Raw genomic sequence first — 55,504 nt, forward strand, 5'->3', positions numbered from 1 at the left:
GAGGGCTTCGAGGACCGCGCGGTCCAGGCGGTCGAGGCCACGGGCGTCGACCTCGTACACGCTCAGGGCCGCGCCCGCGATCTCGCGGTTGATCACGCCGTCGGCCTTGACCTGGGCGTAGTCGCGCACGCGGCGAAGGAGGCGGTTGGCGATGCGGGGGGTGCCGCGGGAGCGGCCCGCGATCTCGGCGGCGCCGTCGGTGTCGATGGCCACGTCGAGCAGGTTCGCGGAGCGGTGGATCACGCGCTCCAGCTCGGCGGGTTCGTAGAACTCCATGTGGGCCGTGAAGCCGAAGCGGTCCCGCAGGGGCGGCGGAAGCAGGCCCGCGCGCGTGGTGGCGCCGACGAGCGTGAAGGGCGGCAGTTCGAGCGGGATGGCCGTGGCGCCGGGGCCCTTGCCGACGATCACGTCGACACGGAAGTCCTCCATGGCCATGTACAGCATTTCCTCGGCGGGCCGCGACATGCGGTGGATCTCGTCGAGGAAGAGGACCTCGCCCTCCTGGAGGGAGGACAGGATCGCGGCGAGGTCGCCCGCGTGCTGGATGGCCGGGCCGCTGGTGATGCGGATCGGGGCGCCCATCTCGGCGGCGATGATCATCGAGAGGGTGGTCTTGCCGAGGCCGGGGGCGCCGGAGAGCAGCACGTGGTCGGCGGTGGCGCCGCGCGCGCGGGCGGCGCGCAGGACCAGGTCGAGCTGCTCCCTCACCTTCTCCTGGCCGATGAACTCACCCAGGTCCTTGGGGCGCAGGGCGGCCTCGACGGCCTGGTCCTCGCCGTCGGCGGACGCACCGACCAGTCGCTCGGCCGCACCGGCAGCGTCGTCGGTCGTGTCGTCCCAGTTCATGCGGTGTGCCTCGCGATGCGGTTCGGGGGCTGGCGGGTGCGGTGGTGCGGGTGGCTGGCGAGTGCGGAAGTGCGGGTGGCTAGCGGGTGCGGTTCAGGGTCTGGAGCGCGGCCTTCAGGAGCTGGCCCACCTGCGGCGACTCCATGGCCTCCGCCTGTGGGGCGACGGCGGTGACGGCCTCGTCGGCCTCGCGCGTCGCGTACCCGAGGCCGATCAGGGCGGCGTGCAGTTGGTCGCGCCAGCCCTGGGTGACGGGGGCGCCGATGGCGGGGCCGCCGGTGCCGAGCGGCTCGCCGAGGCGGTCCTTCAACTCCAGGAGCAGCTTCTGGGCGCCCTTCTTGCCGATGCCGGGCACGGCGGTGAGGGACTTCTCGTCGCCCGTGGAGACCGCGCGGCGCAGCGCGTCCGGGTTGTGCACGGCGAGCATCGCCTGCGCGAGCCGGGGGCCGACGCCGCTCGCGGTCTGGAGTAGTTCGAAGGTCTGGCGCTCGTCGTCGTCAGCGAAGCCGTACAGCGTCAGGGAGTCCTCGCGCACGACCAGGGACGTGGCGAGCTTGGCCTGCTGGCCGACGCGGAGCGTGGAGAGGGTGTTCGGCGTGCACTGGACGGCCATGCCGATGCCCCCCACTTCGACCACGGCGGCGTCCGGGGCGAGGGCGGCGACCGGGCCGCTCACGAAGGCGATCATGGCGTACGGCCTTTCGGTGCTTGCTGGGCTTGCTGTGTCTGCTGGGCGGGGCGGGCCCGCTGGAGCTGCTGGGCGTGCCGGGCGGTCGCCTGCTGGAGGCGGTTCTGGGCCACGGCCTGTTGGAGGCGGTTCTGCGCGGGGGCGCGCCAGATGTGGCAGATGGCGAGGGCGAGGGCGTCGGCCGCGTCGGCGGGCTTGGGCGGCGCGTCCAGGCGCAGGAGGCGGGTCACCATCGCGCCGACCTGGGCCTTGTCCGCGCGGCCGCTGCCGGTGACGGCGGCCTTGACCTCGCTGGGGGTGTGCAGGGCGACGGGGATGCCGCGGCGCGAGGCGCACAGCATGGCGACGGCGCTGGCCTGGGCGGTGCCCATGACCGTACGCACGTTGTGCTGGCTGAACACGCGCTCCACGGCGAGGACTTCGGGTTGGTGCTGGTCGAGCCACTCCTCGATGCCCTGCTCGATGGCGACGAGGCGATGGCCGAGCTCGGCGTCCGCGGGGGTGCGCACGACGCCGACGCCGCGCATCGTCAACGGGCGGCCCGCGACGCCTTCGACGACACCGACGCCGCACCGGGTGAGCCCGGGGTCCACCCCAAGTACCCGCAACTCCGCCTCCCCCTCTTCGATCGCCTGTTTGTGCAGGCTATCGGGTGCCACTGACAAAGCGACGGGCCGACGGGGTGTGTCCCGTCGGCCCGTTCGCCCGTTGCCGTGGTGCGCGGCTCAGGCGTCGACCTTGGCCATGACGTCGTCGGAGACGTCGAAGTTGGCGAAGACGTTCTGCACGTCGTCGCTGTCCTCCAGGGCGTCGATGAGCTTGAAGATCTTGCGGGCGCCCTCCTCGTCCAGCTCGACCTGCATGGTCGGGACGAAGTTGGCGTCGGCCGAGTCGTAGTCGATGCCGGCCTCCTGGAGCGCGGTGCGCACCGCGACCAGGTCGGTGGCCTCGCTGAGCACCTCGAAGGACTCGCCCAGGTCGTTGACCTCTTCGGCACCGGCGTCCAGAACGGCCGTCAGGACGTCGTCCTCGGTCAGCTCGCCCTTGGGGACGATCACGACGCCCTTGCGGTTGAAGAGGTACGACACGGAGCCCGGGTCGGCCATCGAGCCGCCGTTGCGGGTCATCGCGACGCGCACGTCGGAGGCCGCGCGGTTGCGGTTGTCGGTCAGACACTCGATGAGCACCGCGACGCCGTTGGGGCCGTAGCCCTCGTACATGATCGTCTCGTAGTCGGCGCCACCGGCTTCGAGACCGGCGCCGCGCTTGACCGCGGAGTCGATGTTCTTGTTCGGAACCGAGCTCTTCTTGGCCTTCTGGATGGCGTCGAAGAGGGTCGGGTTGCCGGACACGTCGGCGCCGCCCGTGCGGGCCGCGACCTCGATGTTCTTGATCATCTTCGCGAAGAGCTTGCCGCGCTTGGCGTCGATCACGGCCTTCTTGTGCTTCGTCGTAGCCCATTTAGAGTGGCCGGACATCTGCCTGTCTCCTTCGCGTAACCAACCAGTACGAACGCCAGAGATCCTACAAGGACCGCGGCGCCTGCTTCGCCCGCACCATGTCGACGAACAGTGCGTGCACCCTGTGGTCGCCCGTCAGCTCGGGGTGGAAGGACGTGGCGAGCGCGTCCCCCTGGCGTACGGCGACGATGTGGCCCTCGTGCTCGGCGAGCACGTCGACGTCGGCGCCGACCGACTCCACCCACGGGGCGCGGATGAAGACACCCTCCACAGGGTCCCCCGCGACGCCCTTGATGTCGACGGCCGCTTCGAAGGACTCGTTCTGCCGCCCGAAGGCGTTGCGGCGCACGATCATGTCGATGCCGCCGACCGTCTCCTGCCCCGAACGCGGGTCGAGGATCTTGTCGGCGAGCATGATCATGCCCGCGCAGGTGCCGTAGACCGGCATGCCGTCACGCACACGCGCGCGGAGCGGTTCGAGCAGGCCGAAGAGCGCTGCCAGCTTGGAGATGGTGGTCGACTCGCCACCGGGGACGACCAGGCCGTCCACCTCGGCGAGTTCTTCGGGGCGCCGCACCGGCCTGGCCACGGCGTCCGCCGTGGCCAGGGCGACAAGGTGCTCCCGTACGTCGCCCTGGAGGGCCAGGACGCCGATCACGGGGGTGTCGTTCATGGGTTACCAGCCGCGGTTGGCGTAGCGCTCGGCCTCGGGCAGGGTGTCGCAGTTGATGCCGACCATGGCCTCGCCGAGGTTGCGGGACGCGTCCGCGACGATCTTCGGGTCGTCGAAGAAGGTGGTGGCCTTCACGATGGCGGCGGCGCGCTTGGCCGGGTCGCCGGACTTGAAGATGCCGGAGCCCACGAAGACGCCCTCGGCGCCGAGCTGGCGCATCAGCGCGGCGTCGGCGGGGGTCGCGACACCACCGGCGGAGAAGAGGACCACCGGCAGCTTGCCCAGCTCGGAGACCTCCTTGACCAGCTCGTACGGGGCGCGCAGCTCCTTGGCCGCGGCGTACAGCTCGTTGTTGTCGAAGCCGCGCAGCTTGGCGATCTCGTTCTTGATCTGGCGCAGGTGGCGGACGGCCTCGACGACGTTGCCGGTACCGGCCTCACCCTTGGAGCGGATCATGGCGGCGCCCTCGGCGATGCGGCGCAGGGCCTCGCCGAGGTTGGTGGCGCCGCACACGAAGGGGGTCGTGAACGCGAACTTGTCGCTGTGGTTGACCTCGTCGGCCGGGGTCAGGACCTCGGACTCGTCGATGTAGTCGACGCCGAGGGACTGCAGGACCTGGGCCTCCACGAAGTGGCCGATGCGGGACTTGGCCATCACCGGGATCGACACGGCCTCGATGATGCCCTCGATCATGTCCGGGTCGGACATCCGGGCCACGCCGCCGTCCTTGCGGATGTCGGCCGGGACCCGCTCCAGGGCCATGACGGCGACGGCACCGGCGTCCTCGGCGATCTTCGCCTGCTCCGGCGTCACGACGTCCATGATCACGCCGCCCTTGAGCTGCTCGGCCATGCCGCGCTTCACGCGGGCGGTGCCGGTCGCGGGGGTGGCGGCCTGGTTGGTGCTGGGGAGCGTGCTGGACACGGGTGACCTCACTCGGGAAAGAAGGCTGTGGCTTGGGAAGCCGGGGCTTGAGGGAGCCGGGGCTTCGGGAAGCCGTGGCCCGGCACGCGGAAGGGCGGCTTCCCGCCTTCTTCCGTTCCGGCCCGGTCTGGCTTCCGTCGCGTTTCCGCTGTACCGAGGAAACGTCCCCGGACCAGGCCACAGCAAGGGCCAATGGTGAGGCTGTGGATCGTTTTCGGTGCGTTACCGGGGTGATTCGGTACGTCACGCGCCCGATCCCGGGGTGGGGTGCGGCGGTCGCGCGTGCTCGGACGGCCCTGGCGGGGCGGGGCCCGGCCGGCCTTGGCGGCGCCAGGGCGGCTGGACGGCCCGTCTGACGCCCTCTTCGCGGCCTGGGCGCTACGAGGCCCCCGGCCGGTCCGCCAGTGCCTCAGGGGCCACGTCGTCCATCTCGAAGGCCATGGGGAACGGGGCGTGTCCGGCGAGCCGGAACCAGCGGACCTTGCGGTGGCGGCGCAGGGCGCGGGCGGCGCGTACGGCGTCGTTGTGGAAGCGGCGGGCCATGGGGACCCGGCGGACCGCCTGGGCCAGCTCGATCGCGGCCCCCTCGCCACCCGGGGCCTCCCGTACCGCCTCGACCTGGCCCGCGTCCTCGAATACCGCCCGCAATGCCTGGCTCAGCTCGCTCTCGGCGACCTCCCGATGTTCCTCCTCCGCCTGCCGGGCCGCGTGCGCCGCCTCGTACAGGACGATCGACGCCGCCGGGTCGAGCACGCCGGAGGTGGCCACCTCCTGGGTCACCGAGGCGCGGCGCAGCAGTTGCGCGTCCAGGGCGGCGCGGGCCGCGTCGATGCGCGCGTGCAGCCGGTCGAGGCGTCCCGCGGTCCAGCTCAGGTACAGGCCGATCGCGAAGAGGCCGACGGCGATCCAGATCAACGTGGAGGTCACGGCCGCAAAGGTACCCGGCGGGGGCGCCGGGGACGGCGGGGGCCGGTCGGCCTGCGCCTCGGGGCGGCCCCGGGATGCCCGTCCGCCGGGGGCGCCGTCGATCGGCCTTCGGCCTCGTCCTCAAGCGCCGGACGGGCTGGATTGTCCCCGTCCGCCGGTGGGGGGGGTGTCGGCCTTCGGCCTCGTCCTCAAACGCCGGACGGGCTGGAGTTGCCTGCCCCGGCCCCGTGCCTACAACTTGTCCTTCGCCAAGCCGAAGCGTGCTCGCAGGCCCGAGCGTTCGTCGGTCGCCACCGCTGCCGCTCCGTCCGTCACCGTCTCGTAGACGGACAGGATGTCGGCGCCGACGGTCGACCAGTCGAAGCGGCGTACGTGCTTGGTGCCGCGTTCGCGGAGTTCCTCGCGGCGGTCGGGGTCGCGCAGGAGGCGGATCGCCGCGTTGGACAGGGAGTAGGCGTCCTCGTTGGCGAAGAGGTCGCCCGCGGCGCCCTGGTCGAGGACCTGGGCGAAGGCGTCGAGGTCGCTGGCCAGGACGGGGGCGCCCGCCGACATCGCCTCGACGAGGATGATGCCGAAGCTCTCGCCGCCGGTGTTCGGGGCGACGTACACGTCGACGCTGCGCAGCAGCCGCGCCTTGTCCTCGTCGCTGACCATGCCGAGGAACTCCACGCGGGAGCGCAGCTCGGCGGGCAGGGAGGCGACGGCCTCCTCCTCGTCGCCGCGGCCGGCCACCAGGAGGCGCGCCTCGGGGCGGGCCGCGAAGATCCGGGGCAGCGCCCGCATCAGCACCGGCAGGCCCTTGCGCGGCTCGTCGATGCGTCCGATGAAGCCGATCGTCTGGCCCTGCCACTCCGGCTTGGGCTCGGCGCGGGCGAAGAAGTCGACGTCGACCCCGTTGGGGATGACCACCGCGTCGCCGCCCAGGTGCTCCACGAGCGTGCGGCGCGCGTACTCGCTGACCGCGATGCGCGCGCTGATCTTCTCCAGGGCGGGCTGGAGGATCGGATACGCGGCGATCATGGCCCGCGAGCGCGGGTTGGAGGTGTGGAACGTGGCGACGATCGGCCCCTGCGCCGCCCAGCACGTGAGCAGCCCGAGCGACGGCGAGGTCGGCTCGTGGATGTGGATCACGTCGAAGGTGCCGTCGTGCAGCCAGCGGCGTACGCGCGCGGCCGAGAGGAATCCGAAGTTCAGCCGCGCCACGGAGCCGTTGTACGGAACAGGAACGGCCCGGCCCGCCGACACCACGTACGGCGGCAGCGGGGTCTCGTCGTCCGCAGGTGCGAGGACGGAGACCTCGTGTCCCAGGCGGATGAGGTGCTCCGCCAAATCGCGGATGTGGAACTGGACGCCGCCCGGCACGTCCCACGAGTAGGGGCAGACGATGCCTACCTTCACGGCGACCCCTCGGTCGCCGGGCCGTCCGGCGCCTTGGCCGGGTCCAGGTCGGCGAGCCAGAGGCGCTGGAGCATGTGCCAGTCCTCGGGGTGGTCGGCGATGCCCGTGGCGAAGGCGTCGGCGAGGGCCTGCGTCATGGCGGCCGTCCTCTCGCCGCGCGTCCCCGTCTCGGGCACGTCGACCGGCGGGTGGACGCGGCCGCGCATGACCGGCGAGTCGTCGTACCAGAGCGTCACCGGGAGCAGCAGCGCGCCGGTCTGCTGGGCGAGCGCGGCGGGCCCGGCCGGCATCCGCGCGCTCTCGCCGAAGAACTTCACCTCGACGCCGGACGCCGACAGATCACGGTCCGCGACCAGGCAGACGAGGCCGCCCGCGCGCAGTCGGCGCGCCAGCGTCCCGAAGGCGGAGCCGCCGGTGTGCGGCAGGACCTCCATGCCGAGGCCGCTGCGGTAGGCGACGAAGCGGTCGTACAGGGACTCGGGCTTCTGCCGCTCCTGCACGGTCGTGAAGGGCGTCTCCAGCTTCGTGGTGACCCAGGCGCCCGCCAGGTCCCAGTTGCCGAGGTGCGGCAGCGCGAGGATCACGCCCCGGCCCGAGGCCAGGCCGTCGGTGAGGTGGTGCAGGCCGTCGGGGACGAAGCCGTTCCTGATGCGGTCCTTGCTCCAGGCGGGCAGCCGGAAGGACTCCATCCAGTACCGCATGTACGAGCGCATGCCCGCCTTGGACAGCTCGGCGAGCCGCGCCGGGGACGCGTCGGGCACCACGCGCGCGTAGTTCGCCTCCAGGCGCAGCACGCCCTTGCCGCGCCGCTTCCAGGCGAGGTCGGCGATGGTGCGGCCGAGGCGCACGGCGGCGGGCTCGGGAAGCTTCTTGACCGTGCTCCAGCCGAGGCCGTACAGCGCGTCCGTGAGCTTCTCCGTAGTGGGGCTCATGAAGCCGTCTCGCTCTCCTGTGGCGTCTCGCTGGCGGCCTCCTGGTCCGCCTCCTCCGCCTCACGGCGCACGGTCACCACGCGCTGGACCAGCGTCACGAGGCTGCCGACGGCGACGATCCACAGGGCGACGGGAAGCAGCACGTCGATGCCGGGAACCCCGAACTTGTGCAGTCCGGCGAAGCCCGCGGCGACCAGCGAGATCACCAGCCGCTCGGCGCGCTCGACCAGGCCGTTCACGGCGACCGGCAGCCCGATGGCCTCGCCGCGCGCCTTCGTGTACGACACGACCTGGCCGCTGGCCAGGCAGAAGATGGAGACCGCGCACAGCACGTTGTTGTCGCCGGACCCCGCGTACCAGAGCGCGAAGCCGCCGAAGATCGCGCCGTCCGCGACCCGGTCGAGCGTGGAGTCGAGGAACGCCCCCCACCGGCTGGAGCGGCCGAGCTGGCGCGCCATGTTGCCGTCGACCAGGTCCGAGAACACGAACAGCGTGATGACGACCGTGCCCCAGAAGAACTCGCCCCGGGGGTAGAAGACCAGCGCTCCCGCCACGACACCGGCCGTGCCGATGAACGTCACCGTGTCGGGGCTGACCCCGCGGCGGATGAGAAACGCGGCGAACGGTGTGAGGACACGCGTGAAGAATGCACGCGCGTACTTGTTCAGCATGGCCTTCCCGAGGGTCGGTGCCCATGGCGGCCCCGTTGGCCACCGGCTGGCCCATCGTAGTCACGCTCACGACACACCGGCTCGCCCCCTCACGATCGCGTACGACGTATGGACGCACCGTGACACGAGTGCAAAGCTCGAAAGCACCGCGGGCGTCGCCGGAGCCGCCTCCGCACGCGGGTCCCGTGTGTCCGCGCACAGCCAGCATCCCTGAGGGGGCTGAGCCTCCTCATCCATGCGCGTAACCGGGAGGCCAAGGCATGGGCGACAAGGCGAACGCACACCCCGGAGCCGCCGGCAGGGCAGCGACGGCCGACCATCCCGCGTCCGTACGGAATGTGGTGCTGGTCGGCCACAGCGGATCGGGCAAGACGACTCTGGTGGAAGCCCTCGCGCTGACCGCGGGGGCGGTGAACCGGGCGGGCCGGGTGGAGGACGGCACCTCGGTCTCGGACTACGACGACATAGAGCACCGCCAGCAACGCTCCGTACAGCTGTCCCTCGTCCCCGTCGAATGGGGCGGCTACAAGATCAATATCCTGGACACCCCGGGATACGCCGACTTCGTCGGTGAACTCAGGGCCGGTCTGCGCGCGGCGGACGCGGCCCTTTTCGTCGTCTCGGCGGCCGAGGGCGCCGAGGGCATCACCGGCGCGACCCGCATGGTGTGGGAGGAGTGCGCCGCGGTCGGCATGCCGCGGGCCATCGTGGTCACGCACCTGGAGGCGGCGCGCGCCGACTTCACGGACATCACGCGGTGCTGCGCCGAGGCCTTCGGCGCCGACGACCCCGACGCCGTACTGCCGCTGTACCTGCCGCTCCACGGCGAGCAGGGCCCCGACGGGCACGCGCCCGTCACCGGCCTGGTGGGACTGCTCTCGCAGCGGATCTTCGACTACGCGTCGGGCGAACGCAAGGAGTCCGAACCGGGCGCCGACCAGCTGCCGGTGATCGAGGAGGCCCGCAACAAACTCATCGAGGGGATCATCGCCGAGAGCGAGGACGAGTCCCTGATGGACCGCTATCTCGGCGGCGAGGACATCGACTACGAGACCCTCGTCCAGGACCTGGAGCGAGCCGTCGCGCGCGGCATCTTCCACCCGGTCCTCGCCGCAGCCCCCGCCGCCGAGGGCGCCCGCCAGGGCCTCGGCACCGTCGAACTCCTGGAGCTGATCACCGGCGGCTTCCCCACCCCCCTGGAGCACCCCGCCCCGGCCGTCACCACCCCCGCCGGCAAGCCCCGCCCGGCCCTCACCTGCGACCCCGAAGGGCCCTTGGCCGCCGAGGTGGTCAAGACCGCGTCCGACCCCTACGTCGGCCGGATCTCGCTGGTCCGCGTCTTCTCCGGGACCCTGCGGCCCGACGAGACCGTGCACGTGTCAGGTCACGGCCTCGCCGACCGCGGTCACGAGGACCACGACGTCGACGAGCGCGTGGGCGCCCTGTCCTCGCCGTTCGGCAAGCAGCAACGCACCCTCAGCCAGGCCATCGCGGGCGACCTGGCCTGTGTCGCCAAACTCGGCCGCGCCGAGACCGGCGACACCCTCTCCGCCAAGGACGACCCGCTCCTGATGGAGCCCTGGGACATGCCCGACCCGCTGCTCCCGCTCGCCATCGAGGCGCACAGCAAGGCCGACGAGGACAAGCTCTCCCAGGGCCTGTCCCGGCTCGTCGCCGAGGACCCGACGATGCGGCTCGAACAGAACCAGGACACCCACCAGGTGGTCCTGTGGTGCCTGGGCGAGGCCCACGCGGACGTCGCCCTGGAGCGGCTGCGCCACCGCTACGGCGTGCAGGTCGACCTCGTACCGCACAAGGTCTCCCTGCGGGAGACGTTCGGGGGCAGGGCCGCCGGGCGCGGCCGCCATGTGAAGCAGTCGGGCGGCCACGGGCAGTTCGCGATCTGCGAGATCGAGGTGGAGCCCCTGCCCGGTGGCAGCGGCATCCAGTTCGTCGACAAGGTCGTCGGCGGCGCGGTGCCCCGGCAGTTCATCCCGTCCGTGGAGAAGGGCATCCGGGCGCAGGCGGCCAAGGGGGTCGCGGCCGGCTATCCGCTCATCGACGTGCGCGTCACCCTGCTCGACGGCAAGGCGCACTCGGTGGACTCCTCCGACGCCGCGTTCCAGACGGCGGGCGCGCTCGCGCTGCGGGAGGCGGCCGCGGACGCCACGATCCACCTGCTCGAACCCGTCGCCGAGGTGCGGGTCCTCGTCGGCGACGAGCACGTGGGCTCGGTCATGAGCGACCTGTCCGGGCGGCGCGGCCGCGTCGTCGGCACCGAACAGGCGCCGGGCGGCCGCACCCTGGTCCGGGCCGAGGTGCCCGAGATCGAGATCGGCCGGTACGCGGTGGACCTGCGCTCCCTCTCCCAGGGCACCGCACGCTTCAGCCGGTCCTACGCCCGGCACGAACCGATGCCTGCCCAGCTGTCCCACAAGATCCGCGAACAGGCCGAGCACGGCGTCTAGTTGACCCGGCCCGGCCCGTCGCCGCCCGCCCGGAACCCCTCCGGCGGGCGGCATTTCGCGGCCCCCTGCCGGATGTCGGTGCGCACCGATACGCTGATGACCTGATCAAAAGCTGTACCGGCCAGGTCAACAGGTGTGCCGGGCAACGCAGTCGGGAATCTCGGGAAACAACACACTCGGGAACCAGCGCAGTCGGGAAACAACGCAGTCGGGAAGAGTCGCGGCGCCAGGGGCGGTGCGGCGTTGGGGGCGGCAGGTGGCGGACGACGTATTCGACTTCAGGCCAGGGGCCCAGGTCCCGCTGTCGGGCGCCGCAGGGCAGACCGCGGCGACGCATGCCCTGGCGTCGGCGGCGTATCGCGACGGCGAGGTCGACGACATCCTCAAGGCCAACAGCGACTGGCACAAATCCGTGGTGAAGCCCGGACTGTGGTCGCTGTGCAAGCCCAGCCTGGGCGAGGCCTTCTCACGGACCGTGCAGGTGCGGATGCTCGGCGGCGCCCGCCCGGCGCTCATCCAGTCCTTCGGCACCGAGCCGCAGGCGGTCGTCGAGCACTGCCTGGCGGCCAACCGCATCCGCAGACAGCGCGACAGCTGGCTCACGGCCGTCATGGCGATCTGCGGGCTGCTCTTCCTGCCCGGCCTGCTCGCCTGGCTCCTGGTGTTCACCGCCCGCCGGTGGATCTCCAAACAGAAGGACAAGCGCACCCAGGCCATCGCCACGGCCCTCCTCGTCGCCCTCGGCGTCCTCGTCGTCCTGCTCCTGATCAAGCTGCCCTTCGGCGGCTTCTGGGCCTGGTATCTGCGGATCTGCCCCATCGTGCCGGTGCTCGGCTGGTTCTGGGCCAAGCATGTCGCCGAGGGCACCGCCAAGGACCTGCGGGACCGCTGGGACAGCCTGCTCGCGGGCGGCGGCATCGGCGCCAAGATCCCCGAAGCGGTCCCCGGCAGCCCCGGCGAGACCGCGGCCGAGCGGCTGCGCCAGGGCCTCGCCCGGCTCTCCGCCGAGCAGCAGTCCAACTCCGTCTTCTACGCCGGGCCCAAGGGAATACTGGGCATGGGCACCCGCTGGGGCAGCTGGCAGCTCGCCGAGGAGCTGACCCCCCGCGAAGAGGGCAAGGAGATCAACCCGTTCCGCAGCTGGGACGTCATACGCGCGGTGCACGACCAGCTCCGCATGCTGGAGCGCGGCCCCCTGCACACCGGCGGCTTCCCCACGCCGTCGATAAAGCACTGGGTCGTCACCCCCATCGGGGAGAACGCGGGGTCGGTCTCCCGCCCCTCGGGCACCGACGTCGACGCCTTCCAGATCAAGGGCCACGAGATACAGCGCATCTGCAACGAGCAGCAGTTCGGCAGCGGCGACCGGCACTATCTGGGCGTTCAGTTCACCCTCTGGGACGGCCAGTTGGTGATCACCATGCTGATCACGGTCACCGTGCTGCACGAGACCCTGCGCATCGAGGTCACCGGGCACGCGCTCGGACCCGTGCACTCGCTGTTCACCAGCAAGCCCTCCCCCAAGACCAAGACGGTCAGCAAGACCGTCAAGTTCTGGGAGACCAAGACGCAGCAGCTGCCGCTCGTCGACGCCCAGGAGGTGGTGCGCCTCGCCGTGCGCGCCCCCTTCACCTGGTATCCGCCGATGCTGGACTACCTGGGCGGCAAGCTCGTCCTGCCCGAGCCGTTCGGCCTCCGCCACGCCTGGGCCGACAAGCCGTGGCGGCACCGCTTCATGGCCGACGACGCGCTGCGCGCGGCCACGCCGGTGCTGCGCGTCGTGCACTCGGCGGCCATCAAGGTCCTGGAGGAGAACGGCGTGAACACCGACCGCTTCAGCGGCCGCGCCACGTTCCTCAGCGGGGCGGTGCAGGACCCCATGCCGCGCAACGCGGACGTGTACGGCACCTAGACCCGGCCACGGGGAAGGGGGGCGGCGCGATCGGATCGCGCCGCCCCCTTCCCCGTTTCTCCGTGCGTTCGGGCGCTACGCCACGGGCCACGCCTCCGCGAGCATCTTGCGGGTGTCGGCGAGCAGTTGGGGCAGCACCTTCGTGTGGCCGACGACCGGCATGAAGTTGGTGTCGCCGCCCCAGCGCGGCACGATGTGCTGGTGCAGATGGGCGGCGATGCCCGCGCCCGCGACCGTGCCCTGGTTCATGCCGATGTTGAAGCCGTGCGCCCCGGAGGCGGTGCGCAGCGCCGTCATCGCCTGCTGGGTCAACTCACCGAGTTCGACGGTCTCCGGACCGGTCAGCTCCGTGTAGTCGGCGACGTGGCGGTAGGGCACCACCATCAGGTGGCCGCCGTTGTACGGATAGAGGTTGAGCACCGCGTACACGTGCTCGCCGCGGGCGATGATCAGCCCGTCCTCGTCCGATTTCGCCGGGATCGAGCAGAAGGGGCAGCCGTCGTCCGCCCCTGGGCCGGTGGGCTTGTTCTCGCCCTGGATGTACGCCATCCGGTGAGGCGTCCACAGGCGCTGGAACGCGTCCTGCGTCCCCACTCCGATCTGCTGCTCCGGCTCAATCGTCATGCTGTGCAGCATATGACTTCGCCCGCGCGCAGCGTGCCGCCGGGGCGGCCCCCGGGCCGCCCCCCGGCCAGGCCGGGGCGACAACCGATGACCGATGAGAGCGCCCGCCCGGCGCCCGAGGGCGCGCGGCCCTTCTGGGAGCGCTGTGGCCCCCGGGGGGGGGCGTCCCCCGGGGGCCTCCTGAAAGCGTCCCGCGCGGCGTCAGACCTGCACGCGCTCCTCGACGACCTTCACGATCTTCGCGATGGCCTCGTCGACCGGGATGCCGTTCTCCTGCGAGCCGTCGCGGTAGCGGAAGGACACGGCGCCGTGCTCCATGTCCTCGTCGCCCGCGATGACCATGAAGGGCACCTTGGCCTTCTGCTGGTTGCGGATCTTCTTCTGCATGCGGTCCGAGGAGGCGTCCACCTCGACCCTCAGGCCCTGGGCGCGCGCCTTCTCGGCGAACTCGCGCAGGTACGGGATGTGGGCGTCGCCGATCGGGATGCCGACCGCCTGCACCGGGGCCAGCCAGGCCGGGAACGCGCCCGCGTAGTGCTCGAGGAGCACGCCGAAGAACCGCTCGATGGAGCCGAACAGGGCGCGGTGCAGCATGACGGGCTGCTGGCGCGAGCCGTCCGCCGCGGTGTACTCCAGGCCGAACCGCTTGGGCTGGTTGAAGTCGACCTGGAGGGTCGACATCTGCCAGGAGCGGCCGATCGCGTCCTTCGCCTGGACGGAGATCTTCGGGCCGTAGTACGCGGCGCCGCCCGGGTCGGGCACCAGCGGCAGCCCCTGCTTCTCGGCGGCCAGGCGCAGCGCCTCGGTGGCCTCCGCCCAGTCCTCGTCGGAGCCGATGAACTTGTCGGACTCGGGGTCGCGCGTGGACAGCTCCAGCTCGAACTCGTTCAGGCCGTAGTCGCGCAGCAGGTCGAGGACGAACGTGAGGAGCTTGTCCAGTTCGTCCGCCATCTGCTCCTTGGTGCAGTAGATGTGCGAGTCGTCCTGGGTGAAGCCGCGCGAGCGGGTCAGGCCGTGTACGACGCCCGACTTCTCGTAGCGGTACACGGTTCCGAACTCGAAGAGGCGCAGCGGCAGTTCACGGTAGGAACGCCCGCGCGACTTGAAGATCAGGTTGTGCATGGGGCAGTTCATGGCCTTGAGGCGGTAGTTCTGCCCGTCGAACTCGATGGGCGGGAACATGCCCTCGGCGTAGTGCGGCAGGTGCCCCGAGGTCTCGAAGAGGTGCTCCTTCGAGATGTGCGGGGTGTTCACGAACTCGTAGCCGGTCTCCTCGTGGCGGCGCCGCGAGTAGTCCTCCATCACCTTGCGGACCACGCCGCCCTTGGGGTGGAAGACCGCGAGGCCCGGGCCGAGCTCCTCGGGGAAGGAGAACAGGTCCAGCTCCGCGCCGAGCTTGCGGTGGTCGCGCTTCTCGGCCTCGGCGAGGAACTCCAGGTGCGCCTTCAGCTCGTCCTTGGACGGCCACGCGGTGCCGTAGATGCGCTGGAGCTGGGGGTTCTTCTCGCTGCCCCGCCAGTAGGCGGCGGCGGAGCGCATCAGCTTGAACGCCGGGATGTTCCGGGTGGTGGGCAGGTGCGGACCGCGGCAGAGGTCCTTCCAGCACAGCTCGCCGGTCTTGGCGTCGATGTTGTCGTAGATGGTCAGCTCGCCGGCGCCCACCTCGGCGTCCGCGCCGTCGGCGGCGTTCGCGGCGTTGCCCTTGAGGCCGATGAGCTCCAGCTTGTACGGCTCGTCGGCGAGCTCGACGCGGGCGTCGTCGTCGTTGGTGACGCGGCGCGCGAAGCGCTGGCCGCGCTTCTGGATCTCCTGCATCTTCTTCTCGACGCGCTTGAGGTCCTCCGGGGTGAAGGGCTCGGCGACGTCGAAGTCGTAGTAGAAGCCGTCACGGATGGGCGGGCCGATGCCGAGCTTGGCCTCCGGAAACAGCTCCTGCACGGCCTGCGCCATCACGTGCGCGGTGGAGTGCCGCAGGATGTTCAGGCCGTCCTCGGAGGAGATCTCGACGGGCTCGACGACCTCGCCGTCGGCGACCGCGTACGCCAGGTCCTTCAGCTCGCCGCCCACGCGGGCCGCGACGACGGTGCGCTCGCCGTCGAACAGGTCGGCGGCCGTGGTGCCCGTGGTCACCACGCGTTCTTCCCGCTCGGAATCGCGTTGGATGATCACACGGACGTCTGACACCGGTTTCTCCTGCCTGAAGGGGGCTGCCCTGCTGGAAGCGGGCCGCGCAGACTCTGCTCCTGCGCGCGCAACGAATCGTACCGAGCCCCCGGGGCCCATCGCGAAACGGATAAGCGCGACGCCGGACCGCCCCGGCTCCGCCGCGCCCTCCGCAAAGCTCGCCGCGCGCCCCTTCGGTACCCGCCGAGCGCCCCCGCAGCACCCGCCGCACGCCCCCTCAGTACCAGCCGCGCGCCCCCTCAGTCCCCGCTGCAGGCCTCCTCGAAGAAGTCCAGATTCTCCTGGAGCGACTTCATCAGGCGGTCCCGCTCGGCCTCGTCGACCTGCACCGGCACCACCTCGGCCGCCTCGGTGAGCCTGCGGAAACCGCCCCGGCTCTCCAGTCGCCCCTGCACCCGGATCGGCAGGCCGACCAGATGCGCCTGCCCCGCGATGCGGTAGTCCTCCTCGTCCAGCGCCATCCGGACATGCGTGACCTCCGCGCCCGCGAGCACCCGCACCCGCACCGTCCCGGCCCCGCGCGGCCCCGACCGCCGCATGCGCACCACGGCCCCGGTGATCCGCACCGGGACCGACGGCTCGGCGCGCAGATAGCGGGCGCTGGCCTCGCGCAGCACAGGCAGGTCCCCGGGCGAGAACTCGACGGGCCCGGCGGCCACGGCGCAGCCCTCGGGCACCCCGGCGGCGGGTGACCAGGACACTTCGACCCGGGCGCCCTCGGTGCCGCGGACGAGGGCGACGACGGCCTCGATGAGTTCGTGGCTGACGCCGGCGGCGACGGCGCCGTCGAAGGCGTCCATGCCGCCGGTGGCCCGCCGGTAGTCGACGGCCTCGCGGGCGGCGTACAGCGCCTGGTGCAGCCGCACGGCGAGCGGCCGCCCGGCGGCGACCGGGACGAACGCGGTCAGTCGCCGTCCGCCGGGGGCGGGTCCGACGAGGATGTCGTCCAGGAGGGCGGTCGCGGGGCGGCGATGGCGCGCGCCGTGGTACCCGGCCCGGGCCCGCGCGGCGAGCGCCCCGGCGAGCAGCATCTGGCGCGCGGCGGCCCGCAGGCGTTCCTCGACGGTCCAGGACGCGCTGTCGGCGGGCCCGCTCGGCACGTCGCGCCACCAGCGGATCTCGTCGCTGGGCACGGCGAGGGAGACCAGGACGTCGCGGGCGGACGGCGAGGAGCTGCGGGCGAGTGCGGTCAGGGCCTCGCCGATCAGGTCCTCGCAGTCGGGGAAGGACCGGCTCTCCGGTACGAGCAGGCTGATGCCGCCGTTGCCGGGTCCGGGTGGGGTCCAGCGGGAGTAGCGTCCGGCGGCGCCGCCGCGGCGGCGCCAGCCGTGCCGGTCGAGCAGCGCGCCGAGCACGGCGGGGTCGACCTGGCCGGGCGCGGGCGGATCGGACCAGAGGCCGGGGGTGTGGACGGGGTGGGGCCTGGGGCCGCGTGGCGGCGCGGGCTCGTCGATCGGGCGGTGCATCAGGGTCTCCCTCCCGTCCCGACCCGCGTCATGATCTCGCAGAGCGCGCGGTCGTCGAAGATCCGCGAGGTCGGGACACGGACGGTGGTCCTTCGCCTGCCTGTCACCGGGTGTCCGGCGAGGTTGGTCCAGTAGCAGCAGTGCCGCAGGTCGAGCCGGTCGTGCCCGGCGCGCAGCCAGTCGTCGCGGGAGCGGGGCACGATCATCACGACGAGGATCTTGTGCACCGACACGGGGGTGCGGGCGAGCTTCTCCAGATGCGCGTTGTCCAGCGTGAAGGAGAAGGCGGGCCCCGCCGGCCGGGGCGGTATCTGGTACGTGCACTTGAGCTGCACCTTGATGGTGACTTCGTCGTCGACCGTGTGCCCGGGGGCGCTGTGGCTGACGTGCCAGTCGATGCCGTTGTCCGGAAAGGGCTGGGAGAGCGAGCACCCCGCCGCTGCTGCGACGGCGTGCAGATAGCCCACCTGAAGGGTCTCCATGCAGGCGGTGGTGGCGAGTGTGCCGCGCGGCGGTGCGATCCGCTCGGGCAGCAGCCCACCCTGTTCGGGCTGCGCGAGCGCCATGTTCAACAAGCCTTCCGAACCAGACGTTTCCCCGCTGGGGCCGGTCGATGTCCGTGCCCTGTACCTCTGTTGTCTCCGGGCCGGGTTCGGCGCAAACGGCCCGGGTATCACCAGCGTGGGCAGTTACGCAGGTCAACTGCCGGAGCTGAACGAGGAGTTGCGTCAGGATGACGTGCTGGTACGAGGGCCCATTGGCCGCATTCGACACGGAGACCACGGGTGTCGACGTCGAGACCGACCGGATCGTGTCGGCCGCCGTCGTCGTTCAGAACGGCGCGGGGGCCCGGCCCCGTGTCACCCGCTGGCTGGTGAACCCGGGCGTTCCGGTGCCCGCCGCCGCGACCGCGGTGCACGGGCTCACCCAGGAGCATCTGGAGCGCAACGGCCGCTGGCCGGCTCCGGTGATGGAGGAGATAGGGCGTGAGCTGGCGGAGCAGGGCGCGGCGGGCCGGCCGCTGGTGGTGATGAACGCGCCGTTCGATCTGACGCTGTTCGACCGGGAGTTGCGCAGGCATCGCGCCTCGTCGCTCGCGCGGTACCTGGAGAGCCGGCCGCTGTGCGTGCTCGATCCGCGGGTCCTCGACCGCCATCTGGACCGCTATCGCAAGGGCCGCCGCACGCTGTCGGACCTGTGCGCGCACTACGAGGTGGAGCTGACGGGCGCGCATGACGCGGCGGCCGACGCGCAGGCCGCGCTGGATGTCGTCCGTGCGGTGGGGCGCCGTTTCTCTGCCCGGCTCGACCGGCTTTCCCCCGCCGAGCTGCACACGCTGCAGGCGGTGTGGCACGCGGCTCAGGCGCGCGGGCTCCAGGCGTGGTTCGCGCGCAGTGGTACGCCGGAGGTGGTCGATCCCGCGTGGCCGCTGCGACCCGAACTGCCCGCCGCCGCCTGAGCGTCGGGGCGTCTCCCGCCGGGTGCGGGCATGAAAAAACCGGTCCGTCGGGGACGGACCGGGATTCTCCGGGTGGGCGATACTGGGTTCGAACCAGTGACCTCTTCGGTGTGAACGAAGCGCTCTCCCACTGAGCTAATCGCCCGGGAACGCACTGAACAATACAGGTCCGGGCGCCGTTGGTTCAAACCGCTTCCAGGTACGCGACGAGCCCCCGCCGCCCCGACCGCATCATCAGGGCGTGGTTGACGAGGAACAGGGGCCGACCGGGTACGGCGAGGCGCCGCATCAGGACTTTGCGGACGTCGACCTCCTGGTCGTAGCACGCCCTGGTGCCGCCGTCGGCCGCGGTGAGCGTCCAGCGCGCCCAGCCGTCGAGGTCGCCGGTCATGGTGACCTCCAGGACCCCTTGGCCGGGGTCGCGGCGGCTCTCCTCGGCGGTGACGACGAGGTCGTACGGGAGCAGCGAGCGCAGGCGCGCGGTGCCGGTGCGCTCGTCGAGGGGGGTCACGGCACGTACCTGGGGCCACCAGCGCGGGTAGTCCTGGGCCCGCTCCAGGACGGCGTACACCGTCTCGGGGGTTGCGTGCAGATTCCATACGCTGCGGAAGCGGTAATGGCACCAGTCCATGGGGCCAGTCTGCGGCCGGGCCGATTTCCGCGCGACCGAACGGACGGATCGTCAACTCGCAGAAATAGGAACGAGTTATTCCGGAAGGCGCGCACGGGGTGTGAATTTTTATGAAAGGCCGTCACATACGGCCGCGTATACGACCCGGCATACATCCGGGCATACGACAGTGGCCCGGAGGCTGTTTCCAGCCTCCGGGCCACAATCCCGGGTGGGCGATACTGGGTTCGAACCAGTGACCTCTTCGGTGTGAACGAAGCGCTCTCCCACTGAGCTAATCGCCCGGGCGCAGAGAGAACATTACCCCATGTCAGAGGGTGCCCCCGACCACCCCGACCGGGGTGGCCCACACCCCGACGGAGCCCGCCTCACTGATCGTTGATCTTCCAGGGCATCTGGATGCCGAACTTCCACAGATAGATCCCGCCGAGGGCCGCGACGATCACCAGCGCGATGCTCGTGAGGATGATGTTGCGGCGGCGGACACGAGGGTCGAGGGCACGCTGCGCGGCCTCGGTGACCTTCCGCTTCGTCCAGCGGAGCACCAGCTGCGCCCAGACGAACTCGGTCGCCCAGATCGCCATGCCGCCGAAGATCACGACCCAGCCCGGCCCCGGCAGGGGCAGCATGATGATGCCGGCGACGACCACCGCCAGACCCACGATGAAGACGCCGACCTGCCAGCTCAGGTGCAGCGTCCGGCGGGCCTTGATGAACTCAGGCGCCCGGGAACCAAAGGGCTTCTCGGCTTTGACCTGCTCGGCCACGTCGTCGACGGCGTCGGCCACCTTCGACTCGTCACTCCCCGTATTCATGCCGCCAAACCTTACCGGACAGAAACCCGTCACCGGAATGGCCGTACGAACCAATCGGACAGTCCGCCATACGAGCCACCTAAAGACACCCAAAACTCCCAGAGGGGTTTACAACGGCACCGTAGGTGGCATGTCGATTTCGCCGACGTGCGAATCCCCGAGCGCACACTGAGCGAAAGGCCCTGGCGCTTATGAACACCACGGTCAGCTGCGAGCTGCACCTGCGCCTCGTTGTGTCGAGCGAGTCCTCACTGCCTGTACCCGCAGGACTGCGGTATGACACGGCCGATCCCTATGCCGTGCACGCCACCTTCCACACCGGAGCCGAGGAGACTGTCGAATGGGTGTTCGCCCGCGACCTCCTCGCCGAGGGCCTGCACCGGCCCACCGGCACCGGCGACGTCCGCGTCTGGCCGTCCCGTAGTCACGGTCAGGGCGTCGTCTGCATCGCCCTGAGCTCCCCCGAGGGTGAGGCTCTGCTCGAGGCCCCGGCGCGGGCCCTGGAATCGTTTCTGAAGCGTACCGACGCGGCCGTGCCGCCCGGCACCGAACATCGCCACTTCGATCTCGACACGGAGCTCTCCCACATTTTGGCCGAAAGCTAGTCCGGCCACGGTCCGGGAGCGCAGGGCGCCGTCCGACTCGGGGCGACGGCGCGAGTACGACAACGACATATCGGCAGGCAGCAGGCACCGGCGCCGGTGTCGCGGATTTCCGCGGCGCCGGCGCCGTGGCGTGCGCGGCGCGAGCCGCTAGCATCGGCCAGCATCGGGCGGGCGCCAGCCCGGCCCCCAGGCCAGGGAGCGAATCGTGCTGATCACCCACGACACCCGGTGTGCGCTCGACGCCGTGGTCGATCTGGTGAACTCCGCGCCAGACGAGGAGAGCGCCGGGAGCGGCGCGGCCACCGACGGACTCGCGGACGTCGCGGCACTGAACGAGTTCGTGAAGCGCAACGCGATCAGCGACGTCGGTGTGCTCACGGAGCGGGACCTGGCGGGTGTGCACCGCATCCGCGGCCGCTTCGCCGAGGTCTTCGCGGCCACCGCGCCGCATGTGGCGGCGAGCCTGATCAACGAGCTGATCGCGGCCGCGGGCACCACGCCGCGCCTGACCGACCACGACGGCTACGACTGGCACGTGCACTACTTCGCACCGGGCGCCTCCGTCGCCGACCACTTGGCGGCCGACTGCGGGATGGCGCTGGCCTTCTTCGTCGTCGCGGGCGAGCAGGAGCGGCTGCGCCGGTGCGAGGCGCCGGACTGCCGCCGCGCCTTCATCGACCTCTCCCGCAACCGTTCGCGCCGCTACTGCGACAGCCGCACCTGTGGGAACCGGCTGCACGTGGCCGCGTACCGGGCCCGTCGCAGGGAGGCCGCGGGCCTGGAGCAGGACGGGCAGGGGCCCCAGGAGCCGTCGCGGCTAGAGCAGCAGCAAGTCGTGCAGTGAGGCCATGAGCAGCAGGCCGCCGATCACCGCCAGGAAGATCATCAGCGGTGGCTGGGAGAGCGCGAAGAGGCAGCCTCGCGGTTCGTCGGCGCTCCCGCGCAACTCGGCGGCGGTTTCCCGCTCGTCGAGCGGGGTGGGATCGCTCTGTGTGGTGGTGTCCAGCATCTCGCGGTGATGATGACGCAGCGCGGCGGTCGCCGCTTACCAACACGCGCGGACCGTGGGGGAGTTCGCCGCATTCCGTGACCTTGGCGGGCCCGGCGCGGCGCACCTGCGAACGGTGTCCGTGGATACGCTCGAACGAGGTCCCGGAATGTGGAACGCGGTGCGGAAGGCGCGCCGCGAGCCGTGCTTCTTCAGCGCTCCGTGCTGTGGTGGCTCAGCGCTCCGCGTGACACTTGCTCAGCACTTCGGCGACCGCCCCGTCGGCGCCGCGTGCCGTGCTGCTCGTCAACGCTCCGGTCGGTGCCCCCCTCAGCGTCCCCCAGCGCTTCCTGGGCGCCTCAGATGCCGTGCTTCTTCAAGATGGCCTCGATGTCGCTGAAGTCCTCGCCGACCGCGGCCTTGTTCTGCTTCTGCTTGGCGGCGGGGGCGACCTGCGGGCGCGCGGACGGGCCCAGGGAGGGGGCGGACGCGGCGGGGGCGACGGCCTCGCGCTGGGCGGCCTTCGCCGCGGCCCTGCGCTCCTTGCGGGTGCCGCCGGAGCGGCGCTCCACCGCGCGGGTCGCCAGGAACAGCAGCCAGGCCGCGCCGAGGACGCCGAAGCCCGTCCACGCGACCGGGCTGAAGGCCGTCTCGGCTGCCCACCCCACGGCCCCGGTCATGACCAGACCGATGGGGACCAGGGAGTACGCGGCCAGGCGGGCGGCGGCGAGGAATCGCTTGCGGTAGGCCGTGACGGCCGCGATGCCGAGGCCGGCCGCGGCTACGGCGGAGCAGATGGTCTCGGCAATCATCCCGGTCCTCCAGGCGTGCGGGCGCGGTGCGGTGTCGCTGGTGTCCCCTCCATCCTGCACCTGGTGGGGCACCGGAAGCCATGGTCACCGAGGACATCAGGGAGATATCCGGGTCACGGCTCCTCCCCAGGTGCCGGTGGGCGGCGCCCCGGGTCCCGGTTGGGGCCCGCCCTCACGGGCTGGGACACTGTGCGCATGAGCGACTCCTCCCCCGCGGCGCCCGCCGTCCCCCTCGTCATCGACATCTGGTGCGAACTGCAGTGCCCCGACTGCCGCACCGCCCTGGACGACGTGAGCGCCCTGCGCGCCCGCTACGGCGACCGTGCCGAGCTGCGCCTTCGCCACTTCCCCCTGGAGAAGCACAAGCACTCCTTCGCCGCCGCGCAGGCCGCCGAGGAGGCCCTGGCACAGGGCAAGGGCTGGGAGTACGTCGAGGCGGTCCTGGCCCGGGTCGAGGACCTGGACCGCGAGGGCGAACCCCTCCTGGTCGAGGTGGCGCGCGAACTCGGTCTGGACGCCGAGGAGTTCGACACCGCGCTGGTCGACGGCCGGCACATCCTGATCGTCGACGCCGACCAGGCCGAGGGCAAGGCGATCGGGGTCACCGGAACGCCGACGTACGTCGTGGGCGGGGAGCGCCTGGACGGCGGCAAGAGCCAGGACGGCCTGCGCGGGCGCGTCGAGGAGATCGCCGACCGCCTCCTCGCCGGATAGCGGCCGCGCCAGGACTGGGGCGACGCCGCGCCGCCCCACCGGACAGGCCCTAGAGCAGCGGCTTGTACATGGAGTACGCCGTCACCTCGTAGCCCAGCGACTCATACAGGCGCAGGGCCGGGGTGTTGCCCGCGAAGACGTTCAGGCCGAGGCGGTCCTTGCCCGCTTCCAGGCACTGCCGTTCGGCGAGGAGCATCAGGGCGCGGCCGTACCCCCGGCCGCGGTGCTCGCCGCGGACCTCGATGTCGTACACGAAGATCTCACTGCCACGCTCCGCGACCCAGAGGGTGCCGACGACCTCGTCCGCGTGGATCAGGACGCTGAGCCGGGCGCCGGGGGTCGCGAGGCCGTCGGCGAGGGAGCTGTTCAGGTCCGCCTCGACCTTGGCGTGCGCCTGCGCCGCCGGGACGCCCCGGTCGATCCAGTCCTGCGCGTAGGCGGCCTTGGAGTGCGCGATCCACGCCGCGTACTCCTCCTCCGTCATCCCGCGTGCCGTCGTGTCCCCCGGCAGCTCGGGCGGGCTCAGGGGCAGCGGCTTGGCCATCTGGCGGTTGCGCTCCACATAGCCGAGCGCCGTGGCCAGGGCGAGGGCGCCGGGGGCGCCCGCGGGCACGGACGCCTCGATCCGGGCGCAGCCCCAGCCCCGCGCGACCTCCTCGGCGGCGAGCGCCGCCACCGTGGCGCGGCCCCGCCCGCGGTCGGGGGCGTCGATGCGCAGGTCCAGGATCTCGGCGACGTCCGCCCCGAAGGCGGCGCTCGTGGCCAGTTTTATCCGGCCGACGGGGCGGCTGTTCACGCAGACGTCGTAGTCGCGCGACTTGGCGCCCTTGGAGCTCTCGTGGAGCGGCCCGGACGGCCGCAGGGTCGTGGTCATCACGGGAGTTGTACCCACTGAGCGCCGCCGCGTCATCCGGATTTACGCCCCGTACGCCCTCCGGGCCCGCCCGCGGCCGCTCGTCCCCTACGGGTCGAGGTCGTTCCCCGCGCGCTCCTCGAAGACCCGCATCGCCTTGGCCGTCACCGGGCCGGGCGCGCCCGGCAGTTGGCGGTCGTCGACGCGGTGCACACCCTGCACGTCGCGCAGCGTCGAGGTCAGGAAGACCTCGTCGGCGCGGTCCAGGACGTCGAGCGGCAGGTCGGTCTCGTGGGCGCCGGTCCACTCCACGGTCAGCGCGCGCGTGATCCCGGCGAGGCACCCTGAGGACACCGGCGGCGTGTGGATCTCGCCGTCGAGCACGACGAAGACGTTCGACCCGGTGCCCTCGCACAGCCGCCCCACCGTGTTCGCGAACAGCGCCTCCGTGGCGCCCTGTTCGGTGGCGCGGGCGAGGGCGACGACGTTCTCCGCGTACGAGGTGGTCTTCAGGCCGGTCAGGGCGCCGCGTTCGTTGCGGGTCCAGGGGACGGTGATCACGGCGGTGGAGTCGGGGCGGCGGGCGGCCTCGCCGAGGGCGACGACGAGCGTGGGGCCCTGGTCGCCGCGGTCGGAGCCGAGCGGCGAGAGGCCTCCGGTGTACGTGATGCGCAGCCGCCCGAGCGCCATCGGGTTGGCGTCCAGGACGGCGGCGCAGGCACGCCGGACCTCGTCCAGATCCGGCTCGGGCAGGCCGAGGCCGCGGGCGGAGCGGGCCAGCCGGTCCAGGTGGCGGGTCAGCGCGAACGGCCGTCCGGCGACCGTCTTCACGGTCTCGAAGATGCCGTCGCCGACGGTGAGGCCGTGGTCGAGCACGGAGACCCGCGCGGAGTCGAGATCCTGCAGGCCGCCGTTGAGCCAAATCTTCACGAGGGGGATCCTTCACTGGATGCGAACGTGCCTGAGGCTACCTTCAGCAGCCGTTCGGCCTTCAGTTCCGTCTCGCGCCACTCGCCCTCGGGGTCCGAGCCCCAGGTGATCCCCGCCCCCGTACCGAACCGCAGCAGGCCCTCGCCCCGGTCGATCCAGAACGTCCGGATGCCGACGGCCAGCTCGCCGGTGCGCCGGTCCGCGTCGACCCAGCCGATGCCGCCGCAGTAGGGGCCGCGCGGCGCCGTCTCCAGGGCGTCGATGACGCGCAGGGCGCTGGACTTCGGGGCGCCGGTGACGGAGCCGGGCGGGAAGGTGGCGGCGAGCAGGGCGGGCCAGCCCGCGTCGGGGCGCAGCTCGCCGCGGACGGTGGAGACGAGGTGGACGAGGCCCGGGTGCTTCTCGACGACGCACAGGTCCGGGACGGTCACCGTGCCGGTCTCGCAGACGCGGCCCAGGTCGTTGCGGACCAGGTCGACGATCATGACGTTCTCGGCGTAGTCCTTCTCCAGGAGGTCCGCCTCGGTGCGCCCGGTGCCCTTGATGGGACCCGACTCGACGACATCGCCCGCGCGCCGCAGGAACAGCTCGGGCGACGCGGTGGCTATCTCCACGCCGTGGCCGGGCAGGCGAATCGTTCCGGCGTACGGGGCGGGGTTCCCGCGGGCGAGCAGCGCCGTGAGGGCGTCCACGTCGGCGCCCTCGGCGACCGGCGCGGTCAGCACACGGCAGAGGTTCGCCTGGTACACGTCCCCGGCCGCGATGTGCTCGCGGACGCGGCGCACGCCTTCCACGTACGCGGCGCGGTCGAGCGACGACGTCCAGTCACCGGCGGCCGGGCCGCGCCAGGCGCCCGGGACCGGCGCCGGGACGGGTTCTTCGCGCACCCGCCCGAAGCGCGCGCACACCAGACGGCCCTCGAAGTCCGCGGACACCGCCCAGAAGCCCGCGGAGTCCAGGGCGGAAGGGTCGCTGGTCACGTCCCGGAGATCGGTCGCGACGAGGCCGCCGAAGCGCGCCAGAGGAGACAGGTCGTGCACGGCTGCGAGTCTATGGCCGGTGTCCCGAGCGCGCCCCGGGCCTCGGCGAGGAGGTGACCAGCGCAGCACGCTGCGCAAACGCGTTTTTGTACTGGCCCAGGAATCCGCTAGAGTTCAACACGTCGCCGGGACGCGGAAGCGGACCGGGAAAGACAAGCGGACGTAGCTCAGTTGGTAGAGCGCAACCTTGCCAAGGTTGAGGTCGCCAGTTCGAACCTGGTCGTCCGCTCGCAGGAACCGCGGGGGATCTTCCCGAACCCCCGTAACTCCTGGTGGAGTGGCCGAGAGGCGAGGCAACGGCCTGCAAAGCCGTCTACACGGGTTCAAATCCCGTCTCCACCTCCAAGGACGATTAGCTCAGCGGGAGAGCGCTTCCCTGACACGGAAGAGGTCACTGGTTCAATCCCAGTATTGTCCACTGGAATCTCTGATCATGGACTTTTGATCATGCAGAGGTTTCCCCGCGCGATTAGCTCAGCGGGAGAGCGCTTCCCTGACACGGAAGAGGTCACTGGTTCAATCCCAGTATCGCGCACGCAGTACGCCCCACCAGGTTCTGCATCTGCAGGTTGACCTGCGCGATTAGCTCAGCGGGAGAGCGCTTCCCTGACACGGAAGAGGTCACTGGTTCAATCCCAGTATCGCGCACCAGCTCCACGAAGCCCCCGGCCGTCTCCACGGCCGGGGGCTTCGTCGTGCGCGCTCAGGAGGAGAAGAGCATGTGCCCGAAGCTCTTGTGCCGCTTGTGGCCGTGGTGACCGGAGCCGTGGTGAGCGTGGCCGTGGTGACCGGCGTGCGGGGCACCCCAGGCGGGCGCGGGCGCCGCCGGGTAGGCCGGGGCCGCCGGTGGGGCCTGCGGGGGCTGGTGACCGTTCCACTGGCTCTCGAGCCGGGTCAGCGCCTCGAGCTCGCCGTAGTCGAGGAAGATGCCGCGGCAACCGCTGCACTGCTCGATCTGGACGCCATTGCGGTTGTACGTGTGCATCGGTGCGTGGCACTTGGGGCACTGCATGGTCGGCTCAACTCCTCGCCGGTCGTGACTGATTCGCCGGATGTCTGCCCGGCTGTGGTGCAGTGCACCCTACTTCGCGCAGGTCGGCGCCAAGTCGGGCGGTACGGCAGCCATCCGGCGGCAGGCGTCCACGAGGGTCTCCTCGACCTCGTCGAGGGCCCGCTCCCCCGCCACCGCCTTGGCGATGGCCAGCGCCGCCGTCTGCACGGTCAGCGCCCGGGCCGGCACGTCCAGGGCGGGCCAGGGGTCCCCGCCGTCGGTGGGCACGGCGGGGCCGCCCGCCGCGCGGTAGGCGTTCAGGAACGACGTCCACTCCTCGGGCAGCAGCAGCCCGCAGGCGTACCAGGCCGCGGGGCGGGCCAGGTCCCAGGCCGGGTTGCCGGTGCCCAGGTCGTCGATGTCGATGAGCAGCCACCGGCCATCGGGCGTACGGACGAGTTGGCCGAGGTGCAGATCGCCGTGGCACAGGAGCGGCGGGCCCGGGTAGGGGGCCTCGTCGCGGGCCCAGGGCGGCAGGACCGCCCACGCCCGCTCCACCGGGGACGCGGCGGGGTGCGGGGCCGCGGCGCGCATGCGGGCCACGGCGCGGGCGGCCTTCTCGGGGCCGCGCATCGGCGGGAGCCCGGCCTGGAACCGGGTGAGCGGGGTGCGGTGCAGCCGGGCCAGGAGGGCGGCCACCGCCTCCCAGGGGGCCGCGTCCGGGTCGTCGCGGTCCACCGGGGTGCCGTGCGGCCAGAGGGTGACCAGGCGGTCGTGGAGGCGGGCGGGCCGCGGCGACAGCGGGGCGAGGAGGGTGTCCGCGAGGTCGGGGTGGGCGGCCGCGGCGAGCCGGGCCGCCAGAGTGGGTTCGGGGGTGCCGGGGGCGTGCGCCTTCGCCACGACCTGGGCGTGGCGGACGACGGTGGCGTCCGGGCGGTCGGCGAGGACGCCGTGTGGGTCGCTGCAGGCGCAGTCGTCGCTGTGGCGGGCCCTGAGTCTGGCCTGGGCGGTCAGGGCGGGCAGCAGGGCGGTCACGGGTCCCCCGGGGTGTGGCTGTGCGTCTCGCGTGAGAGTACGGGACGCGGGCGGGGTGGACGGCCCGGTCCGGTCCCGTGGCACGCCCCTGCCCGAAAAGGCGGTCGCCCGGGGCCCGGGACGAAGCCGGAAGAGAACCGGAAAAGAAACAGCCCGCGCAGCTCCCCAGCTGCGCGGGCTGTTGTGCCGTCCGCCGCACCCCCGTCCCCACGGGGTTTCATGGCCGGATGTCCCCGCCCGGACCGCTCTTCCGGGCCTGGGGCGCCGCTCAGCGCCCCAGCATCACGCCCACGGACGACGCTTGTGTGACCACTGCCTCCCAGCCGCCGAAGGCGACCGTGAGCAGGGCTGCCAGGGGGAGGACCATGAGCGTGGCGACCAGCGGGTGGCGTGTTCCTGAAGGACGCACGCCCAAGCTGGAGAGCTTCCGCCCCTGGGTGCGGATCATCGTCCGCGGCGCGGTGTCAGCCATGGTTCTCTCCCTTCCTGACCTTGTCGGTTCTGCTGGTGGTCTGGTGGTGAAGCTGGCAGCGGCGGGTGTCTGACCTCGGGGGACGAGTGCTGCACCCGCCGCTTGACCTCAAATCTAGGTCCCGCCGGAGCGCCGGGCGTCATGCCCTCGTACCGATTGGCTGGCCTCCCCGAGGATGACCGGTCGTCACACAAGTACTCCCGTGGGTGGAGACGGAGGCCTAGGACTCAGGGTCTTCCCCGAGGGGGCGTCCGGGCCGCTCGGAGCTGTCCTCCCTCGGGACGGGCTGCTCCACGAGGGCCAGGACGCGGGTCGCCATGAAGCGCGCCGTGCGCACGACAGAGCCACTGCGGGTGACTTCGCTCACTTCCACCACTCCCCTGCGGACGGCCGTCTCGACCCGGCGGCCCGCCCGGCTCGCCACCACTTCGTACGTACGTGTCGTGTCGCCGGCGTCCACCACTATCTCCACACGGTCACCCTTCACGCGATCAATCCCCCTTCAGCGACGGCTGGTTGGGCGGTCGGGCGGCGGCGGGAGCCCGGCGCGCCGCGGTCTCTGACCACTTTTCAAGTTTCCCACCAGGCACTGACAATCGGTCGGCCCGCGAGGGCGCGGCCTCTGCACGTGCCCGGCCACGGAAACGTAAGCTGTGGCTCGTCAGACGGACCGGGCAGCGGGGATGAACATGGCGATGATGCGCCTGAGGCGCGAGGACCCGCGTGTCGTCGGCTCGTTCAGGCTGCACAGGCGGCTGGGTGCCGGCGGGATGGGCGTGGTCTATCTGGGCTCCGACCGCCGCGGCCAGCGCGTCGCCCTGAAGGTCATCCGGCCGGATCTGGCGGAGGATCAGGAGTTCCGGTCCCGCTTCGCCCGCGAGGTCTCTGCCGCCCGGCGCATCCGCGGCGGCTGCACCGCCCGGCTCGTCGCCGCCGATCTGGAGGCCGACCGCCCCTGGTTCGCGACGCAGTACGTCCCCGGGCCCTCGCTGCACGACAAGGTCGCCGCCGAGGGTCCGCTGGCCGCGGCCGAGGTCGCCGTCGTCGGCTCCGCACTGTCCGAGGGGCTCGTCGCCGTGCACGAGGCCGGTGTCGTGCACCGCGACCTCAAGCCGTCCAACATCCTGCTGTCCCCGAAGGGGCCGCGGATCATCGACTTCGGGATCGCCTGGGCGACGGGCGCCTCGACCCTGACCCACGTCGGCACGGCCGTCGGCTCGCCCGGCTTCCTCGCCCCCGAGCAGGTGCGCGGCGCCGCCGTCACGCCCGCCACCGACGTGTTCGCGCTCGGTGCCACGCTGGCGTACGCCTCGATGGCCGACTCGCCCTTCGGGCACGGCAGTTCCGAAGTGATGCTGTACCGGGTCGTGCACGAGGAGGCCCAGCTCCAGGGGGTGCCGGACGCGCTCGCTCCGCTGCTGCGGGCCTGTCTCGCCAAGGACCCGGAGGAACGTCCCAGCACGCTCCAACTGTCGCTGCGGCTCAAGGAGATCGCGGCCCGCGAGGCGCAGGGCCTCAGCGATGTGCGGCCGCCCGCGCCCCGCCAGGATCAGGACCGCCCGACGCTCACCGACACGTACGGCGAGTACGGCGGTGTCGACACGGAGCACGGGGAGTTCGGGACCGGCTCCTCGCGCCCCGGCGCCCCGCGCACCGGAGGTCCCCGGACCGGCGGGTCCCGCACGGGTGGGCCCCGCACGGGCGACCCGCGCACCGGAGGCTCACGGACGGGCGGCTCCCGCACCGGAGGCCCCCGGACCGGCGGGTCCCGCACGGGTGGGTCCCGCACCGGCGGTCCGCAGTCCGGCTCGCGGCCCTCGGCGCCGCGTGACACCTCGCGTCCGGGCGGTCGGCCCGCGCCCCGCAGCGGCACGGGGCGGAACGGGCCGCGCGGCACGGGCACGGGGCTTCGGCCCGCCAATCCGCGGCTGCTTCGGCAGCGGCTCTTCGTGTTCGTCGTCGTGACGCTGCTGGTCGCGCTGGGGATCGCCGCGGCGCAAGGGTGTCAGGGGCCCGCGCGCGGGCTCGGAGCCGACCGAGACGGGCACGGGGTGAGCGTCGTGGTCGTACCGGAACAGGCCCAGCAGTCCGAGCGGGCGCAGCACCCGGAGCGGGTGGACCGAGCCGCGCGAGACCGTGCCGCGGACGGCCCGCGGGGCTGACCCGGCCCCCCGGGCCCAGGCCCCGGGCGTCCCGTCGCCACCCCGTGGGAGTTCAGGCCCCCGGGCGTCCCGTCGCCACCGCGTAGAAGGCGACCGCGGCCGCCGCGCCCACGTTGAGCGAGTCCACGCCGTGCGCCATCGGGATGCGGACCCATTCGTCGGCGGCGACCAGGGCCTGCCTGGACAGGCCGTCGCCCTCCGCGCCGAGCATCAGCGCGACCCGGTCCATGCGGTGGGGCGCCGCCTCGTCGAGGGTCTTCGCCTTCTCGTCCGGGGTGAGGGCGAGCAGGTTGAAGCCCGCCTCCCGGACGCCTTCGAGGCCCTTGGGCCAGGAGTCGAGGCGGGCGTACGGCACGGAGAAGACCGCACCCATGGAGACCTTCACCGAGCGGCGGTAGAGCGGGTCGGCGCAGTCCGGTGAGAGCAGGACGGCGTCCATGCCGAGGGCGGCTGCGGAGCGGAAGATCGCGCCGATGTTCGTGTGGTCGTTCACCGCCTCCATCACCACCACGCGGCGGTGCGACCGGAGGAGTTCCTCGGCCGTGGGCAGCGGCCTGCGCTGCATGGAGGCGAGGGCGCCGCGGTGCACGTGGTAGCCGGTGACCCGCTCGGCGAGGTCGGGGCTGACCGCGTACACGGGCGCCGGGACCTCGTCGATGACGTCGCGCATGACGTCGACCCACTTGGCGGAGAGCAGCATCGAGCGCATCTCGTAGCCCGCGAGCTTGGCGCGCCGGATCACCTTCTCGCCCTCGGCGATGAACAGGCCCTCGGCGGGCTCGCGCTTGCGGCGCAGTTCGACGTCGGTCAGGCCCGTGTAGTCGCGCAGGCGGGGGTCGTCGGGATCTTCGATGGTGAGGAGATCGGCCACAGGGTGATACTGCCTTGTCCGGGGTGAGGTGCCAACGGCTGGGAACCAGTTCCGTTACCGGTGGTTACGTTGGTGCGGTCGGGGTGGTCGGAGGTCGGGGACCGGACCTCGGTCAGGCGGGCGGAGCGGGGTTGAGCGCGGCCACCTCGCCGATCACGATGACCGCCGGGGGCCGTACCTCGTGGGTGCGCACGGCGTCGGCGACCGTCGCGAGGGTGGCGTCGACGCGGCGCTGGGCCGCCGTCGTGCCCTCCTGGATCAGGGCGACCGGGGTGTCCCGCGGCTTCCCGTGGGCGGTGAGGGTCTCGGCGATGCGGCCGACCTTGTCGACGCCCATCAGGATCACCAGGGTGCCGCGGAGCCTGGCGAGCGCCGCCCAGTCGACCAGGGACCGCTCGTCGTCGGGGGCCACATGGCCGCTGACCACGGTGAACTCATGGGCCACGCCCCGGTGGGTCACGGGGATGCCCGCGGCGCCCGGCACCGAGATCGAGCTGGAGATGCCCGGTACGACCGTGCAGGGGATTCCGGCCTCGGCCAGCGCCTGGGCCTCCTCCATGCCGCGGCCGAAGACGAAGGGGTCGCCGCCCTTGAGGCGCACCACCGCCTTGCCCTGCTTCGCGTGCTCGATCAGGGCGTTGTTGATGGCCTCCTGCGCCATGAAGCGGCCGTACGGGATCTTCGCCGCGTCGATCACCTCGACGTGCGGCGGAAGTTCGTCGAGGAGGTCGCGCGGGCCGAGCCGGTCGGCGATGACGACGTCGGCCTCGGCGAGCAGGCGGCGGCCGCGGACCGTGATCAGGTCCGGGTCGCCGGGGCCGCCGCCGACGAGGGCCACGCCGGGGGTGCGGGTGCGGTGGTGCGGGGCGACGAGGGTGCCGTCGCGCAGGCCCTCCACCACCGCGTCGCGGATGGCGGCCGTGCGGCGCGGGTCGCGGCCCTTGGCATCGGTGGTGAGGACGGCCACGGTGACGCCCTCGCTGTGGCCGGTGGCCGGGGTCCAGGCCGTCGCCGCGTCGGCGTCGTCGGAGCGTACGCACCAGACGCGGTGGCGGTCGGCCTCGGCGGAGGCGGCGGCGTTGGCGGCGGGGTCGCTGGTGGCGATCAGGGCGTACCAGGCGTCGGCGAGGTCGCCGTCCGCGTACGCCCTGCGCTCCCAGGTGATCTCGCCCGTGTCGGCCATCGCCTCGACCGAGGGGGTTGCCTCCGGCGATACGAGGAGGAGGTCGGCGCCCGCCGCGATCAGGGCCGGGAGGCGGCGCTGGGCCACCTGGCCGCCGCCCAGGACGACTACGCGGCGGCCGGTGAGGCGGAGGCCTACGGGGTAGGCGGGGTGTGCGGGGGCCATGGGGTGCGCCTTTCCTTGGGGCGGGGGGTGGGGGCTCGGGTGGTGGGGGGCCTTGCCGGGCGCTCCCCAACCCCACCCCTTCCCGATCCTGGGGGCTCAGCCCCCCAGACCCCCGCTCCTCGAACGCCGGAGGGGCTGTCCAGAGCCCGTCCGGCGTTCGAGGACGAGGCGCGGAGCGCCGATCAGCGGGGGTCCGGGTGCGCAGCCCCCGGTTCGGGAAGGGGCGGGACTACTTCTCCGTCACGCCCGCCGAGTCGAACGTCGCCACCTCGTGCATCGCCCTTGCCGCGCTCTGCACCACCGGCAGGGCGAGGAGGGCGCCGGTGCCTTCGCCGAGGCGCAGGTCCAGGTCGACCAGGGGGCGCAGGCCGAGCTTGTTGAGGGCGGCCACGTGGCCCGGTTCGGCGCTGCGGTGGCCCGCGATGCAGGCCGCGAGGACCTCGGGGGCGATGGCGCGGGCGACCAGGGCCGCCGCGCCCGCGCTGACGCCGTCGAGGATGACGGGGGTGCGCAGGGAGGCGCCGCCGAGAAGGAGGCCCACCATCGCCGCGTGTTCGAGTCCGCCGATGGCCGCGAGGACGCCGATGGGGTCGGCCGGGTCCGGCTGGTGCAGGTCGAGGGCGCGGCGGACGACCTCGACCTTGCGGGCGTGCATCTCGTCGTTGATGCCCGTGCCGCGGCCGGTGACCTCGGCGGGGTCGGTGTCGGTGTAGACCGAGATCAGGGCGGCGGACGCGGTGGTGTTCGCGATGCCCATCTCGCCGGTGAGCAGGGCCTTGTTGCCCGCCGCGACCAGGTCGCGGGCCGTCTCGATGCCCACCTCGACGGCGGCCTTGACCTCCTCGCGGGAGAGGGCGGGTCCGGTGGTCATGTCGGCCGTACCGGCGCGGATCTTGCGCGGCAGCAGGCCCGGCGTGGCGGGCAGTTCGCTGGCGACGCCGACGTCGATGACGCAGACCTCGGCGCCGACCTGGTTGGCGAAGGCGTTGCAGACGGCGCCGCCGCCGAGGAAGTTGGCGACCATCTGGGCGGTCACTTCCTGGGGCCAGGACGTGACGCCCTGGGCGTGCACGCCGTGGTCACCGGCGAAGATCGCGACGGCCGCGGGCTCCGGGATCGGCGGCGGGCACATCCGGGACAGGCCGCTGAGCTGCGCGGAGATGATCTCCAGCATGCCCAGGGCGCCCGCGGGCTTCGTCATGCGCTTCTGGCGTTCCCACGCCTCGCCGAGCGCCTTGGCGTCCAGCGGGCGGATGTTGCCGACGGTCTCGGCGAGCAGGTCGTGCGGGTCCTCGCCGGGCAGCGCGCGGCGGCCGTACGTCTCCTCGTGCACGACCCAGGACAGCGGGCGCCGCTTGGACCAGCCCGCCTGCATCAGCTCCGGCTCCTCCGGGAACTCGTCGACGTACCCGACACACAGGTACGCGACGACCTCCAGGTGCTCGGGCAGGCCGAGGGCGCGCACCATCTCGCGCTCGTCGAAGAAGCTGACCCAGCCGACGCCGAGGCCTTCGGCGCGGGCGGCGAGCCACAGGTTCTCGACGGCGAGCGCCGAGGAGTACGGGGCCATCTGCGGCTGGGTGTGGCGGCCGAGGGTGTGGCGGCCGCCGCGGGTGGGGTCGGCGGTGACGACGATGTTCACCGGGGTGTCGAGGATGGCCTCGATCTTCAGTTCCTTGAACTGCTTGGCGCGGCCCTTGGGCAGGGACTTCGCGTACGCCTCGCGCTGGCGCTGCGCCAGTTCGTGCATGGTGCGCCGGGTCTCGGCGGACTTGATGACGACGAAGTCCCAGGGCTGGGAGTGGCCGACCGACGGGGCCGTGTGCGCGGCCTCCAGGACGCGGAGCAGCACCTCGTGCGGGATGGGGTCGCCACGGAAGCCGTTGCGGATGTCGCGGCGCTCGCGCATGACGCGCAGCACGGCCTCGCGTTCGGCGTCGGCGTAGCCCGGCGCGGGCGGCTCCACCGCGGTGTCGGCGGCGGGGGCCAGGGGTTCGGCGAGGTCGGGGTCGCCGTCGGTGCCGTCGGCGTCCTCCGGGCCTTCGGTGAGCAGCAGGGGCTTCGGGGAGCCGTCCTGGTCCGCCTGGTCGGCGGGGGTGGACAGGTCCTCGGGCGCGTCGGTGTCGACCGGAACGGCCTGGTCGGTCGGGGCGGGCTGCTCGGGGTGGCTTGCGGGGTCGGTCGGTCCGGCCGGGTGAGGTGCGTGCATCGGCTCGTCGGGGTCGGTCGTCTCCGGGGCGGACGGGAAGGGGGTGCCGTCCTCCGCCGCGTCGACGGGTGCGGGTGCCGCCGTCCCGGCGGGCTCGGCGGTGGGCCGGGCTCCGTCGCGGGGTGCGGGCACGGTGGCTGCGGGCTGCTGCCCGGTTTCGTGGGGCGTGCCGGGTACGGGTTCCGCTTCCGGCTCGGCGCCCGGGGTGGTGTCGGCCTGCTCCGGGGTGATGTCCGCGGGGGCGGGCGCGTCGTGGCCGCCGGTCTCGTCCGACGGCTGCGGCGCGAAGTGCTCCGGCGGTACGGAGAGGGGGCGCGGCGGGGTCGGCGCGAGGTGCGGGGTGGTCGGCACCAGGCCGTCGACCGGAACGAACTGGCCGATGGGCGCGGCCTCTTGGACCTCGACGAACGGCTGCGCGGAGCCGTCGCCGTCGGGCATCCAGGTGGCCCCGGCGATGTGGGGTCCCTGCCCGGCGTGCGCGTCCGGCCACGGCTGCGCGGCGTCGGGTGCCTGCGGGGCGACGGCCGCGTGCGGGGCCGGGGCGTGCGGGGCGGCGCCGAGCTGGTCCTGTGCGGGCGAGCCGAGGGTGCCGACGGGGGCCGGAGCGCCCGGGTGGGCTCCGGGTGCGGCGGCTTCCCCGGAGGGTGCGGCCTGCGGGAGCGGGGTCGCGGCGGACGCGGGGCCGGGTGCGGTCAGGAGCTCGGGACCTTCGGGTGTGGTCGGGGACTCCGGGGCGGAGGGGGTCGCCACGGCGTCCTGAGCTGCGCTGCCGATGCCTGACGCATCCGCTCCGGTATCTGACTCGGCCGGGGGTACGGACGGGGGCGTCGGCTCGGTCGACGGCATCGGCTCGGCCGGGGTCGCCGAGGCGTCGGCGGTGCCGTCACCCCCGACCGGGGCGGGGGCGGGCGTGGGCTCGGCGGGGTCGGCCGGGGCGGCGGCGAGGGCTTCGGCAGCGACGGCTTCCGCTGCGGCCGGGGCAGGCGTGGTTGCGGGCGCGGGCGTCTGGGCGACGTGCGTGGCCGCGTCCGCGGTGTGCGCGGCGGCCGCCGGTGCGCCCGGGGTGCCGGGTGCGGGCGTGGCGCCCGGAGCGTGCGCCGACTGCGCGGCGTGCGCCTCGGCGGCGACCTGCGCGGCCGGGGTCGCGTGCGGGGCGTCGCCCACGTCGGGTGCACCCGGTGCCTCCATCACGCCGGGGGCGTGCGGGGCGGGCGCGGGGGTCGAGGTGTCCGTGGGGCCTGCCGGGTCGGCCTGCGCCGGACCGTCGGCCGTCGCCGGGTCGGCGGACGCCGTCTGGTCGGCGCTCGCTTCGGTGCCCACGGGTGCCGCTGAACCGTCGGCCGGGGCGGAGCCATCGACCAGGGCGGGGCCGCCCGCCGCCGGGACGGAGCCGCCGACCGGGGCAGAGCCGTCCCCCGGAACGGAGTTGTCGGCCACGACAGGACCGCCCGGCTGCGCGCCGCCGTCCACGGGGACCGTGCCGTCCAACGGAACCAAGCCGTCCGCCGGAACCGCACCGTCCACCTGGACCGCACCGTCCACCGAAGCCGCGCCGCCCGCAGGGACGCCGCCCACCGGAACGCTGCCGCCCACGGGAACGCCGCCCATCGGCGCGCCGCCGTCCGCCGGAACGGAACCACTGACCGGAGCAACGCCACCGGCCGGAACGGAACCACTCACCGGAACAGAGCCACTTATCGGACCCGAACCATCCACCGGCACCGCGCTGTCCATCGGAACCAGACCGTCCATCGGCCCGCCCCCGTCACCCGCCACCGACACGTCGGCCAGAACCGGAGCGACGCCGTGCCCTCCGGAAACAGCTGTGACGTCTGTGACGCCAGAGTTCCCAGCGACGCCCGGGTTCCCAGCGACGCCGGAGTTCTCCGTGACGCTGGATTCCCCCGTGACCCCCGCGCCCATTGGGACGACCGTTTCTGCTGCCGCCCCCTGGGGGTCCTGCGGCTGCGGTGTCCACGGCGCGGCCGCCTGCGGCGGGATCTCGCCGAGCTGCGGCCCGGCCAGCGCGCCCGCGTCGTCGCGCGGGATGTCGAGGTATTCGGGCCCCGCGGTCGGCGGGCCCGCGTGCCGGACGGGCATCGGGTGCGGCGTGCCGCCCGCGGGGCCGCGGTCGGCCAGCGAGCGCACGGGGCTCCCGGCTCCGTCGGGCACGGCGGGCGCGGCCGGGCCGCGGTGCAGCGGGCGCCGGGTGGGGCTGTGCTGCGCGGCGGGGGTGGCGCTGTGGGAGGCGTGCAGGGGGACGCCGGTGAGGTCGACGGAGCCGCTGTCCCTGCCCGACGTCTCGTGGGGTCCGGGCTGGTGGGCGAAGGCCGGACGGCCGGTGCCCGCGAGGCCGTTCTGGCCGCTCTGCGCGTCGGCGGCCACGGCCTGGCCGACGGCGGTCTGGCCCGCGTACGCCTGACCGGCGGTCGCGTCGGCGTACGACTGGGCGGCGGCCGGCTGATCCCCGGTCCCGGGCTGCGCGTGCGCGCCCTGGACCGTCCCCGGCTGCCCGCCGCCCGGCTGCGCGGTCTGCGCCTCGCTCCACGCGCCCTGGGCACCCGGCATCAGCAGCAGGTCGTCGTCCTCGGCGGGGTTCTCGGAGGGGTCGGCGAAGGTGTACGCCGCCGGGGCCTGCACGCCCGGCTGCTCCACCCTGCCTGTACTCTCCGGCAGTCCCTCACCCGGGACCTGGCCGGTGTCGGTCATGCGTACCCCTCGCCCATCGGTTAGTCCTTCTTTGACCGCCCGTCATCAACAACGAGCGCACGTGCCGCGCGGCACGCATCGCGTACGGTCCACAGGCATTGTCGCGGTAGCACCGCCGCCGTGGCAGCTTGATCGGCCACGGTCCGCTGTGGACTGCGCCACGTCGCGCGCCCCGCGGTCCGCCGTACCACACGCACCCCCCAAAACGGGCGAGCTTTCCGGACTTTGACGGACACAGACCTACGAATCGCCGGGCGCCCAGGTGCGGTACAACGATCGGCCAGCCTACCGCGCACGGCGCCGCGAGGGGGTCGCCAGGGTCACGGGGTTCGGTCGAGAAGGAGTGCGGAGACCAGGAAGACGACGGTCCGCTTCCGCTCCGTCCAGGCGCGGGTGTCGAGTTCGACGGACTGCAGGAGCGCGCACTCCACCGCGTAGCCGTGCTCCGTCAGGTCCCGGCCGAGGAGTTCGGCGTCGTCGCGGGTCGCGGCGTGCGTGACGATGCGTTCGGGGCGGCGGTCGGCGACGGCGGAGACCACGGCCACTCCCCCGCCGCCGACGCGCACGACGTCGGGCTCGGGCAGATCCTCCAGGACGTGCGGCGCGGTGCCGTGCACGATCTGGGCGTGCACTCCGTAGCGGCGTACGACGGCGGTGGTGCGGGCGCAGGAGTCCGCGTCGCGGTCGACGGCGATGACGGCGGCGCCGAAGCGGGCCGCCTCCGCGGCGAAGGCGCCGGTGCCGCAGCCGATGTCCCAGACGAGGTCGCCCACGCGGGGGCCGAGGCGCGCGAGTTGGGCGGCGCGGATGCGGTCGCTCTCGCCCTCGCCGAGTTCCTGCTCGCCGCCGTAGCTCGCCGCGGGCAGCGCCCAGCCGCGCGGCTCCGTGCCCGGTTCGCGGCCCGCGATCCAGCCGGTGTCGTGGACGACGGGGCGGCCGGTGCCACCGGGGCCGCCGATGACGATGACGACGTTCGGGTCGCGCCAGGAGTGGTCGGCGGCCTTGTCGGAGGTGACGACGGTGACCTGCTCGCGCTCGGTGCCGAGTTCCTCGCAGATCACGAAGGTGCGGTGGACGCCTTCGAGGAGCAGCCCCAGTTCGGCGGGGCCCGCGCCGGGCGAGGTGAGCACGGCGACCTTGCTGTGCGCGCGGCAGACGTTCACGGCGCGGCGCAGGGTGCGGCGGTGGGCGACCACGATCGCGGCGTCGTCCCAGGGCATCCCGGCGCGGGCGAAGGCCTGGGCGACGGCGGAGACGGCGGGCACGACCTCGACCTCAAGGCCGAATTCCGGGGCGCGCAGGGTGCGTACGACGCCGAAGAAGCCGGGGTCGCCGTCCGCGAGGACGACCGCCGTGCCGCGGTGGGCGGCGATGCGGCGGGCCGCGAGGCCGACGCTGCCCAGGCGGATGCGTTCGGCGGTGGGCGGGACCTCGGGCAGGGCGAGGTGGTGGGCCGCGCCCGCGACGAGGGTCGCGGCACTCAGGGCGGAGCGTGCCGCGGCGGTCAGCGGCGAGCCGTCCCAGCCGATCACCGTGACCCGGTCGGCCATGGTCGTGTGTCTCCTGGAGTCTCGGGTCGTACGGTGCGGGGCCGCCGCGTGCGGCCAGGAGGGAGCGTACCTGGTGCCCTGCCGGGAGGCCCCCAGGCCCACCCCTTCCCCGAAACCATGGGGCTGCCACCCTCTGGGGCCCCGCCCCATCGGCGCTCCGCGCCCCGTCCTCGATCTCTCCCAAGCTCTTAAAGAGCAAGGGGGACCCCACGGGCTGGATGGGTGCTGGAAGGGCGTGCGGGTGAGGCAAAGCCTGTCCGCCTGGTCAAGGCGCCCCCGCCAGGGTCAATTCCAGTCCGAGAACGACGTGAAGCCGCTCCCCGTCAGCTGGTCCGACACGCCCTCCAGGTCTTCGGGGAGGAGGCTCCAGACGATGAGGTCGGTGCGCAGGTCGATCCAGCCGCCGAGGGGGTCGCCGCCGTTTCTGACACGTGCTATCCACGCGCCACGCAGGACGCCCTCGCTGATACAGCCGATCTTCTGGGCCACCTGCTGGGCGGCGGTGTTGTCGGCGGCCGTACGCAGTTCGATGCGCTCGAACTTCTGGTCGTGGAAGAGCCACTGGGCGGTGGCGAGCGCGGCCTCGGAGGCGTAGCCCTCGCCGCGGGCCCAGGGCGCGGTCACGTAGCTCAGTTCGCTGGAGCGCACCCGCCAGTCGGTGTGGCGCAGCCGCACGGACCCGACCAGGCGCTGGGTGAGGAACTCGGTCACGGCGAGGACGATGCCGCGGCCCTCGGCGCGCTCGGCGGGGGCGACCTCGGTGATGTAGGCGCGGGCGTCGGCCTCGGTGTACGGCTGGGGCGCGGCAGTCCAGGCGGTGACGAGCTCGTCGTTCATCATCTCCGCGTACGCCGTGATGTCCGCTTCCTCGAACGGGCGCAGCACCAACCGCTCCGTGCTGATGGAGATGTCGGGGAACTCCGAGGCTGTTGTCATGCGCCGCTCCGTAAGCTTCATGGGCCTGTCGCTCTGTGAATTCTCGAACCGTCGAGCTGTCGAACCGTCAAGGACCTCAAGGACCTTCAGGCCTGCCGAAGTGCCCAGCATGCAGCATGGCGGCGCGAGGACGCACCACGGGGTCCGCTCCGGCAGGTGGAGCGGACCCCGTGGGTGGGGACAGGGCACGGGTGTGCGTCAGCCCGCCGTGACCGGCAGCACCGACCCCTTGTACTTGTCCTCGATGAACTTCTTGACCTCGGGCGAAGTCAGCAGCTCGGCCAGCTTCTTGACCTTCGGGTCGTCCTCGTCGCCCTTCTTGACGGCGAGCACGTTGTTGTACGGGTTGTCCTTCGCGGACTCCAGGAGGACGGCGTCCTTCTTGGGGCTCAGGCCCGCGTCGAGCGCGTAGTTGTTGTTGATGACGGCCGCGTCGACGTCCTTGAGGGAGCGCGGCAGCTGCGCGGGCTCCAGGGCCTTGATGGTGAGCTTCTTCGGGTTGGCCGCGATGTCCTCGGGGGTGGCGTTCGCGCCCGCGCCCTTCTTGAGCTCGATGACGCCCTTGGAGGCGAGCAGTTGGAGCGCCCGACCCTCGTTGGTGGTGTCGTTGGGCACGGCGACGGTCGCGCCGGAGCGCAGTCCCGTCACGTCCTTCAGCTTCTTGCCGCCGTCGGCGTACACCCCCATGGGCGGCAGGTACACCTCGGTCACCGGCACCAGGTCCGTCTTCTTGGACTTGTTGAAGTCGTCGAGATACGGGGTGTGCTGGTAGAGGTTGGCGTCGAGGGAGCCCTCCTGGAGCGCGGTGTTGGGGGTCACGTAGTCCGTGAACTCCTTCACCTCCAGGTCCAGGCCCGCCTTCTTCGCCAGGTTCTGCTGGATGTACGCGAGGACTTCACCGGCCGGGGTCGGGGTGGCCCCGACGACGAGCTTGTCGCCGTCGGAGCCGGAGCCCGAGCCGCAGGCGGTCAGGCCGAGGGACAGGGCGAGGGCCCCGGCCGCGGCGGCGATGACGGGCCGGCGCATGTCAGAAGGCCGCGACGACGGAGCCGTCGTACTTGTCGTCGATGAACTTCTTGACCTCGGGCGAGGTGAGCAGCTTGGCGAGCTTCTTCACGCGCGGGTCGTTCTCGTCGCCCTTCTTGACGGCGAGGAAGTTGCCGTACGGGTTGCCCTTGGCCTTCTCGGCGACGAGGGCGTCCTTGGCGGGGCTGAGGTCGGCCTCGAGTGCGTAGTTGCCGTTGATCACCGCGGCGTCGACGTCGTCGATGGAGCGCGGCAGCTGGGCCGCCTCCAGCTCCTTGAACTTGAGGTTCAGCGGGTTCGACACGACGTCCTTGGGGGTCGCCGCGAAGCCAACGCCCGCCTTGAGCTTGAGGACGCCGTTGTCGGCGAGGAGCTTGAGGGCGCGGGCCTCGTTCGTGGTGTCGTTCGGGACGGCGACCGTCGCGCCCTTCTTGAGGTCGTCGAGCTTCTTGATCTTCTTGGAGTAGACGCCCAGCGGCTCCAGGTGCACCGTCGCGCCCGGGACGGGGACGATGTCCGTCTTGTTCTTCTTGTTGAAGTCGTCCAGGTACGGCTTGTGCTGGAAGTAGTTCGCGAAGACCTCGCCCTGCTGCACGGCGGTGTTGGGCGTGACGTAGTCGGTGAACTCCTTCACCTCCAGGTCCAGGCCCGCCTTCTTCGCCAGGTTCTTCTTGACGTAGTCGAGGATCGCGCCCTGCGGCGTGGGGGTGGCGGCGACGACCAGCGGGCCGTCCTTGTCGCCCGCGGACCCCTTCTCGGAGCCGCAGGCGGTGAGGCCGAGGGTGAGGGCTCCGGCGGTGAGGACAGCAGCGGTGATCTTGGTGGTGTTACGCACGAAAAGTGCCTTTCTCCATGGGTGGTACACCCCCGCGATGGTGGTGCGGGGTGGTGCTGGGGGAACTCAGAGACCGAGAGGACTCGGAAGGCTCGGAGAACTCGGAGGACGTGTGGGTTCAGGAGACCTTGACCGGCTCGCGGTCGGGCTCGTCGGCGACGACCGGCCCGGTGCTCCCCGCCGTCGCCGCCGTGGCGGCCGCGGGTGCCTTGCCGCGCAGGAACTTCAGCCGCGGCGCGGCCCCCGAGTGGCCGCCGCGCCGGTGCAGGCTGCGCGCGGCGTAGTCGCCGACGAACTGGATGATCGAGATGACCACCGCGAGGACGCCGACGGTGATCCACATCAGTTCGGTCTCGAAGCGCTGGTAGCCGTAGCGGACCGCGAGGTCGCCGAGGCCGCCCGCGCCGACGGTGCCGGTGATCGCCGAGTAGCCGATGAGGGCGACGACGGTCGTGGTGGCGCTGGAGATCAGCGACGGCAGCGACTCGGGCACGAGGACCTTGCGGACCACGGTCCAGGTGTTGCCGCCCATCGACTGCACGGCCTCGACCAGGCCGTGGTCGACCTCGCGGACGGCCGTCTCGACCAGGCGCGCGAAGAACGGGATGGCGCTGATCGCGAGCGGCACGATCGCCGCGTCACGGCCGATGGAGGTGCCGACGATGGAGCGTGTGAAGCCCATCAGGGCGACCATGAGGATGATGAACGGCATCGAGCGGCCGATGTTCACGACCTGCCCGATCACCTTGTTCAGGATCGTGTTCTGCAGCAGCCCGCCACGGTCGGTGAGGACCAGCAGGATGCCGAGCGGCAGGCCGACGGCGACGGCGATGAGAGCCGACCAGCCGACCATGTAGAGGGTGTCCCAACAGGCCTGCTCCAGCAGGGGCTGCATCTCCGACCAGGTCACTTGGCACCTTCCTTCACCAGCGTGGCGGCGGTCGCGGGCACGTCCTGCGCCAGGAACCCGGCGGGCGCGTCGGCGACGTCGACCTGAAGGCCCTGCTCGCGCAGGAAGCCGATCGGGACGACGTTCTCCTCGAAGCGGCCCGGCAGCTCGATGCGCATCCGGCCGACCTGCTTGCCCGCGACGGTGTCCATCGCGGCGCCGAGGATCGAGATGTCGATGTTGTACGTGCGCGACAGCTGGGAGATGACCGGCTGGGTGGCGGCCTCGCCGTGGAACGTCACGTCGACGACGGTGCGGTCGGCGCCGGTGGCGTCGCCGCTGACGGGGAAGAGCGCGGCGGCGAGCTGCGAGCCCGGCGTGGCGAGGAGTTCGTTGACGGTGCCGGACTCGATGATCCGGCCCCGCTCCATCAGGGCGGCCGAGTCGCAGACCGTCTTCACGACCTCCATCTCGTGCGTGATCAGCAGGACGGTCAGGCCGAGCTGCTGGTTGAGGTCGCGCAGGAGCTGGAGGATGGAGCGGGTGGTCTCCGGGTCGAGGGCGCTGGTGGCCTCGTCGGAGAGCAGCACCTTCGGCTCGCCCGCCAGGGCGCGGGCGATGCCGACGCGCTGCTTCTGGCCGCCGGAGAGCTGCGCCGGGTAGGCCTTGGCCTTGTCGGCGAGGCCGACCAGGTCCAGGAGTTCGAGCGCCTTGCGGGAGCGCTCCTTGCCGGACAGGCCGAGGATTTCGAGCGGCAGCTCGATGTTCGCCTGGACCGTGCGCGAGGACAGCAGGTTGAAGTGCTGGAAGACCATGCCGATGCGGTTGCGGGCGGCGCGCAGTTCCTTGCCGGCGCGCGGGCCGCGGCCCGCGAGCGCGGTGAGGTCCTGGCCGTCCACGGTCACGGTGCCGGAGGTGGGGCGCTCCAGGAGGTTCACGCAGCGGATCAACGAGGATTTACCGGCACCGGACTGGCCGATGACGCCGTACACCTCGCCTTCGCGCACATGGAGATCGACTCCGTCGATGGCGGTTACTTCACGACCGCGTGAGCGGTAGACCTTGGTCAGGCCGGAAGTGGTGATCACTGGGTTTCCGTCACTGTCGAGTGCGCGGCGCGGTGACGCCGGGCACGGGGCATTCGTTCGGAACGCGGCACGGTTCTCGCGGTGGCGATGGAACCGGAGGACGTGTGCGCGGGGCCGGCTCGCTCCCTGTCCGTGTACGTGACTCCTGGGGGTACGTACGTGGGGCAGTGGCGCGGCACAGCGGCTTCGCTTCGGGGCGCGAGGCTCTCAGTGGTGCGGGGGCCCTCAGAAGGCGCACATTCGACACATACAACGAGCACCGGGCGTCGTGATCGCCTCGGTCGCAAGGGTGCGGCTGCTCGTCGTGGTCATGCGGACCAGTAAAACACGCGTGCGGGCGCGCCCCGCCACCGCTGTCCGAATAGCGGACAAGCTTTGGACGACAGGCGAGACGGCCCGCACCGCGCTCAGACGCCGGTGACGATCTCCACGCCACCCGCCGTGGCCTGCACGGACACCGCCGAAAGATCTTTGACGACGACATCGGCGGACAGCTCCGCCACCTGGTGCGTTGTGGTCAACGCCACGGTGGTCATCCCGGCGGCACGGCCGGCGGTGAGACCCGCGGGGGCGTCCTCGAAGACCACGCAGCGCGCCGGGTCCACGCCGAGCACCCGGGCCGCGAGCAGGAAGGGCTCGGGGTCGGGTTTGCCGCGGGTGATGTCGTCGGCGGCTATCAGCGTCTTGGGGCGGATGCCGACCTCGGCGAGCCGGGCCTCGGCCAGGCGGCGGGTCGCGGAGGTGACGACGGCCCAGCGCTCGGGCGGCAGCGCGGCGAGCAGGTCGAGGGTGCCGGGCAGGGCGCGCACGCCGCCCGCGACGTCGGACACCTCGAGCTCTTCGATCCGGGCCACGGCCTCGGCGACCCGCTCGGCGGGCAGCAGGTCGGCGACGATCTCGGCGGCCGGGCGGCCGTGCAGTTCGACCCTGGCGAAGTCCTCGGCGGTGATGCCGTACTCGCCCGCCCACCGCGTCCAGCAGCGGCGGACGGACTCCATCGAGGAGATGAGGGTGCCGTCGTTGTCGAACAGGAGCGCTTCAGCCTGGATCTTCATGTTTTCGACCCTACGCGGGGGCCATCGGCGGATCCTGGGCCGCCGGGGCCGAGGGCACCGGGTCTTTTGGCCCGTAATAGGGTCTCGGCATGTTTGTTGCCCTGACCGTCGCGACCTCCGTGGCCGCGCTCGCGCTCGCGGCCTGGTGCGGCTTCGCCGCCTACCGGGACCAGCCGACGAAGGACTGGCACTTCATCGGCATGGGTGTGGTCACCCTGCTGACGCTGGTCCAGCTGATCGTCGGCATCGTGCGGCTGGCGCGGGGCGAGGACCCCGAGCAGGGCACGACGATCTTCGTGGCCTATCTGATCGGCTCGTTCGCGTGCGTTCCCGCGGCGGGCTTCATGTCGCTCGCCGAGCGCACCCGCTGGGGCTCGGTGACCGTCGCCGCGGGCGGCGTGGTCCTCGCCGTGCTCGAGGTGCGGCTCTATGACATCTGGGGAGGCTGAGGTGGCGGTGACGGACGACGAGCCCCGCGCGCGGCAGCGGAAGCAGCAGAAGCCCGGGCGGCAGAAGCTGATCACCGGCCCCGGCATCCTGCTGGTGTGGCTGTACGGCGTGATGGTCGTGGGCGCCGTGTCGCGCTCGGCGGTCCAGATCTCGACGGACTTCCACAAGGCCCCGCTCGCGTACACGCTGTCGGCGCTCGCCGGTGTCGTCTACGGCTTCATCACGTACTCGCTCGTACGCGGCGGCGAGACGGCCCGCAAGGCGGCGCTGGTGTGCTGCGCCGCCGAGCTGGCCGGTGTGCTCGCCGTCGGGGCCTGGACCCTCGCGGAGCCCTCCGCGTTCCCGGACGCCACGGTCTGGTCGGACTTCGGCATGGGCTATCTGTTCATTCCCGTGCTGCTGCCGGTGACCGCGGTGTTCTGGCTGCGCAAGTCCCGCGAGCACACCCGGCCCGCCGAGCCCTCCGGGGCCTAGGCGCTCGCCACGTACGCCTCGGCCTCGGCGTCCTTGGAGAGGGTCACCACCGTCAGGCGGTCGTCCACGCGCTGCGTGCTCACCGGCGCGTAGCCGTGCTTGCGGTAGAGCTGGAGGTTGCTCTCGCTGCGGTGGCCGCTGAACAGCTCGAAGCGCTTGGCGACGCCGTCCTCGGCGAGCCGGCGCTCGATGGCGTCGAGGAGGCGGCCGCCCAGGCCGTGCCGCTGCATCCGCGGGTGCACGATGAGCTTGCCGATGCGGGCCGTGGCCGCCGCGTCGACCGTGCCCCGCACGGACGCCACGACCTCGGTGCCGAGCCGCGCCACCAGGACGCTGCCCGCGGCCAGCTCCGCCTTGAGGGATGCGAGGGTCTGCGTCAGCGGCTCGATGGAGTAGTCGCCGTACAGCTCGGCCTCGCTCTGGTAGCAGAGGTACTGCAGTTTGAGGATCTGTTCGGCGTCCGTGTCGGACGCCTCCGAGATGGTCACGCTCATGCCCATGTGTGCATGCCTCCCGCTCACCTGCTCCGCCGGTTGTCCTTCACTCCTTTCCCCACGGGTCCGGAGTCGCAACCTCCTGCGCGAGCATTCTGCGCAGGCATCCCAGGCATCGGGAACGTTCCGGCCCCAAAGACCCTTGTGACATTCCCAACTCCCCTGCGATTTCGCGGTAAGTCAGGTCCTTCGGCGACAGAAGTGCAGCCATGAGACGCGGGCAGCGTCCGGGCAGTTTCCGGACGGCGGCGTACAGGGTGCGGTGCCGGTCGGCCGCCAGCAGCCGCTGTTCGGGTCCGCCGCGCGGGTCGGCGGGCTCGCCTGCGTAGGGCCGCTCCCTGCGGGCGGTGCTGCGGGTGCGGTGCGCCTCGTCGCGGACGGCGGCGCGCAGCCAGGCGGCGGGGTCGGCGGGCGGCCCCCCGGCGTCCAGATGTTCGAGCAGGCGCAGCCAGACGGCCTGCTCGATGTCGCCGGGGTCGGCGGCGCAGCCGTGCGCCTCGGCCGAGGCCTCGGCGGCGAGCAGCGGGCGCAGGGTGGTGACCAGGTCGTACGAGAGCGACGGCCGTGCGGACGGGGACGGGGCCGACGGGGGCGTAGGGGTCATGCCGACGGGGACGCGGCCATTCCGGTTATCGGTTTCCGGAACGGCCGCGCCTCACCCCAACCGGGGCTTCGCGCAGCGTCGTTGACGAGGCCCGCCGGGTGTCGGCGAGCCCGGCCGGCCGCGGGGATCCCCGTCAGTCGTCGTTGAAGTCCGCGGCGGCCAGCAGCGCCGTGTCCGGGTTGTCGGAGAAGATCCCGTCGATGCCGGTGGCGAAGTACGTCTTGAACGCGCCGAAGGCGTCGCCGTACGCGTTCGGGTCCGTGCCCTTCTTGAAGTCGGCGGGCAGGAAGGTGTTCTCGTTGCGCATCGTGTACGGGTGCAGGACCAGGTCCTCGGCGTGCGCGTCGCGGACCAGGGTGGTGGGCTCCAGGAGCCTGCCGTCGGGGCCCTTGGGGATGACCAGGTCGAGCGTCGGGCCGATGCCCTTGGCGTACGTGGCGATCCACTTCAGGCCCTCGGGCTTGATGAGGTCGGCGACGGTGCGCGGGTCGCCCGCCTCGACGAAGTCCCAGGGGCGCGACGAGGCCGTGGAGAGCAGGACCACGCCGGGCGCGTCGACGAGCTTGCGCAGGCGCTGGATGCTGCTCGGCTCGAAGGACTGCAGGAAGTTCGGGGAGTTCCTGCGGTGGCGGTTGTAGCGGCGAAGGAGCTTGGCGAGCGGCTCCTCGAGGCCGAGGCCCAGCTTGCGGAAGTACGTGGGGTGCTTGGTCTCGATGTGCAGCCAGACGCGCTCCCCGCGCTTGCGGCCCTCCTTCTCCGCCCAGCGGAAGACCTCTTCGAGGGTGGGGACGTCCCAGCGGCCGTCGTAGAGGGTGTTGCGCTGGCGGGTGCCGGGGATGCGCTCCTTGGCGCGCAGCGTCTTCAGCTCGGCGAGCGTGAAGTCCTCGGTGAACCAGCCGGTCAGGCTGACCCCGTCGACGGACTTGGTCGTCTTGCGGCCCGCGAACTCGGGGTGCGCGGCGACGTCCGTCGTACCGGTGATGTCGTTCTCGTGACGGCATACGAGATGGCCGTCCTTGGTGGGCACGACGTCCTGCTCGATGACGTGCGCGCCCATGTCCAGGGCGAGTTGGTACGAGCCGAGTGTGTGCTCGGGCCGGTAGCCGCTGGTGCCGCGGTGCGCGACCACGGTCGGCACCGGCAGGTCGCGGTAGCCGCCGCCCCCGTGGCCCCCGTGGCCGTGGCGCGCGTCGGCTCTCGCCACGCCGGGCGCGCCGACGACGGCCGTGCCCGCCCCGAGCACCGCGGCCCCGAGCACCGCGCGCCGCCCCGGGCTCGTCCCCGTGTCCCGCCGCCCCGATTCCTGCGTCGCCATTGAGCGCTCCCTCCCTGTGTACCGCCGTGTAGCGCCTTGCACCTGACAAAGCGGCACCGATCGTAGGTGGCGTTGCGTGACGGGTGGGAGACCCGGGGCCGAACGGGTGGCTGACGCGGGGTGTCGAGTACGGCTCGCGGCCCTTGGCGGAGGCGACCGGCGCGTGCGCCCGGGCTCGTGGGCACCGGGACAGTTCAAGCCGTGAGATGCGTCGCGAGTGAGAAGCACCACTCGGACAAGCCACGCAGTTCGCACGGCACTACGGTCGTCACAGTGGGGTTCTCACGGGGGCAACTGCAGGCAAAATCAGGTCAACTCTGCGTATCGGGCACATGAACCCGATGTGCAATCAACGGGGACCCGCGAGTATGGTCCTCACCTGCACAGACTCGTCGTCGACCCGTTGACACCGGAGGACCCGTTGTCCCGTCTAGCGCTCATCAAGGCAGTGCTCGGACCGTTCCTGCGCCTGATGTTCCGTCCACGGGTGGAAGGCGCCGAGAACATCCCCGGGACCGGTCCCGTCATTCTGGCCGGAAACCACCTGACGTTCATCGACTCGATGATCCTGCCCCTGGTGTGCGACCGGCCCGTTTTCTTCATCGGCAAGGACGAGTACGTCACCGGCAAGGGTTTCAAGGGCCGCCTGATGGCCTGGTTCTTCACCGGTGTCGGCATGATCCCGGTGGCGCGTGACGGCGGCCGGGGCGGCGTCGCCGCGCTGATGACCGGCAAGCGCGTCCTGGACGAGGGCAAGATCTTCGGCATCTACCCGGAGGGCACCCGCTCCCCCGACGGCCGCCTCTACCGCGGTCGCACCGGCATCGCGCGACTGACCCTGATGACCGGGGCGCCGGTCGTGCCGTTCGCGATGATCGGCACGGACAAGCTGCAGCCCGGCGGCAAGGGCCTGCCCCACCCGGGCAAGGTCACCGTCCGCTTCGGCGAGGCGATGGAGTTCTCGCGGTACGACGGGATGGACCGCGACCGCTATGTGCTGCGCGCGGTGACGGACTCCGTGATGACGGAGGTCATGCTGCTGTCCGGGCAGGAGTACGTGGACATGTACGCCACGAAGGCCAAGGCGGCGTAGCCCTGCGGGGCTGAGCGGAGAGGTCTGGTGCGCCCGCACCGGGGCTGGGGCGACTTCCCCGGCACCGGGGCGGGCGTTCTCCGTTTCCGCACCCGGCGCCGGGGGCTGTGCCCACCCGTTCCGCAGGGCGGAACGGGTGGGCACAGCGCTCAGTGCTCCAGGCCGTCCTCCAGCTTCTGGCCCTTCAGCAGGAACCACGCCGCTGCCGCCGTCGCGAGCAGGACCGCCGCGCCGATGCCCGCGGCCAGGCGCAAGCCGTCCACGAAGGCGTCCTGGGCCGCCGCGACCAAGGGCTCGGCGGTGCGCGCGGGCAGTCCGGAGCCCGCCTCGACGGCGCCGCCCAGGGAGTCGTGGGCGGCCGAGGCGGCGTCGGCCGGGGTGCCTGCCGGGGCGGTGAAGTCGCGGTACACGCCGGTCACGATGGAGCCGAGCAGGGCGATGCCGAGGGCCGCGCCGAGTTCGTACGCCGTCTCGGAGACCGCGGACGCCGCGCCCGCCTGCTCCTTCGGCACGCTGGAGAGGATCACGTCGGCGGTCACCGTGAAGGAGAACCCGGCGCCGATGCCGACGACCAGGAGCGCCGCGCCGAGCAGCGGATAGCCGGTCGACTGGCTCAGCACGGTCATCGCGGCGAGCGCGAGGCCCACCGCCGCGAGTCCGCCCGCGACCACGGCGCGCACCGAGTACCGCCGCGCCACGGTGCCCGCGATCAGGCCCGCCGCCACCGCGCCCACGGCTGCGGGCAGCTCCGCGAGGCCCGCCTCGAACGGCTGCCTGCCCTGGACGAGCTGGAGGAACTGGGAGAGGAAGAAGACCAGGCCGGACAGGCCGAGGATGGTCAGCAGGTCCGCCATGACGGCCGCCGAGAAGCCTCGGTTGCGAAACAGCCGCATGTCCAGGAGCGGCGCGGGCAGCGTGAGCTGGCGGCGTACGAACCACACCAGGGCCGCCACACCGATGGCGCCGGAGGCCGCGACGTCCCAGCGCAGGCCGTGGGCCGCCGTCTCCTTGATCGCGTACACGATGCCGATCATGCCGATGAGTGACAGGGCGACGCTGATCAGGTCCCAGGGGCCCGGCGCCGGGTTCTTGGACTCGGGCAGCAGCTTGATGCCGACGAGGACGAGGACGGCCATCACCGGCAGGTTGATCAGGAAGACCGAGCCCCACCAGAAGTGTTCGAGCAGGAAGCCGCCGACGACCGGGCCGACCGCCGCGCCCGCCGACGCCATCGCGCCCCACACGCCGACGGCGATGCTGCGCTCGCGCGGGTCGTGGAAGATGTTCCGGATCAGCGCCAGCGTGGACGGCATCAGGGTCGCGCCCGCGACACCGAGCAGGGCACGCGCCAGGATCATCAACTCCGGCGTCGTGGCGTACGAGTTGAGCACGGACACCGCGCCGAACGCGACAGCGCCCGTGAGCAGCAGCTTCTTGCGGCCGATGCGGTCGCCGAGGCTGCCCATGGACACCAGCAGGCCCGCGATCACGAACGAATAGACGTCGCCGATCCACAGCAGCTGGTTGCCGGACGGCTTCAGGTCCTCGCTGATGTACGGCGTCGCGAGACCGAGGACGGTCGCGTCCACCGCGACGAGCAGCACGGCCAGCGCGAGCACGGCGAGGGCGAGCCAGCGGCCGGGGTGCCGCTCCACCTCCGCGGGCCGTACGCGCTGTTCGGTGCTTGTCATGATTCCACTCTCCGTTGTGCGCCGCCGATCAGCAGTTCGGCGATCAGATATGAGAAGTCCTTGGCCGCGACGCGGCCGTCGAGCACGGCCCAGGCGGCGGAGCCGATGAGGCCGTAGAGGGCGTCGGTGAGCCAGGCCGTGCTCAGGTCGATGCGGAACTCCCCGCTCTCCTGGCCGCGCCGGAACAGCTCCGCCATCCGGTCGTCGATCCGGGACCAGCCCTCGTGCCGGTCCTCGCCCTCGAACAGCTGGTTCTCCGTGACGAGGAACGCCAGCAGACCGGCGGCGGGTTCGATCTCCTTGATCAGGCGCCGCAGCGCGTCCTGCGCGCTGCCCTCGCCGAGCCGCGCGGCGTCGAGGGCCAACTCGCACTCCTGGAGACCCAGCTCCTCCAGGGCGCGGATGAGCGCGTCGCGCCCGGCGAAGTGTCGGTGCAGGGTGGCACGGCTGATGCCGGAGGCCCTGGCCACCTCGTCCAGGGTCGAGGAGCCCTTGCGGGTGAGCTGGGCGGCGGCGCTGCGCAGCACCTGGTCGCGGTCGACAGACATGAGACAACCATAGACCACATGAGACAATTTTGTCTCACCAGAGGCGTGCGACGCTCACGGAACGGGGTGTGGGTGACTCCCGGGGGTTCAGAGGGCGCGGTGGCTCGGGGGTTCGGTGACTTGGGGAGCGGCGGCTCGGGCTCGGCGGCTTCGGTGGCTCGGCCGTGCCTCAGTGCCAGGGCAGTGCGGCCCGCGTGCGCCAGTACGCTGCGGGCTCCTCCGCGAGGTCCGCCAGGCGGTCCAGGTGCTCCGCGTCCAGGTCGACGGCCGTCGCGTGCAGGTTCGACACGAGCTGTACGGAGGTGGCGGCGCCGGAGAGGACCACGCCCGCCCAGGGCCGGCGCAGGACCAGGGCGAGGGCGACCGCGTCGCAGCCCAGACCGGTGGCCTCGGCGGCGGCGCGCAGGGCCGCCGGTGCTTGCGGTCCGGCCAGGCGGCCGTTGGCCATGCCCTCCTTGACCAGGACGGTCAGGCCCGCGTCGTGGGCCTCGGCGAGCGCGGGTCCGGCCGAGGTCTCCAGGGCGTTGTACGTCGCCTGGACCGTCCGGAACAGCCGCTCGCCGCCCACGGTGACCTCGACGGCAGCGCGGATCGCGGCCGCCTGGTCGGGGCCGCTCACGGAGAGGCCGACGGTGACGCCGCTCGCGGCCAGGTCCGCGAGGCGGGCGTGCAGTTCCCTGTCGGTGAGGGCGGGGCTCTCCGGGGTCACCGAGTGGATCTGGTAGAGGTCGAGCCGGTCGCCGAGGAGGTCGGCGGTCTCGGCGCGCTGGCGGTCGTACGCGGCGACGCTGTGGTCCTTGACCTCGTGCGCGTCGGCGTCGGTGCGCCAGTCGGCGGTGTACGTGTAGCCCCACTTGCTGCCGACGACGACGTCCCGGATGTCGGGGCGGGCGCGCAGCCAGTCGGCCAGGAACTCCTCGGAGCGGCCGTAGGAGCGGGCCACGTCGAGGTAGCGCACGCCGAGCGCGTAGGCGGCGTCGAGGAGTTCGAAGGCGCGCTCGCGCAGGGCCTCGACGCTGCGCGCGGGCAGGTCCTCCTCGCGGCCCAGCGTGATGTAGCCGGGCCTGCCGACGGCTGCGAGGCCGAGGCCGAGGTGGGCGGTCGGCGTGGTCGCTGCGGTCAGGCGGGCGAAGGACATCGGGGCTCCACGCTTTCGGGGAGGCGGCACGGGGGTGCGCGGAGTGCGCACCCCCTTCAACGTATCCCTCGGTGGGCGTCGGGGCGGGGGCGGGCCCTCGCGGAGCGCCCCAGGCCCGCCCGTTTCCCCGAACCAGGGGCTGCTGCCTCTGGGACCCCGCTCTGTCGTCCTTCGGCCTCGTCCTCAGCCGCCGGAGGGGCTGGATGATGCCGTCGCCCACTCCCGCTGCGTCGCCACGTCCGCCTTGATCTCCGCCAGTTGTGTCGCCACCGCCGACGGTGCCGTGCCGCCGCGGCCGTCGCGGGACGCCAACGCGCCCGGGACGTTCAGGACGGTGCGGACCTCGGGGGTCAGGTGCGGGCTGATCTTCGCGAACTGTTCGTCGGTGAGCTGGTCGAGTTCGATGCCCGCCGCCTCGCACTCCTTGACGCACTCGCCCGCGACCTCGTGCGCGACCCGGAACGGCACGCCTTGCTTCACCAGCCACTCGGCGATGTCCGTGGCGAGCGAGAAGCCGGCCGGGGCCAGCTCCTCCATGCGCTCGCGGTGGACCGTGAGCGTCGCCATCATGCCGGTGAAGGCGGGCAGCAGGACCTCCAGCTGGTCGCAGGAGTCGAAGACGGGCTCCTTGTCCTCCTGGAGGTCGCGGTTGTACGCGAGCGGCAGCGCCTTCAGGGTCGCCATCAGGCCGGTCAGGTTGCCGATGAGGCGGCCGGACTTGCCGCGCGCCAGCTCCGCGATGTCCGGGTTCTTCTTCTGCGGCATGATCGACGAGCCGGTCGAGAACGCGTCGTGGAGGGTGACGAAGGAGAACTCCTTCGTGTTCCAGATGATGACCTCTTCGGCGATCCGGGAGAGGTTCACCCCGATCATCGCCGTGATGAAGGCGAACTCGGCCACGAAGTCCCGCGAGGCGGTGCCGTCGATGGAGTTGGCGGCGGAGCCGTGCTCGAAGCCGAGGTCCTTGGCCACGGCCTGCGGGTCGAGGCCGAGCGACGAACCCGCGAGCGCCCCGGAGCCGTACGGCGAGACGGCCGTCCGCGTGTCCCACTGCCGCAGCCGCTCGGCGTCCCGCGAGAGCGACTGGACGTGCGCGAGCACATGGTGGGCGAAGAGCACCGGCTGGGCGTGCTGGAGGTGGGTGCGGCCCGGCATGGCGACGTCCGGGTGCGCCTCCGCGAGGCCGATCAGGGCCTCCTGGAGCTCGGCGACGAGGCCGCCGATGATCCGGGCGTGGTCGCGCAGGTACATCTTGAAGAGCGTGGCCACCTGGTCGTTGCGGGACCGTCCGGCGCGCAGCTTGCCGCCGAGGTCCGGGCCGAGCCGCTCCAGGAGGCCGCGCTCCAGGGCGGTGTGCACGTCCTCGTCGGCGACGGTCCCGACGAAGGAGCCGTCGGCGACGTCGGCTTCGAGCTGGTCGAGCCCGGCCAGCATGCGCGTCAGCTCGTCCGCGGTGAGCAGGCCCGCCTTGTGCAGCACGCGCGCGTGGGCGCGGGAACCGGCGATGTCGTACGGCGCGAGGCGCCAGTCGAAGTGCACCGAGGCCGAAAGCTGGGCCAGGGCCTCTGCCGGACCGTCGGCGAACCGCCCGCCCCAGAGCCGGACGTCACCGCTGTTGCTGCTCACTGCACGCGCTCCTCGAAGAAGGGGTGATATGCGTCCGCCTCCCCGGCGCCGCGCGCTGCGGGGAGGCGGAACTCAACGCTACTGCTCAGGGCCTCAGGCCAGGTCCCGCTTGGCCGCGATCTTCGACGAGAGCCCGAAGATGTCGATGAAGCCCTGCGCCTTGGACTGGTCGAAGGTGTCGCCCGAGTCGTACGTCGCGAGGTTGAAGTCGTAGAGGGACTCCTCGGACTTCCGGCCCGTGACGACGGCGCGGCCGCCGTGGAGGGTCATGCGGATGTCGCCGGTGACGTGCTGGTTGGCCTCGTTGATGAAGCCGTCCAGGGCCCGCTTGAGGGGGGAGAACCACAGGCCGTCGTAGACCAGCTCGCCCCAGCGCTGCTCGACCTGCCGCTTGTACCGGGCGAGCTCACGCTCGACCGTGACGTTCTCCAGCTCCTGGTGGGCGGTGATCAGGGCGATGGCGCCCGGGGCCTCGTACACCTCACGGGACTTGATGCCCACGAGCCGGTCCTCGACCATGTCGATCCGGCCGATGCCCTGGGCGCCCGCCCGCTCGTTGAGCTGCTGGATCGCCTGGAGGACCGTGACGGGCCTGCCGTCGATGGCGACCGGCACGCCCTCCTTGAAGGTGATGACGACCTCGTCGGCCTCGCGGGGGGTCGCGGGGTTCGACGTGTATTCGTAGACGTCCTCGATCGGGGCGTTCCAGATGTCCTCCAGGAAGCCCGTCTCGACGGCCCGTCCGAAGACGTTCTGGTCGATGGAGTACGGCGACTTCTTGGTGGTCGCGATCGGCAGGCCCTTGTCCTCGCAGAAGGCGATGGCCTTGTCCCGGGTCATCGCGTAGTCCCGGACGGGCGCGATGCACTTCAGGT

General features: G+C 72.2%; 52 protein-coding genes, 7 tRNA genes and 1 pseudogene (2 of these 60 running past the window's edge). 15 read left to right on the top strand and 45 right to left on the bottom strand.

Going from position 1 to position 55,504, the window contains the following annotated elements; all coding sequences use genetic code 11:
• The 10 genes and pseudogenes from ruvB to pgsA all read right to left on the bottom strand — a co-directional run.
• Positions 1-846, bottom strand: the 5' portion of a protein-coding gene (gene ruvB / locus ACZ6BG_RS25840) for a Holliday junction branch migration DNA helicase RuvB (RefSeq protein WP_030360506.1). 228 nt of this gene lie to the left of the window's left edge; 846 of the gene's 1,074 nt are visible here — the first part of the coding sequence; it begins with the start codon at positions 844-846; the stop codon falls past the left edge of the window.
• A 79-nt stretch (positions 847-925) separates the two neighbouring features.
• Positions 926-1,534: a Holliday junction branch migration protein RuvA gene (gene ruvA, locus ACZ6BG_RS25845; protein WP_469005570.1), complete on the bottom strand. Its 609-nt coding sequence runs from the start codon at positions 1,532-1,534 to the stop codon at positions 926-928.
• A complete protein-coding gene (ruvC, locus tag ACZ6BG_RS25850; protein WP_469006196.1) occupies positions 1,531-2,142 on the bottom strand; it encodes a crossover junction endodeoxyribonuclease RuvC in 612 nt (203 codons plus the stop codon). Before ruvC ends, ruvA begins: the two co-directional genes overlap by 4 nt.
• Positions 2,143-2,259: 117 nt before the next feature.
• Entirely contained in the window at positions 2,260-3,012 is a 753-nt protein-coding gene (locus tag ACZ6BG_RS25855) for a YebC/PmpR family DNA-binding transcriptional regulator (protein WP_030360509.1), read from the bottom strand.
• A gap of 46 nt (positions 3,013-3,058) precedes the next feature.
• Positions 3,059-3,667, bottom strand: a complete 609-nt coding sequence (gene pdxT / locus ACZ6BG_RS25860) for a pyridoxal 5'-phosphate synthase glutaminase subunit PdxT (RefSeq protein WP_469005573.1) — start codon at positions 3,665-3,667, stop codon at positions 3,059-3,061.
• 3 nt (positions 3,668-3,670) lie between these two features.
• Positions 3,671-4,519 carry a pyridoxal 5'-phosphate synthase lyase subunit PdxS gene (pdxS, locus tag ACZ6BG_RS25865; protein ID WP_468453501.1) on the bottom strand — a complete coding sequence of 283 codons (849 nt, stop codon included), beginning with the start codon at positions 4,517-4,519 and terminating at the stop codon, positions 3,671-3,673.
• Between the two features lie 450 nt (positions 4,520-4,969).
• Positions 4,970-5,518 (bottom strand): hypothetical protein, encoded by a 549-nt coding sequence (locus ACZ6BG_RS25870; protein ID WP_469005576.1) that lies wholly within the window; start codon positions 5,516-5,518, stop codon positions 4,970-4,972.
• A gap of 231 nt (positions 5,519-5,749) precedes the next feature.
• A complete protein-coding gene (locus ACZ6BG_RS25875) occupies positions 5,750-6,916 on the bottom strand; it encodes a glycosyltransferase family 4 protein (protein ID WP_469005578.1) in 1,167 nt (388 codons plus the stop codon).
• On the bottom strand, positions 6,913-7,848 hold the full coding sequence (locus ACZ6BG_RS25880) for a phosphatidylinositol mannoside acyltransferase (protein ID WP_469005580.1): 936 nt from the start codon (positions 7,846-7,848) through the stop codon (positions 6,913-6,915). The genes ACZ6BG_RS25875 and ACZ6BG_RS25880 overlap by 4 nt, the downstream gene beginning before the upstream one ends.
• Positions 7,845-8,574: pseudogene (gene pgsA / locus ACZ6BG_RS25885) on the bottom strand (phosphatidylinositol phosphate synthase). The gene ACZ6BG_RS25880 and the pseudogene pgsA overlap by 4 nt, the downstream one beginning before the upstream one ends.
• A 205-nt stretch (positions 8,575-8,779) precedes the next feature.
• On the opposite strand from pgsA, the gene ACZ6BG_RS25890 reads away from it, so the two are divergent.
• The gene (locus ACZ6BG_RS25890) at positions 8,780-10,987 is read left to right on the top strand and encodes an elongation factor G-like protein EF-G2 (RefSeq protein ID WP_469005582.1); all 2,208 of its coding nucleotides are present in this window, start codon (positions 8,780-8,782) and stop codon (positions 10,985-10,987) included.
• Between the two features lie 256 nt (positions 10,988-11,243).
• Positions 11,244-12,899 carry a hypothetical protein gene (locus ACZ6BG_RS25895; RefSeq protein WP_469005584.1) on the top strand — a complete coding sequence of 552 codons (1,656 nt, stop codon included), beginning with the start codon at positions 11,244-11,246 and terminating at the stop codon, positions 12,897-12,899.
• Positions 12,900-12,974: 75 nt separating this feature from the next.
• On the opposite strand, the gene ACZ6BG_RS25900 is transcribed toward ACZ6BG_RS25895, so the two are convergent.
• The 4 genes from ACZ6BG_RS25900 to ACZ6BG_RS25915 form a co-directional block, all read right to left on the bottom strand.
• Complete coding sequence (locus tag ACZ6BG_RS25900; RefSeq protein ID WP_469005586.1) at positions 12,975-13,535, bottom strand: HIT family protein; 561 nt, start codon at positions 13,533-13,535, stop codon at positions 12,975-12,977.
• A 189-nt stretch (positions 13,536-13,724) separates the two neighbouring features.
• Positions 13,725-15,707, bottom strand: a complete 1,983-nt coding sequence (gene thrS / locus ACZ6BG_RS25905) for a threonine--tRNA ligase (protein ID WP_385716422.1) — start codon at positions 15,705-15,707, stop codon at positions 13,725-13,727.
• A 239-nt stretch (positions 15,708-15,946) separates the two neighbouring features.
• Positions 15,947-17,176, bottom strand: a complete 1,230-nt coding sequence (locus tag ACZ6BG_RS25910) for a hypothetical protein (RefSeq protein WP_469006198.1) — start codon at positions 17,174-17,176, stop codon at positions 15,947-15,949.
• Complete coding sequence (locus ACZ6BG_RS25915) at positions 17,173-17,739, bottom strand: DUF4365 domain-containing protein (protein ID WP_030360522.1); 567 nt, start codon at positions 17,737-17,739, stop codon at positions 17,173-17,175. Before ACZ6BG_RS25915 ends, ACZ6BG_RS25910 begins: the two co-directional genes overlap by 4 nt.
• 167 nt (positions 17,740-17,906) lie before the next feature.
• On the opposite strand from ACZ6BG_RS25915, the gene ACZ6BG_RS25920 reads away from it, so the two are divergent.
• Positions 17,907-18,632 carry an exonuclease domain-containing protein gene (locus ACZ6BG_RS25920; RefSeq protein ID WP_469005590.1) on the top strand — a complete coding sequence of 242 codons (726 nt, stop codon included), beginning with the start codon at positions 17,907-17,909 and terminating at the stop codon, positions 18,630-18,632.
• Between the two features lie 73 nt (positions 18,633-18,705).
• Here the strand turns inward: ACZ6BG_RS25920 and ACZ6BG_RS25925 are convergent.
• The 4 genes from ACZ6BG_RS25925 to ACZ6BG_RS25940 all read right to left on the bottom strand — a co-directional run bounded on the left by ACZ6BG_RS25925 (position 18,706) and on the right by ACZ6BG_RS25940 (position 20,078).
• Positions 18,706-18,777: transfer RNA gene (locus tag ACZ6BG_RS25925), tRNA-Val, on the bottom strand.
• 39 nt (positions 18,778-18,816) lie between these two features.
• On the bottom strand, positions 18,817-19,263 hold the full coding sequence (locus tag ACZ6BG_RS25930) for an SRPBCC family protein (RefSeq protein WP_469005593.1): 447 nt from the start codon (positions 19,261-19,263) through the stop codon (positions 18,817-18,819).
• Between the two features lie 212 nt (positions 19,264-19,475).
• A tRNA-Val gene (locus ACZ6BG_RS25935) sits at positions 19,476-19,547 on the bottom strand.
• An 84-nt stretch (positions 19,548-19,631) separates the two neighbouring features.
• Positions 19,632-20,078: a TIGR02611 family protein gene (locus tag ACZ6BG_RS25940; protein ID WP_468453194.1), complete on the bottom strand. Its 447-nt coding sequence runs from the start codon at positions 20,076-20,078 to the stop codon at positions 19,632-19,634.
• Positions 20,079-20,269: 191 nt separating this feature from the next.
• Between ACZ6BG_RS25940 and ACZ6BG_RS25945 the strand changes: the two genes are divergently transcribed.
• Together ACZ6BG_RS25945 and ACZ6BG_RS25950 are read left to right on the top strand one after the other, a co-directional pair.
• A complete protein-coding gene (locus ACZ6BG_RS25945; RefSeq protein WP_003959770.1) occupies positions 20,270-20,683 on the top strand; it encodes an SsgA family sporulation/cell division regulator in 414 nt (137 codons plus the stop codon).
• 205 nt (positions 20,684-20,888) lie between these two features.
• Positions 20,889-21,527, top strand: a complete 639-nt coding sequence (locus ACZ6BG_RS25950) for a CGNR zinc finger domain-containing protein (RefSeq protein WP_469005595.1) — start codon at positions 20,889-20,891, stop codon at positions 21,525-21,527.
• On the opposite strand, the gene ACZ6BG_RS25955 is transcribed toward ACZ6BG_RS25950, so the two are convergent.
• Together ACZ6BG_RS25955 and ACZ6BG_RS25960 are read right to left on the bottom strand one after the other, a co-directional pair.
• On the bottom strand, positions 21,501-21,692 hold the full coding sequence (locus ACZ6BG_RS25955) for a hypothetical protein (protein WP_469005598.1): 192 nt from the start codon (positions 21,690-21,692) through the stop codon (positions 21,501-21,503). The genes ACZ6BG_RS25950 and ACZ6BG_RS25955 overlap by 27 nt on opposite strands.
• Positions 21,693-22,030: 338 nt before the next feature.
• A complete protein-coding gene (locus tag ACZ6BG_RS25960; RefSeq protein ID WP_469005600.1) occupies positions 22,031-22,483 on the bottom strand; it encodes a hypothetical protein in 453 nt (150 codons plus the stop codon).
• A 195-nt stretch (positions 22,484-22,678) separates the two neighbouring features.
• On the opposite strand from ACZ6BG_RS25960, the gene ACZ6BG_RS25965 reads away from it, so the two are divergent.
• Positions 22,679-23,197, top strand: a complete 519-nt coding sequence (locus ACZ6BG_RS25965; RefSeq protein WP_469005602.1) for a DsbA family protein — start codon at positions 22,679-22,681, stop codon at positions 23,195-23,197.
• A gap of 49 nt (positions 23,198-23,246) precedes the next feature.
• Here the strand turns inward: ACZ6BG_RS25965 and ACZ6BG_RS25970 are convergent, their stop codons facing one another.
• The 3 genes from ACZ6BG_RS25970 to ACZ6BG_RS25980 all read right to left on the bottom strand — a co-directional run bounded on the left by ACZ6BG_RS25970 (position 23,247) and on the right by ACZ6BG_RS25980 (position 26,020).
• Complete coding sequence (locus ACZ6BG_RS25970; protein WP_469005603.1) at positions 23,247-24,071, bottom strand: GNAT family N-acetyltransferase; 825 nt, start codon at positions 24,069-24,071, stop codon at positions 23,247-23,249.
• 87 nt (positions 24,072-24,158) lie between these two features.
• Positions 24,159-24,980, bottom strand: a complete 822-nt coding sequence (locus ACZ6BG_RS25975; protein ID WP_469005605.1) for an aminotransferase class IV — start codon at positions 24,978-24,980, stop codon at positions 24,159-24,161.
• Entirely contained in the window at positions 24,977-26,020 is a 1,044-nt protein-coding gene (locus tag ACZ6BG_RS25980; RefSeq protein WP_469005606.1) for a chorismate-binding protein, read from the bottom strand. The genes ACZ6BG_RS25975 and ACZ6BG_RS25980 overlap by 4 nt, the downstream gene beginning before the upstream one ends.
• Positions 26,021-26,176: 156 nt before the next feature.
• On the opposite strand from ACZ6BG_RS25980, the gene ACZ6BG_RS25985 reads away from it, so the two are divergent.
• The 5 genes from ACZ6BG_RS25985 to ACZ6BG_RS26005 all read left to right on the top strand — a co-directional run bounded on the left by ACZ6BG_RS25985 (position 26,177) and on the right by ACZ6BG_RS26005 (position 26,671).
• Positions 26,177-26,249, top strand: a tRNA-Gly gene (locus tag ACZ6BG_RS25985).
• 42 nt (positions 26,250-26,291) lie between these two features.
• Positions 26,292-26,365: transfer RNA gene (locus ACZ6BG_RS25990), tRNA-Cys, on the top strand.
• Position 26,366: 1 nt separating this feature from the next.
• Positions 26,367-26,438: transfer RNA gene (locus ACZ6BG_RS25995), tRNA-Val, on the top strand.
• 45 nt (positions 26,439-26,483) lie between these two features.
• Positions 26,484-26,555 (top strand) — tRNA-Val (locus tag ACZ6BG_RS26000).
• Between the two features lie 41 nt (positions 26,556-26,596).
• A tRNA-Val gene (locus ACZ6BG_RS26005) sits at positions 26,597-26,671 on the top strand.
• Positions 26,672-26,723: 52 nt separating this feature from the next.
• On the opposite strand, the gene ACZ6BG_RS26010 is transcribed toward ACZ6BG_RS26005, so the two are convergent.
• From ACZ6BG_RS26010 to ACZ6BG_RS26025, 4 genes are all read right to left on the bottom strand, one after another.
• Positions 26,724-27,032 (bottom strand): TFIIB-type zinc ribbon-containing protein, encoded by a 309-nt coding sequence (locus ACZ6BG_RS26010; protein ID WP_469005607.1) that lies wholly within the window; start codon positions 27,030-27,032, stop codon positions 26,724-26,726.
• 69 nt (positions 27,033-27,101) lie between these two features.
• The gene (locus tag ACZ6BG_RS26015) at positions 27,102-28,046 is read right to left on the bottom strand and encodes a phosphotransferase (RefSeq protein WP_469005608.1); all 945 of its coding nucleotides are present in this window, start codon (positions 28,044-28,046) and stop codon (positions 27,102-27,104) included.
• Between the two features lie 268 nt (positions 28,047-28,314).
• On the bottom strand, positions 28,315-28,518 hold the full coding sequence (locus ACZ6BG_RS26020) for a hypothetical protein (RefSeq protein ID WP_030360535.1): 204 nt from the start codon (positions 28,516-28,518) through the stop codon (positions 28,315-28,317).
• 220 nt (positions 28,519-28,738) lie between these two features.
• Positions 28,739-29,005, bottom strand: a complete 267-nt coding sequence (locus tag ACZ6BG_RS26025; RefSeq protein ID WP_380852937.1) for a hypothetical protein — start codon at positions 29,003-29,005, stop codon at positions 28,739-28,741.
• Positions 29,006-29,201: 196 nt separating this feature from the next.
• Between ACZ6BG_RS26025 and ACZ6BG_RS26030 the strand changes: the two genes are divergently transcribed.
• Complete coding sequence (locus ACZ6BG_RS26030; RefSeq protein ID WP_469006200.1) at positions 29,202-30,680, top strand: serine/threonine-protein kinase; 1,479 nt, start codon at positions 29,202-29,204, stop codon at positions 30,678-30,680.
• Positions 30,681-30,732: 52 nt separating this feature from the next.
• Here ACZ6BG_RS26030 and ACZ6BG_RS26035 read toward each other — a convergent pair whose 3' ends face one another.
• The 10 genes from ACZ6BG_RS26035 to ACZ6BG_RS26080 form a co-directional block, all read right to left on the bottom strand.
• A complete protein-coding gene (locus ACZ6BG_RS26035; protein ID WP_469005609.1) occupies positions 30,733-31,551 on the bottom strand; it encodes a TrmH family RNA methyltransferase in 819 nt (272 codons plus the stop codon).
• 112 nt (positions 31,552-31,663) lie between these two features.
• Positions 31,664-32,899 (bottom strand): uroporphyrinogen-III C-methyltransferase, encoded by a 1,236-nt coding sequence (gene cobA, locus ACZ6BG_RS26040; protein ID WP_469005611.1) that lies wholly within the window; start codon positions 32,897-32,899, stop codon positions 31,664-31,666.
• A 229-nt stretch (positions 32,900-33,128) separates the two neighbouring features.
• Positions 33,129-37,817 (bottom strand): nicotinate-nucleotide--dimethylbenzimidazole phosphoribosyltransferase, encoded by a 4,689-nt coding sequence (cobT, locus tag ACZ6BG_RS26045; RefSeq protein WP_469005615.1) that lies wholly within the window; start codon positions 37,815-37,817, stop codon positions 33,129-33,131.
• Between the two features lie 320 nt (positions 37,818-38,137).
• Positions 38,138-39,367: a precorrin-6y C5,15-methyltransferase (decarboxylating) subunit CbiE gene (cbiE, locus tag ACZ6BG_RS26050; protein WP_469005618.1), complete on the bottom strand. Its 1,230-nt coding sequence runs from the start codon at positions 39,365-39,367 to the stop codon at positions 38,138-38,140.
• Between the two features lie 285 nt (positions 39,368-39,652).
• On the bottom strand, positions 39,653-40,303 hold the full coding sequence (locus ACZ6BG_RS26055) for a GNAT family N-acetyltransferase (protein ID WP_469005620.1): 651 nt from the start codon (positions 40,301-40,303) through the stop codon (positions 39,653-39,655).
• A 198-nt stretch (positions 40,304-40,501) separates the two neighbouring features.
• The gene (locus ACZ6BG_RS26060; protein ID WP_469005622.1) at positions 40,502-41,329 is read right to left on the bottom strand and encodes a MetQ/NlpA family ABC transporter substrate-binding protein; all 828 of its coding nucleotides are present in this window, start codon (positions 41,327-41,329) and stop codon (positions 40,502-40,504) included.
• A gap of 1 nt (position 41,330) precedes the next feature.
• Positions 41,331-42,164, bottom strand: coding sequence for a MetQ/NlpA family ABC transporter substrate-binding protein (locus tag ACZ6BG_RS26065; RefSeq protein WP_469005624.1), 834 nt, complete (start codon positions 42,162-42,164; stop codon positions 41,331-41,333).
• Between the two features lie 118 nt (positions 42,165-42,282).
• A complete protein-coding gene (locus tag ACZ6BG_RS26070) occupies positions 42,283-43,074 on the bottom strand; it encodes a methionine ABC transporter permease (protein WP_469005626.1) in 792 nt (263 codons plus the stop codon).
• Positions 43,071-44,141 carry a methionine ABC transporter ATP-binding protein gene (locus ACZ6BG_RS26075; protein ID WP_468453158.1) on the bottom strand — a complete coding sequence of 357 codons (1,071 nt, stop codon included), beginning with the start codon at positions 44,139-44,141 and terminating at the stop codon, positions 43,071-43,073. The genes ACZ6BG_RS26070 and ACZ6BG_RS26075 overlap by 4 nt, the downstream gene beginning before the upstream one ends.
• A 407-nt stretch (positions 44,142-44,548) precedes the next feature.
• On the bottom strand, positions 44,549-45,196 hold the full coding sequence (locus ACZ6BG_RS26080) for an HAD family hydrolase (RefSeq protein ID WP_469005629.1): 648 nt from the start codon (positions 45,194-45,196) through the stop codon (positions 44,549-44,551).
• An 89-nt stretch (positions 45,197-45,285) separates the two neighbouring features.
• On the opposite strand from ACZ6BG_RS26080, the gene ACZ6BG_RS26085 reads away from it, so the two are divergent.
• Together ACZ6BG_RS26085 and ACZ6BG_RS26090 are read left to right on the top strand one after the other, a co-directional pair.
• Entirely contained in the window at positions 45,286-45,645 is a 360-nt protein-coding gene (locus ACZ6BG_RS26085; protein ID WP_469005631.1) for a hypothetical protein, read from the top strand.
• Positions 45,626-46,120 carry a hypothetical protein gene (locus ACZ6BG_RS26090; RefSeq protein ID WP_469005633.1) on the top strand — a complete coding sequence of 165 codons (495 nt, stop codon included), beginning with the start codon at positions 45,626-45,628 and terminating at the stop codon, positions 46,118-46,120. Before ACZ6BG_RS26085 ends, ACZ6BG_RS26090 begins: the two co-directional genes overlap by 20 nt.
• On the opposite strand, the gene ACZ6BG_RS26095 is transcribed toward ACZ6BG_RS26090, so the two are convergent.
• The 3 genes from ACZ6BG_RS26095 to ACZ6BG_RS26105 form a co-directional block, all read right to left on the bottom strand.
• Positions 46,117-46,620, bottom strand: coding sequence for a GNAT family N-acetyltransferase (locus ACZ6BG_RS26095; protein ID WP_469005635.1), 504 nt, complete (start codon positions 46,618-46,620; stop codon positions 46,117-46,119). The two genes, ACZ6BG_RS26090 and ACZ6BG_RS26095, sit on opposite strands and share 4 nt — an antisense overlap.
• A 40-nt stretch (positions 46,621-46,660) precedes the next feature.
• Positions 46,661-47,218, bottom strand: coding sequence for an RNA polymerase sigma factor (locus ACZ6BG_RS26100; RefSeq protein ID WP_469005637.1), 558 nt, complete (start codon positions 47,216-47,218; stop codon positions 46,661-46,663).
• Positions 47,219-47,351: 133 nt separating this feature from the next.
• A complete protein-coding gene (locus tag ACZ6BG_RS26105) occupies positions 47,352-48,533 on the bottom strand; it encodes a glycerophosphodiester phosphodiesterase (protein WP_469005639.1) in 1,182 nt (393 codons plus the stop codon).
• Between the two features lie 421 nt (positions 48,534-48,954).
• Between ACZ6BG_RS26105 and ACZ6BG_RS26110 the strand changes: the two genes are divergently transcribed.
• A complete protein-coding gene (locus tag ACZ6BG_RS26110; protein WP_234310970.1) occupies positions 48,955-49,626 on the top strand; it encodes a lysophospholipid acyltransferase family protein in 672 nt (223 codons plus the stop codon).
• 149 nt (positions 49,627-49,775) lie between these two features.
• On the opposite strand, the gene ACZ6BG_RS26115 is transcribed toward ACZ6BG_RS26110, so the two are convergent.
• From ACZ6BG_RS26115 to ACZ6BG_RS26135, 5 genes are all read right to left on the bottom strand, one after another.
• Positions 49,776-51,317, bottom strand: coding sequence for an MFS transporter (locus ACZ6BG_RS26115; protein WP_469005642.1), 1,542 nt, complete (start codon positions 51,315-51,317; stop codon positions 49,776-49,778).
• Positions 51,314-51,865, bottom strand: a complete 552-nt coding sequence (locus ACZ6BG_RS26120) for a TetR/AcrR family transcriptional regulator (protein WP_469005644.1) — start codon at positions 51,863-51,865, stop codon at positions 51,314-51,316. Before ACZ6BG_RS26120 ends, ACZ6BG_RS26115 begins: the two co-directional genes overlap by 4 nt.
• Before the next feature lie 169 nt (positions 51,866-52,034).
• A complete protein-coding gene (locus ACZ6BG_RS26125) occupies positions 52,035-53,003 on the bottom strand; it encodes an aldo/keto reductase (RefSeq protein WP_469005646.1) in 969 nt (322 codons plus the stop codon).
• A 183-nt stretch (positions 53,004-53,186) separates the two neighbouring features.
• Positions 53,187-54,629 (bottom strand): argininosuccinate lyase, encoded by a 1,443-nt coding sequence (gene argH, locus ACZ6BG_RS26130; protein ID WP_469005647.1) that lies wholly within the window; start codon positions 54,627-54,629, stop codon positions 53,187-53,189.
• A 93-nt stretch (positions 54,630-54,722) separates the two neighbouring features.
• A protein-coding gene (locus tag ACZ6BG_RS26135; RefSeq protein WP_469005649.1) for an argininosuccinate synthase crosses the window boundary here: on the bottom strand, positions 54,723-55,504 show its 3' portion. 412 nt of this gene lie beyond the right edge of the window; the window shows 782 of its 1,194 coding nt (coding positions 413-1,194); the start codon falls outside the window, past its right edge — the gene reads right to left on this strand; the stop codon is at positions 54,723-54,725.

This window comes from Streptomyces sp. NPDC041205, assembly GCF_055591765.1.

Coding starts and splice junctions, on each gene's coding strand:
- ruvA (WP_469005570.1), bottom strand. CDS start 1,534: ATGATCGCCTTCGTGAGCGGCCCGGTCGCCGCCCTCGCCCCGGACGCC.
- ACZ6BG_RS25855 (WP_030360509.1), bottom strand. CDS start 3,012: ATGTCCGGCCACTCTAAATGGGCTACGACGAAGCACAAGAAGGCCGTG.
- pdxT (WP_469005573.1), bottom strand. CDS start 3,667: ATGAACGACACCCCCGTGATCGGCGTCCTGGCCCTCCAGGGCGACGTA.
- pdxS (WP_468453501.1), bottom strand. CDS start 4,519: ATGGCCGAGCAGCTCAAGGGCGGCGTGATCATGGACGTCGTGACGCCG.
- ACZ6BG_RS25880 (WP_469005580.1), bottom strand. CDS start 7,848: ATGAGCCCCACTACGGAGAAGCTCACGGACGCGCTGTACGGCCTCGGC.
- ACZ6BG_RS25890 (WP_469005582.1), top strand. CDS start 8,780: ATGGGCGACAAGGCGAACGCACACCCCGGAGCCGCCGGCAGGGCAGCG.
- ACZ6BG_RS25900 (WP_469005586.1), bottom strand. CDS start 13,535: ATGCTGCACAGCATGACGATTGAGCCGGAGCAGCAGATCGGAGTGGGG.
- ACZ6BG_RS25915 (WP_030360522.1), bottom strand. CDS start 17,739: ATGGCGCTCGCGCAGCCCGAACAGGGTGGGCTGCTGCCCGAGCGGATC.
- ACZ6BG_RS25920 (WP_469005590.1), top strand. CDS start 17,907: ATGACGTGCTGGTACGAGGGCCCATTGGCCGCATTCGACACGGAGACC.
- ACZ6BG_RS25930 (WP_469005593.1), bottom strand. CDS start 19,263: ATGGACTGGTGCCATTACCGCTTCCGCAGCGTATGGAATCTGCACGCA.
- ACZ6BG_RS25940 (WP_468453194.1), bottom strand. CDS start 20,078: ATGAATACGGGGAGTGACGAGTCGAAGGTGGCCGACGCCGTCGACGAC.
- ACZ6BG_RS25945 (WP_003959770.1), top strand. CDS start 20,270: ATGAACACCACGGTCAGCTGCGAGCTGCACCTGCGCCTCGTTGTGTCG.
- ACZ6BG_RS25955 (WP_469005598.1), bottom strand. CDS start 21,692: ATGCTGGACACCACCACACAGAGCGATCCCACCCCGCTCGACGAGCGG.
- ACZ6BG_RS25960 (WP_469005600.1), bottom strand. CDS start 22,483: ATGATTGCCGAGACCATCTGCTCCGCCGTAGCCGCGGCCGGCCTCGGC.
- ACZ6BG_RS25965 (WP_469005602.1), top strand. CDS start 22,679: ATGAGCGACTCCTCCCCCGCGGCGCCCGCCGTCCCCCTCGTCATCGAC.
- ACZ6BG_RS25970 (WP_469005603.1), bottom strand. CDS start 24,071: ATGACCACGACCCTGCGGCCGTCCGGGCCGCTCCACGAGAGCTCCAAG.
- ACZ6BG_RS26010 (WP_469005607.1), bottom strand. CDS start 27,032: ATGCAGTGCCCCAAGTGCCACGCACCGATGCACACGTACAACCGCAAT.
- ACZ6BG_RS26020 (WP_030360535.1), bottom strand. CDS start 28,518: ATGGCTGACACCGCGCCGCGGACGATGATCCGCACCCAGGGGCGGAAG.
- ACZ6BG_RS26030 (WP_469006200.1), top strand. CDS start 29,202: ATGAACATGGCGATGATGCGCCTGAGGCGCGAGGACCCGCGTGTCGTC.
- cobA (WP_469005611.1), bottom strand. CDS start 32,899: ATGGCCCCCGCACACCCCGCCTACCCCGTAGGCCTCCGCCTCACCGGC.
- cobT (WP_469005615.1), bottom strand. CDS start 37,817: ATGACCGACACCGGCCAGGTCCCGGGTGAGGGACTGCCGGAGAGTACA.
- cbiE (WP_469005618.1), bottom strand. CDS start 39,367: ATGGCCGACCGGGTCACGGTGATCGGCTGGGACGGCTCGCCGCTGACC.
- ACZ6BG_RS26055 (WP_469005620.1), bottom strand. CDS start 40,303: ATGACAACAGCCTCGGAGTTCCCCGACATCTCCATCAGCACGGAGCGG.
- ACZ6BG_RS26060 (WP_469005622.1), bottom strand. CDS start 41,329: ATGCGCCGGCCCGTCATCGCCGCCGCGGCCGGGGCCCTCGCCCTGTCC.
- ACZ6BG_RS26080 (WP_469005629.1), bottom strand. CDS start 45,196: ATGAAGATCCAGGCTGAAGCGCTCCTGTTCGACAACGACGGCACCCTC.
- ACZ6BG_RS26085 (WP_469005631.1), top strand. CDS start 45,286: ATGTTTGTTGCCCTGACCGTCGCGACCTCCGTGGCCGCGCTCGCGCTC.
- ACZ6BG_RS26090 (WP_469005633.1), top strand. CDS start 45,626: ATGACATCTGGGGAGGCTGAGGTGGCGGTGACGGACGACGAGCCCCGC.
- ACZ6BG_RS26095 (WP_469005635.1), bottom strand. CDS start 46,620: ATGGGCATGAGCGTGACCATCTCGGAGGCGTCCGACACGGACGCCGAA.
- ACZ6BG_RS26100 (WP_469005637.1), bottom strand. CDS start 47,218: ATGACCCCTACGCCCCCGTCGGCCCCGTCCCCGTCCGCACGGCCGTCG.
- ACZ6BG_RS26105 (WP_469005639.1), bottom strand. CDS start 48,533: ATGGCGACGCAGGAATCGGGGCGGCGGGACACGGGGACGAGCCCGGGG.
- ACZ6BG_RS26115 (WP_469005642.1), bottom strand. CDS start 51,317: ATGACAAGCACCGAACAGCGCGTACGGCCCGCGGAGGTGGAGCGGCAC.
- ACZ6BG_RS26120 (WP_469005644.1), bottom strand. CDS start 51,865: ATGTCTGTCGACCGCGACCAGGTGCTGCGCAGCGCCGCCGCCCAGCTC.
- ACZ6BG_RS26125 (WP_469005646.1), bottom strand. CDS start 53,003: ATGTCCTTCGCCCGCCTGACCGCAGCGACCACGCCGACCGCCCACCTC.